The organism is Kitasatospora sp. GP30, from assembly GCF_029892145.1.
Classification (GTDB): Bacteria; Actinomycetota; Actinomycetes; order Streptomycetales; family Streptomycetaceae; genus Kitasatospora; species Kitasatospora acidiphila.
This window is the reverse complement of record NZ_JARZAH010000012.1, coordinates 111,810-169,480: the sequence shown is the minus strand read 5'-3', so window position 1 is coordinate 169,480 and position 57,671 is coordinate 111,810. Positions and strand designations below refer to the sequence as shown.

The window sequence follows — 57,671 nt, the reverse complement described above, 5'->3', positions numbered from 1 at the left end:
CGATGTGCATCGCCGGGGCGCCCGGGACCATCGCCACCGCGATGCCGGCCAGCACCAGGAGCGAGGGCGCGGGGATGCGCCAGCGCCGGGCGCCTGTCGCGACGCTCGTCGCCAGCACCACCAGGAAAAGGACCATCCCCACCGAGTGCATCGACCGAGTCCTCGAGCTTCCGCTCACGGGGCCGCTGCCGCCGACTGCCGCAGTCCGTTCCCCGGCCGACCAGACTTCCCGGCGCACCAGGGGCGTATTTTAGCAAGTTCATACGGCTTCTTAGCGGAATTATCGCGGCGAGGGTTCGGGCCTGCCTGAATGAGTGCTTGCTCAGGGGGTGGTGCCGCGCGGGAGTTCAGCGATAGTGCCGCGCCTAGGTAGCCGCTGAGTGCGCTTTCCGCTCGCCTGAGTACGCGTACTCAGGCGAGCGGCCACCCCGGGGCCGGACCATCGGTGCCATGGAACAAGCCCTCACGCGGATCGGCATCACCGCCGTCGGCGCCCACCTGCCCGCTCGCCGGATCGGCTCACAGGAGCTTCAGGACGAGGTGGCCCGGGCCGGCGAACTTCGGCTGCCCAAGCGGCTGTTCGAGCTCGCCACCGGAATCCGGACCCGGCACCTCGCCGCCGACGACGAATACGCCTCCACCCTGGCGATCGCTGCCGCCCGCCAAGCCCTCGACGCACGCGGGCTGGATCCGCTCCAACTCGACCTGCTGGTCTTCGCGTCCGCGACACGCGACCTCTGCGAACCCGCGACCGCGCACCTCGTGCAGGCCGAACTCGGCTCCCGCGCCCACGCGTTCGACGTCAGCAACGCCTGCAACAGCTTCCTGAACGGCATCGACCTCGCCCGCGCGATGATCCTGGCCGGACGGGCGCGGCGCGCGCTCGTGGTGACGGGGGAGACACCCAGCCGTGCGATGCGTCGCGACCCGGCCGGCCTCGCCGAACTCCGCGACGGCTTCGCCGGCTACACGTTCGGTGACGCGGGCGCGGCCGTGGTCGTGGAGCCCGTCGCGACCGGGGGCATTCTCGACGTGGAGACCGAGACGGCGTCCGAGCACTGGGCGGTCGGCGGCATCCCCGGTGGCGGCTCCCGGCATCCGCGCGGCGACGAGTTCAGCTACTTCCGGGGCAGCGGCGCCGAGTTGCGCGAGGTCTTCGAGAAGATCGGCGGCGACATCCTGACCCGAGTGGCGGCCCGCACCGGCCTCGGCTGGGACGACTACGCCCGGGTGCTGGTCCACCAGGTGACCGTCCCCTACCTGGACCGCTTCGTGGAGCTGACCGGCGTGCCCACCGGGAAGCTGGTGCTCACCGTGCCGGAACTCGGCAACGTCGCCAGCGCGACGATCGGCGTGCAGCTCGCCCGGATCCGGCACGAACTGACGCCGGGCGACCGGGTGTTGCTCGTCGGCCTGGGCGGCGGCGCCAGCCTGATGACGATGGTCTGGGAGGCCTCGTGACCCGCCTGTGGGTGGTCGTGCCGGCCTACCAGGAGGAGGCGCTGATCGAGGACACCCTGCGGGCGCTGGCCGCGCAGCGGGACCGCGACTTCACCCTGCTGGTCGTGGACAACGGCTGCACCGACGCCACGGTCGCGAAGGTGCGGACCTTCGCCGCCGGCGCGCCCTTCCCGGTGGAGGTGGTGTCCGAACCGGAGAAGGGGGTCGGCGCCGCGATCGACACCGGATTCCGCCACGCCATCGCCGCGGGCGCGACGCTGCTGGCCCGCACCGACGCCGACTGCCTGCCGCTGCCCGGCTGGACCGCCGCCGCCCGGGCCGGTCTGCGCGACAGCCGTGGACTGGTCTGCGGGCAGCTCACCGCCCGCCCCGACGAGCACGGCCCGCTCGGTCGCGCGTCGTTCCGGGCCATGGTCGTCCTCGGCGCGTGCTTCGGCCGGATCCGGCCCGCCCACCGGCGGCGCCACGGCTACCTCGCCCCCTACCGGATGCACGCCGGCAACAACATGGCCATCACCGCGGAGCTCTACCAGGCCGTCGGCGGCATGCCGCGCCGCCCCTCGCCCACCGACCGCACCTTCATGAACCGGGTACGCCGGCACACCACTGCCATCGTGCACCGCCGGGACATGGTCGTGCAGAACTCCACCCGCCGTATCCGCGCCTACGGCGTCGTCGGCACCGCCCGCTGGTACCTCGATCGCGGGGCCGGCCGGTGCCGCGTGGACATCCGTTGAGAAGCCGCGTGCACATCCGCTGAGGAAGGAGCCGCAACGATGCTGGACGCACTCGCGCACGCGCTGCGCACCATCGACCCCGACCGCCCCGCCCTGCTCGGCGCCACCCGCTCCGGCGCGGCCCGGGTGATCGTCCGCCGCGGTGAGCTCGCCGAACTCGCCGACGGCTATGCCGCCGCCCTGCACCGGCGCGGGCTCACCACGGGGGACACCCTCGGTGTCGCCGTCCGCCCGGGTCCGCGCGGGCTCGCGGTGCTGCTGGCCGCGTACCGCCTCGGGCTGCGAGTCGCCGTACTCGACCCGACGGCAGGGCCGGACGTCCTGGCGGCCAGGCTCGCGCTGGCCCGGCCCGACCTGGTCGTCGCCGATGCCACCGCGCAGGCGGCGGCAGGCTGGGCCCGCCCGCTCGCCCGGCGCGCCGGTCTCGCACTGCCGCCGCTGGCCGCGCTCGGCCCACTCGCAACCGTCGGTCCGCGCCTGCCTGGGTGCGCGCCCGCCCTCGGGCGCCGGTCCGGACCGCTGCCCGAGCCGGTCAGCGGTGACGGCGACGCCGTCATCGTCTTCACCGCCGGCACCACCGCCCGACCCCGCGCCGTCGTGCACAGCCGCGCGAGCCTGGCGGCGAGCCTGCGGGCGGTGACGGACCTGGTCGCCCCGGAGCGCGGCACCACCGTCCTCGGCGGCACGTTCTTCGTCCTGGCCCCGGCCCTCACCGCAGGCGCGAGGGTCGCCCTCCCGGCCCGCCGGGGAGTCCGGCTGGCGCGTCAACTCGCCGCCCTCGCACCGGCGAACACCTACCTCACACCGCCGCAGCTGCGGGCCGCCCTGGCCGCCGGGGCGCGCTTCGGCGGCCGCGTCTGGACCGGCTCGGCGCCCGCCGACGCGGCGCTGCTCGGCCGGGTCAGGGCGGCCGGCGCGGCACAGGCGTGGGGCGTCTACGCGCTGACCGAGCTGTTCCCGGCGGCCGCCGTGGAGGCGGCGGAGAAGGGCGCGTTCGCGGCGGACGGACAGGCGGGCGACCTGGTCGGGCACCCGCTGCCCGGCGTCCGGACGGCCCTCGGCACCGACCACGAACTCCTGCTCGCCGGCCCCGCCGCCCGTGACCGCTACCTCGGTGAGGCACCGGACCCCTGGGTCCGCACCGGCGACCGGGCCACGCCGACCCAGGACGGCCGGATCGTGCTCGCCGGCCGGTTGAAGGACATGGTGCTGCGCCGCGCCGAGAACATCTACCCGGGCCTCTATGAGCCGGCCCTGCACGTGCGGGGCGTCGAACTCGCCGTCCTGGTAGGCGTTTCGGACGGGCAGGGCGACGAGCGGCTGGTCGCCCTGGTCCAGCCGCGCGGCAGCAGCGATCCGCGCACGCTCCGCGCCGCCCTTGCCGCCCCGCTCGCCCGGATGGGCACGGCGCGCCCCGACGCCGTCCTGTTCGGCGAGGTCCCGCTCGCCGGCCGCTCCCGCAAACCGGACCGGAAGGCCGCGGCGGCCCACTGCGCGGCACAGTTGGCGACACACCACGGCGGACGCCGATGACCGCGGGCGAGACCGCTGCGGTGGCCATGGTGGACGGCGAGACCGCTGACGCGGCCATGGTGGACTGCGAGACCGCTGCTATGGCCGCAGTCGACTGGACGCGCGCCCGGCGGCTGGACCGGCGGGTGTACCTGCGCAGCCACCCCGTGCTCTTCACGCTGCTCTGCGCCACCCGGCGGCGGCCGGTGGTCCGGCTCGGCCGCACCGTGCTCGTGCACGGCACCACCCCCTACCTGGAGGTGCTGACCCGAGTACCGCTGGACCGGGCGGCACCGGGCACGACCGGTGGCGTGGTGGCCCAACTGACCGGCGGCGGACAGCTCTTCGACCAGGACGGCCCCGACCACCGGGCGGCCCGCCGATCGACGGCGACCGAGCTCAGTGCGGCGGCGCTGCACACGCGCCTGCGGCCGCTGTGGCAGGCCGCGCTGGCCGAGCTGCTCGACGCGGCGCGGGCGGACGGGCTCGTCGACCTGGTGGACCTGGCCGAGCAGGTCGCCGGCGTCACGGCAGCCACCCTGACCGGGAGCCGCGCGGACCCGCGCGCGCTCGCCCGGGCGGCCACGGCGGCCGCCGCAGCCGCGGCGCGTGACCATCTGCCCGGCCTGCGTCCGCACCGCGAGGGCGTGACGACCGCCGCCGTGGCGGCGCTGGGCGCGCTGCTCCCCGACCCGGCGGACGCCATGCTCGTCGTCGCCGCCGTCAACACCACCCGCACCGCACTGCCCCGGGCCGCGGCCTGGTGCGCCGACGCCAACCACTGGCCCAACACCGAGGGCGCCCGCGGCGCCCAAGGCGCTCAAAGCGCCCACGGGCTGGCCGTCGAGCTGCTGCGGCGCACCGCGCCCGCGCCGCTGCTGCCGCGCGTCGCCGCCGCCGACGCGATCGTGGCCGGGGTCCCGATCCGGGCGGGCGACCGCCTGCTGCTGGTCACCCGGCACGCGGCCCAGGCGCACCGCCCCGCCGCGCCCGCCACCGCCGCCACCACCCAGGCGGTCTTCGGCGCCGGCCCCCACGCCTGCCCGGGCGCCGGGCTGGCGCGGGCCCAACTGGCGGACTTCCTGCTTGCCCTGGCGCCGTACCGGCCCACCGTCGTGCGCCGCGAGGTCGACCGCCGCGCCGCGCTGCCGGGGTACCGGGCGCTCGTCGTCCGCTTGAGAGGGGCGGAGGTCGCTCATGGGCAGGCCGGTACCGCCGGTCGTGATGAGCCCGGAAGCAGGACTGATCGGGGACGGGAGACGCCATGCGAATAGACGCCACGCGGATAGCCCTCACCGGTGCGAGCGGATTCTGCGGCTCCCACATCGCGCGGGCCGTCGCCGGGCTCGGCGCCGACCTGGTCTGCCTGGGGCGGCGGCCCGGACCGGTCGGGCGTCATGTGCGGTGGGACGCGGCCGCCGGGCAGCCGGACCTCGAAGACGACATCGACCTCGTCATCCACTGCGCTGCCGCTGTCGACGACCTGCCGCCCGGCGCCCCAGGTGAGGCGATCCAACGGGCCGTCAACGTCGACGGCACGGCCGGACTGCTCCGCGCCGCCGCCGGGCGGCCGGTGGTCCAGGTGAGCAGCGCCAGCGTCTACCCGCCGAGCCCCGCGACCGGCCCCGTGCGCGAGGACCGGCCGACCGGATTCGGCCACCTCAACGCGTACGGCCGCACCAAAGCCGCCGCCGACGCACTCGCGCTGGCCGCCGGAGCCGTCGTGCTGCGCCCACGCGCCGTCTACGGGCCCGGCGACCCGCACCTCGTGCCCCGGCTGCTCGACCGCGTGCGCCACGGACTGCTCCCGCTGCCCGGCAGGGACGTGACGCTCAGCCTGACGGCCGTACAGAACCTCGCCGACGCCTGCCTGGCCGCCGCCGGACTCGCCACCGGACCCGCGTGGCCGCCCGGCGCCTACAACATCGCCGACGCCCACCCCTACCGCCGCGACGCCGCCGTGCGCCGCGTGCTGGCGGCGCACGGCGTGCGCGTGCGGATCGTGCACCTGCCCGTCCGCGCGGCAACCTGGGCGGCCCGCACCGGCCGCGTGCCGGGCCTGACGCCGTACGCCGTGGACCAGGTGGCCCGAGGCGTCGTGCTCGACACCACCCGCGCCCGGGCCGGTGGTTGGGAGCCGTACTGGGATCTGGATGTGGTGTTCGGCGGGTGAGCGGGTTCGGGCGTGTGGCGGGTTCCGAGGCTTCGCGCTGCCAAGGCGCAGGGGCTGGTGGTTGGGAGCCGTACTGGGGTCTCGATTTGGTGTTCGGCGGGTGAGCGGGTTCGGCCGTGTGGCGGGTCCCGAGGCCTCTGCCCTGCCGGCGCGCAGGAGGCGGCGGCGGTTCGGCGGGCGGGCGCTCCGGGCGGTCCGGCGGTCTCGGGTGCAGAGTCTCATGCCGACCGGACTTCCCGGCGCACCGGTGCAGCAGCCTGCTGCCATCGAGGGCCGTGCACATCGGGCAAGATCTGACAGTGCATCGGGCGTTCAGTGGGGCTGGGTGGGTTGGGAGGTGTCGGATGAGCGGCTTGCGGCTCGGTCTGGACGTGGGGGGCACCAGCACCCGCGCGGTGCTGGTCGACGCCGCGGGCGAGGTGCGCGGCCGTGGTACGGCGGCGGGTGCGAACCCTGCCGGTACGGACCCGGACGCCGCCCTGGCGGCACTCGCGACGGCTGTCAGAGCGGCGTTGGCCACTCGGGATCCGGCGACGGTGACGGCCTGCCTGATCGGCCTCGCCGGCTACCGGTCGCTGCCCGACCCCGCCGAGTTCGCCGCCCGCTGCCGGTCTGCTCTCCAACTCCGGTGCCCCGTGCGGGTGGTGCCGGACGCCGTGCCCGCGCTCGCCGCCGGGGGCGTGCCGGACGGCACCGGCACCGTGCTGATCGCCGGGACGGGTTCGATCTGCATCCGGCTCGTCGGGCACCGGCCGCGCACGCTACGCGGTGGGCTGGGCTGGCTGCTCGGCGACGAGGGCAGCGGCTTCTGGCTCGGGCGCATGGCGCTGCGCGAGGCCGTCGACCACCCCGACGGGGCGCTGGGTGCCGCCGTGCGCCGCGAGTGCGCGGCCGACTCGCCGCAGGAGCTGGTGCGTTGGGCCTACGCCGGCCCGCCGCGCCGCCTGGCCGGCCTCGCCCCGCTGGTCTCGGCGGCGGCCCTGGACGGCGACCCCGCCGCCGTCGCGCTGGCCGAGGCCGCCGCCGGGGAGCTGGGTGCCCTGGTCCGCGCCACTGCCGTGCGTGGTGAACCGCTGGTCCTGGCGGGCTCGGTGGCCGCCGGCCCCGGGCCGATCCGCGATCGGCTGCTCGACCGGCTGGCCGATCTGGCGCCGCGGCTCCCGGTGGTCGACGCGGCGACGGCTGCGGCGCGGTTGGCGGAGCTGAGTTGACGCTGGGTGCTGTCAGCGCCGGGCTGGCGACTGTCAGTTGACGCTAGCCTCCGTCAGTGCCCGGTCCAGGCGCCGGGCGCCTTCCGCCAACTGCTCCACGCTCTCCGCGTAGCCATAGCTCAACCGCAGGTGCGGGGCCGGCGGTTCGGCGGTGAAGTACGGCCCGCCCGGGGTGACCGCCACTCCCGCGCGCAGGGCAGTGGCAGTCACCGCCTCCGGGGTGAGCCCCTGCGGCAGCCTTACCCACAACTGATAAGCACCATAGGCAATCTGATGGGACATCAGTTCAGGTCGAAGCTGCGTCAGCGCCGTGGCCAGCGCGGTGCGCCGATCCCGCAGCGCGGCCGCCAGGGTGCGCAGGTGCTGCGCCCACGCCGGGGCGGCGACCAGCTCCAGTGCGGTTTCCTGCAGGGGGCGCGGGACGAAGAAGCTGTCCACCGTCTGCACCGCGCGCAGCCGGGCCAGTGCCGGACCACGGGCGGCCAGCGCCGCGACCCGCAGATTGGGTGAGGTCGGCTTGGTCAGCGAGCGGATGTGGACCACCACGCCGTCCGGGTCGGCGGCGGCCAGCGGCGCGGGCAGCGGCGGTGCGTCCGCGTGGACCAGGCGCCGTGCGTAGTCGTCCTCCACCACGAACGCCCCGGCCGCCCGGGCGATCCGCAGCACCTCATCGCGGCGCTCGCCGCTGAGCACGGCGCCGGTCGGGTTGTGGAACAGCGGCTGGCAGACGAACAGCCGGGCGCCGGTGGCCGCGAAGGCGTCGGCGAGCAGGTCGGTGCGCACCCCGTCCGCGTCCACCGGCACCGGCACCGGACGCAGCCCGGCGGCCCGGGCGATGGCGAGTATGCCGGGGTAGGTGGGCGACTCGACCAGCACCGGCGCCCCGGGGGCGGCCAGCGAGCGCAGCGCGGTGTTGAGCGCGCTCTGGCCGCCGGCGGCGATCAGCACGTCGGACGCGGCGAGGCCGTCGGCGATGTCCCGGGCGAACCAGGCCCGCAGCTCGGGCAGCCCCTCCACCGGCGGCCTGCTCCAGGCGCCCGGCCGTCGACCGGCCCGGGCCAGCGCGGCCGCCAGGGCGCGCTCCGGCTGGAGCGAGGGGTGCAGATAGCCGCTGTTGAGGTCGACCACCTCGGGCGGCGCCAGCAGCAGGGTGGCGAGCACACCGGTCGCGTCGGCGACCCGGGCCGGCGGCACGCCCGCCTCCGCGCTGAGCGCCACCTCCTGCCAGGAGGTGTCCCCGGGCGCGGGCGCGGAACGTGCCGCCTCGGCGCGGAACACCCCGGCGCCCGGCCGGGAGACCACCAGCCCCTCGGCGACCAGGGCGGCGATCGCCCGCGAGACCGTCACCGGACTCACCTGGTACTGCTGCATCAGCTCCCGGCTGGACGCCAGCTTCTCACCGGGAGAGTAGCGGGCGAGCTCGCGACGCAGGGTTTCGGCAAGCTCTGTCACCGTGGTTCGGGTCATGCGCACCGCCATCGTCGACTGCTACGCTTATTCATGACAGCACATGATAGCGCTATCCTCACCCGCTCGATAGCGGCCGGCGGCACCGCCTTCGCCGCCCTGGGCGTGCTCTGCTTCTCGTTCACCTTCCCCGCCACCTCCTGGGCCCTCGACGGCTTCGGCCCCTGGACGATCACCGGACTGAGGGGAGTGCTCGCCGCGGCCCTGGCCGGCGTCTGCCTGGCCGTCAGGCGCGTCCCGCTGCCGGCCCGCTCCGACTGGCCCGGGCTGTTGGCGGTGGCCGGCGGCTGCGTGGTGGGGTTCCCGCTGCTCAGCACCCTGGCGCTGCGGACCTCCTCCACCGCCCACTCCGCCGTGGTGATCGGCATGCTGCCACTGGCCACCGCGGCGCTGTCCGCGCTGCGCACCGGCGCCCGCGCGCCCCGGATGTTCTGGTGGGCCGCACTGGCCGGCGCCGTGGTGGTGCTGGCCTTCACCCTCCAGCAGAGCGCCGGCCGACCGAGCCTCGCCGACGGCTATCTGTTCGCCGCCCTGCTGGTCTGCGCAGCCGGCTACGCCGAGGGCGGCCGGCTGGCGCAGCGGATGCCCGGCTGGCAGGTGGTCGCCTGGGGCGTGCTCGCGGCACTGCCCGCCACCGCGCTCACCTGCGTTCTCGCCCTGCCCGCCGAGCCGGTCCACCTGACCCCGCACAGCATGGTCGGGCTCGGCTACCTCGCCGCCGTCTCCCAGTTCGGCGGCTTCGTGGCCTGGTACGGGGGCATGGCCGCGATCGGCGTCCTGCGCGCCAGCCAACTCCAGCTCGCCCAACCGCTGCTCACCCTCTGCTGGGCGGTGCTCGTGCTCGGCGAGCGGCTGCCGGCGGCCGTGCCGGTGACGGCGCTGGCGGTGGTCGCCTGCATCGCGGCCACCCAACGGGTGCGGGGCTGACCGCGAAGCAGGCCTGCATCAGACACCGCCGATGCTCACTGCCGTGCCGACGGCTCGGTCAGCCGGTGCGTGGCCAGCCAGGCGGCGTGCCGGCGCATCCCAGAGGGCTGGCCGCCGCAGCAGATGGATCCTCGCTCGGCCCCCCGCTTGGCAAGCATCCACCCCCGTGCCCGCCGGGGCCGACGCCGGCGGGCACGGGCTCACTTCTTCGGACTTGCGGACTTTTGGACTGCGGTGGTCAGCGGCTCCCGCTCGCGTCGCCGGGGCCGCAGGCCACGCCGTCGTGGTTGGTGTCCAGGCCGAGGTCGTCCCGGCCGTGCACGGCCAGGTCCCGGTAGCCGTGCTGCAGCAGCCAGGTGCAGCGGGCGCCGGGCGTGGTGCCGACGCCGGGCGGGAAGGCGGCCGGTACGCAGACGTTGAGCGCGCCGTAGTGGTGGTCGCAACCGTCGGCGTTGGGGGCGACCGGGGTCTCGTCGGTCCGCTTGGACTGAGGGGCCATCGGATGCGCGGCCGGGCTCTGGGCGAAGTCCAGGATGTGCGGGTCGGGCCGGAGCTGCTGGGCGGCGGCGGTCCCGGCCGTCGGCGGAACAGGGCGGGAGGAGGCGCTCGGCGTGGCGAGGGTGAGGGCCAGCGCCAGCCCGGCCACACCGGTGCCGAGCACGGCGGCCGCCCTGCCCGGATGCCGACGGCGGCGCGAGGGTCGAACGGTCATCGGACCGTCCTTTCGTCGTAGCCCGAAGTAGCTCCAGCTACCTGTTCGACCCGGCGACCAGCAGGTACACCCAGGCCGAGTACTACGAGCGGCTCCGGGACATGGCCGTGCTGATCGTCGAACTCCCGGCTCAGTAGGCGGCTCAGCGGTGCGGCACGTCCCGGTGGCCCGGGCCGAGCCGACGGCCGGGAGGTCGCCCGCCCGGCCCCCGCTGTGGGTCAGCCGATCGTCCAGTGCTGGAGTGTCGAGCCGGTGTCGGGCTGTTGGGTGATCAGGGCGTCGTTGGCCGTCGATGCCGTGGTCAGGAGGAGTCCGCTGGGGACCGAGGTGACGGTCCAGCTGCCGTCCGGGAGTTGGGCGAGCCGCCAGTGCTGGTGGCCGTCGCCGGTGCACGGTTCCTGGACGACGGCGGCTCCGGCGGTGGTCGAGGCGCCGCTGACGTCCAGGCACAGGCCGGACGCATCATTGACCAACTGGTAGGAACCGTCGGCCTGTTGGGTGATGGTCCAGACCTGGTTAGGGCCGCCGTGCAGGCCCCAGCTGATCAGCTGAGTGCCGGCGGTGGTCGAGCCGGCCGGGTCGTCGAGCGCCTGGCCGCCGGTGCTGAGCGTGTGTGCGCCGTTCGGCCCGGTGTCACGGAAGACTTCGAACTCGTAGAGCGAGTAGCCCCATTGAGTGCCACGGGTGGTGCCGTAGAGGCGGATGTAGCGGCCGCTGCCGGTGAAGCCGGTCAGGGTCTCGGTGCCGCCGGTTCCGTTGGTGCGGGTGTAGACCGTGGTCCAGGTGGTGCCGTCGTTCGAGAGCTGGATCTGGTAGTCCTTGCCGTAGGCGGTCTCCCAGGCGAGTACCACTCGATTGACAGTCTGCACGCTGCCCAGGTCCACCTGGAGCCAGGTCGGGTCGGTGTACTGGCTGGACCAGCGGGAGTTCAGGTCCCCGTCGGTCGCGTTGGCGGCCGGGAAGTTGGGGGTCTCGATGCTGGACGCGGTGGTCGGCCGACCTTGGGCGAGGTCACCTTGGATGACCGGCACGGGGTAGAGCGGGTTGCGGCCGATCGCGTCCATGATCGGGATGAACGCGGCGTAGGTCGATACCGGCTTGGGGGAGTTCCACGTCAGCTGGGCCAGGTCGCGCAGCGGGTACTTGAGGTTGGCGGCGGTCTGGTCCACGGTCTCGGCGGTCGGGTTGTCGCACCAGACGTGCAGCAGCGAGCCGGGGTTGCGGCTGGGGTCGCTGATGGTGTTGGAACCCTGGAACAGGTCGGGGTTCCAGGACTGGTACATCCAGGTGGTGTCGGGCTTGGCGCCGCCGTAGACGTAGTAGGTCGGAGTCCAGGACTCGTTGGCGACGGTGTGCCCGGCGTCGATCAGCTGCTGCGGCGTCAGGCCGTAGTCGTACCAGTACTCGACCACGATGTCCGGGTTGGGAGCGATGGTGCCGTCGCCGGCCTTGATGCCGTCGTTCCACATCCGGGCGGTCTTGCCGCCGGCCCGGACGATCGAGTCGGCCCAGTTGACGAAGCCGTAGAAGGCGTCCTTCGCGGTGGCGTTGGGGCCGTAAGTGGCCTGGGCGTAACTGAGCAGTTGCGGGTAGGAGGCGTAGTCGGTCACGTACTCGTCGGCGCCGATGTGCCAGTACTTCGAGGAGGTGAAGAGCGGCTCGTACTCGTGGATCAGGTCGCTCATCAGGGTGCGGGCGCCCGGGATGGTGACGTCGATGTAGCTGCTGCTGGGACTCCCCGAACTGTCCTTCAGCCGGTAGTCGTTGCCGATCGAGAGCTCACCGGAGAGGATCGCGTCCATGTGGCCGGGCATGTCGATCTCCGGCACCACGGCGACGTGGTACTTGTCGCCCAGCGCGATGATCGCCGCGAGGTCCGCCTTGGAGTAGTGCTGCGCTGAGGTGATCTCCGGGTGGGTGCTGCTCTCCAGGCGGAACCCGTAGGTGTCCGACAGGTGCAGGTGCAGGTAGTTGAGTTTCAGGTAGGACATCTCGCGGATCTGGTTCTCGACCCAGTCGACCGGGAAGAAGTTCCGTCCGGTGTCGATCATCAGCCCGCGCTCGCTCTTGCCGGGCGAGTCGGTCCCAGCGCCGGCCGACACCGTCGCACCCTGGTGCAGCCACTGGAGGACGGTCCGGGTGCCCCAGAACTCCCCGTCGGTGGTGGACCCTTGAACGGTGATGGCGGGGCCGACGGTGACCCGGTAGCCCTCCGCGGGCTGGTTGCCTCCGAGGGTGAGGGCGATGTCGCCGGGTGCGGCGCTGGTACCGGCCGGTGCCACGGTGACCGTGTGCCCTTCGAGGGCGGTCAGGTCGGTGGCGAAGGTGGTGGCGTCCCCCGCGAGTTGGGCTGCGTAGGCGGGGTCCACGACGACTCGGCTGGACGGGCCGAAGGTGAAGGAACCGGTCGCCGACGTCCAGCTCTGCAGGGCCGGGACGGTCGTCGGCGGGGTGGCGGCGGCCGGGGGAGCGGCGGGGGAAGCAGCAGCGGCCGAGGTAGCCGGGAGCAGGAAGGAGAAGGGGAGCGCAGTGGTGAGGAGTGCCGCGGCGAGTGTGGATTTGACTGATCGCATGGCCTACCCAGGGTCGGGGGAGGGAGCGCGTGCGTGCAGAATTTGCTCGATGGTTGCAGGGTCTATACCACTAGCAGCATGCAACGGGCAGTATTGAGCAGAATGGCCCCGGCGGCAAGAGTGCTGAGAGCAGCACGAGTTGACTGGTTCAGAACCTGGTGCGCACGTCGCTGCGCGCCTCACCCGACACCACATGCCCGTCATACAGGCCCGCGCGTGCCGACCGGCGCCATGGACGGGCAAGGCGGCGGGTCATCGAGATGTCCGGGTCCTGCGTGTCCAGGTCGAGATCGGCGAACGCGAGACCGGGTCGGCGGTCGGCGGCGCAACTCGCGAGTCGGCGGCCGCCCGGCGCGATGATCCTCGCGGGCGCGGTGGCACCGAACTGGGCCGGGATGGAGTATGCGACCCAGTAGTTGTAGAGGATCGCGTACGCCTGAGCCAGCACGGCGAGTCGGGCGTCGTCAGCCATCGCGGACAGCAGGACGCAGTCCACATCCAACTGCTCGTACTCCGCGAACAGTTCGGGGAAGTTGGCCTCGATGCACAGGGCGGCACCGAACCGGATGCCGTCAACCTCGAAGACGAGTGGAGTCGTGCCGGGTGTGTACAGGTACGAGAGTTCGCTGTGCGACAGGTACCGCTTGTCGTAGCGGCCCACGAGCTCGCCCTGGTCCGAGACGATGTACAGGCTGTTGTGCGGGCGGTGCGGCGGTGTCAGCGGATGGATCGATCCGAACGCCACCCACAGCCCCAACTCCCCGGCCAGTTGGGCCACGGCCTCGGCCTCGGCGCGCATGACGTCCCAGTCGACCCGGCCCCAATCCGCGGCGGCGAGCGTTCCCCTGGGACCGGACGACATCACGTGCTTGTCGGGGTAGGTGATGGCACCTTCGGGAAACTGCACCAGCCGCGCCCCGCCCGCATGCGCCTCGCGCATCAGCCGGCGGACCTGGGCGCCGCTCGCCCGCAGGGTCTCCGGGTCGGTGGGATCTTCCGCCACGGTGCTCTGCGCGACCGCCAAACGCAATGTCCTCGGCATCAGCCCACGGTATGTCCGGTGTTGCGGGGGAGCACAGGCCGATCCTGGCCATTCCATGATCAAAATTACCGGCGGTGCCGGGAACGATGTGGGATGGTTGATCATGCCCGCAACCAACCCTTGGCTGGCCGGACCGGCCCCGCAGCAGCGGCTTGACCGCGAGCGCCTCGAAGAGCGCATCCTCAACCTGCTGTCGTCCCAGAACATGTGCGTGCTGGCAACGGCGGGCCAGGATGGACCGTTGGCGACGCCGGTGCGCTACTTCCACCTCGACTTCGCGTTGATGTTCACCACGGCGGCAGGGTCGCCGAAGATGCGCAATCTGGCGACGGATCCCCGCGTGTCCGTGGGGGTGTTCGCCCCGCTGGTCGGGCAGGCCAGCAGCCGTGGTGCCCAGATCTTCGGGCGAGCCCGGGTGCTGAACGAGGACGACCCGGACTTCGCGCACTATTGGCCGGCCGTCCGCTGGCAGTCCGATCACGTCGAGCGCTCCCGTTCGCTGGACGAGCCGCCATCAGGACCGCTTGTGGTGGTCGAGGCCGACCGGATCGTCTACACCGAGCACTGGCTGCGCCGCGAGGGCTTCGCGCCGCGTCAGTTCTGGCGCCGGCCCAAGCCGACGGACGCATGACGCCTGACGCGGTCTGCTAGCACCGGTCCGGTGACGCTGGTCCGATAGCGCCGATCTGCTGAGCGCGGCCCGCACATCCCTTCACTGCGCGGGGCAGTAGGCGTCCTGCTCTGGGCGGCGGCCGGTGACCAGGTACTCCGTCACCAGGTCGTCGCCGCAGGCGTTGCCATTGGCGAGGTACGCGTCGTGGCCACCGGAGTCCACGGTGACCAGCCTGGCCCGGTCGCCCAGGTCGCTTCGCAGGCGCAGGGCGCCACTGTACGGCGTGGCCGGGTCGCGGAGGTTCTGTATCAGCAGGACGTTCGACGGGCCGTGGTCACCGACGACCACCGGGGGTTCGGTGGGCTTGGCGGGCCAGAATGCGCAGGGCATCACATTGACCGGCATACCAGCGGTCAGCGGGTGGACGACGCGGTCGACCGCGGCCGCCTGCGCGTAGTCGGCAACGGAGGCGGGCCAGCTGACGTCCCCGCACAGGGTGCCGACCGAGACGGCGAAGGTGTTCTGCAGCGCCGCGTCGGGGGCAACCGTCGGCGCGGGAAGCGGGCGTCGGCCCTGTGCGGCGAGCATCAGCTCGGCCAGCTGCGGGAAGTCGGCGTCGCTGTAGAGGCTCTGCAGCATGACGCTGCGCAGCACATTGCCGTTCAGCTCGGCGGGGTTGGCGCCCGGCCAGGGAATGGGCGAGCGGTCCAGGCGGGCGGCGAGGTCGAGGTAGTCGGCGCGCACCTGCTCGGGGGTGTCGGCCACCCGGTCCGGGTTGCCGGCCTGGCCGGCCCAGGCGGCGAAGTCGGGGAACCGGTCTTCCGCGCCGCTGGCGAAGGCGTCCAGCCAGCCGCGCCCGACCCTGGTCGCGTCGGGGTCGTCGTTGCTGTCCAGCACCACCCGGTCGGTGTGCTGGGGGAACATCGTGGCGTACACCGCGCCGACGTAGGTGCCGTAGGAGACGCCCCAGGCCGACATCCGGCGCGCGCCGAGGGCACTGCGGATGCTGTCCAGATCGCGCGCCTCGTTGGCGGTGCTCAGGGTGCGCAGCACCGGACCGCCATTGCTCCAGCACTTGTCGGCGAGGTGCTGGGCGAAGGCGACATTGGCCGTGATGCCGCCATCGGGAGCCGGCCAGGGGTACATGTTGACCGGCGACAGGTCCTCATGGGAGAGCCCGCAGCTGACCGGGGTGGACTGGCCGACGCCCCGCGGGTCGAACCCGATGAGGTCATAGCGGTCGAGCACCGACTGCGGGAGCCGCTTGGCCGCGTCGCTCGGACGGTTGAGGCCGGAGCCGCCCGGCCCGCCGGGAATGGTCACCAGGACACCGCGGCGCAGCCGGGGTTGGGTGGCCGGGATCCGCGAGACGGCCAGCGTGATGCTCGGGCCGTCGGGCTGTCGGTAGTCGAGCGGCACGGCGAGCGTGGCGCACTGCTGTCGCGGGTCGACACCGGTGCCCGCGCCGGTGCACGGCCCCCAGTGCAGCTCCGGGCCGCGCGGCGCGGCGTGCGCCAGCGGGGCGGTGAGGGCCAGGACAGTCGAGGTGGCGGCCAGCAGGAGCGCCACACGGTGGGTGCCCTGCAGACGCTGGCTCTGCGGGTTCGTGCCGGTCGGACGCGAGCCGTTCAGGTGAGTGATCTTCATGGAGAAAATTCTTCTCCCTTGCGGACGGCACAACGAGGGGGCTAACAGGCGTATCTGATCTAGTCTCAGCCACCCGTCCAGTAGGGGGGGTAGCCCCACGGCTGACGGTGGCCCTGGCACTACCGCCAGCTGGGTGAGACGGGGCGGGGCGGAGTCTCCATGGTTCCTCGCATGTTCATCGATCCGAGGCGACCACCGAAATACTCTGGGTCGAAGTCAGAGTGCCTTGCAACAACCGGAGTCCGAGTTCATCAGCCGATCCCGGCACGGCGCTGTAGAGCAGCAGCCAGTGGCCCGTGCCGTCGGCCGGTTGGAGGGTCTCGAAGTCCAACTCCAGTGGGCCGACCACCGGATGGTGGAAGGACTTGCGGCCGGTGGTGCAGTTGGCGACCGACTGCTTGGCCCAGAGCGCGGCGAACTCCTGGCTGTTCAGGAGCAGTTCACCGGTCAGCTCGGCCAGTCGCCGGTCGTCCGTGTGACCCCCGGCCGCCAGGCGCAGCGAGGCCACCGCACGCCGGGCCTCCGTCGCCCAGTCCGGATACAGCTCCCTGGTGTGCGGATCGAGGAAGAGCATCCGCTGCAGGTTGGGCCGGTCGGCGGGGCGCTCCGGCGCGGTGCGGTCCAGGTGCCCGGCCACCAGGGCGTGGCCGAGCGCGTTCCAGGCGAGCACATCGCGACGGCGGTTCAGCACCACGGCCGGGACGCCGTCCATCGCCTCGATCAGCTGGCGGGTCGCGGGGCGCACCTGCTCGGGGCGCTCCGCCGGGCGGCGCTTGGCCCGGCGCGGGCGAGCAAGATTCCGCAGATGGGCGTGCTCGTCCTCGGTCAGCCGGAGTGCTCGGGCCAGGGCGTCGAGCACCGCCTCGGAGGCGTTGCCGCTCTGCCCCTGCTCCAGTCGCGTGTAGTAGGCCGCGCTGACGCCCGCGAGCTGGGCCAACTCCTCCCGGCGCAGGCCCGGCACCCGTCGCCGACCGCCGAACGAGGTCAGCCCGACGTCCTCGGGCCGCAGCCGAGCCCGCCGCGCCCGCAGGAACTCTCCGAGATCCGTATCCATACGGATGAGTATCGCGCGAACCGGCCCCCGCAGCCTGCCCCTGCCAGGGACAGGAAAGCGGCCGGCCTGACGCTGCCGGTGATTCGGCGCGGTCGGCCGACCGTAAGCAAGGACTCCGCCTGGCGCTGCCACCGGTACGCAACGACTCAGCCTGACCCTGCCATTGGTACCAACCGCTCGGGGATGGCTGCCCCCCGACGCGCCACCACAGACTCCCGGTGACCACAAAAACCCGGAGGGAGTCCACGACATGGCGGTACTCGACAGAACATCAGCAGCACCTACCGACCGGCTCACCGGCCGTGCCCGGCTGGTGCTGGCCGTCCTACTGGTAGCCCAGTTCACCCTGGCGGTGGATTTCTCGATCCTGAACGTCGCACTGCCCGCGATCGGCCGGGGCCTGGGCTTCCGGATCGGCCAACTCCAGTGGGTGGCCAGCGCGTTCGCGCTCGCGGCGGCCGGCTTCACGCTGCTCTTCGGCCGACTGGCCGACCTGATCGGACGCCGCCGGCTGTTCCTGATCGGCCTTGCCCTGCTGGGCGCGGCCTCACTGCTGGGCGGGTTCGCGGTGAACCCGGCAATGCTGCTGACCGCCCGGGTCGCCCAGGGCCTGGCGACCGCCGCCGTCACCCCGGCCGGCCTGGCGCTGCTCACCTCGGCCTTCCCCGAAGGCCCGCTGCGTGAGCGGGCGTTGGGCCTCAACGGTGCGTTGATGTCGGCGGGGTTCACCACCGGCGCGGTGCTCGGCGGCGTGCTCACCGACCTGCTCAGCTGGCGCTGGGCGTTCCTGCTCAACGTGCCGGTGGTGCTGGCCGTGCTGCTGATCGCACCCCGGGTGCTGACCGAGAGCCGTGGCGCACGCGAACGGCTGGACCTGCCCGGCGCGGTCACCGTGACGGCCGGGCTGCTGGCCCTGGTCGCCGGGCTGACCACGCCCGCGCTGCGCCTGCCGGGGCTGCTCGCCGGGGCGGTGCTGCTGGTGGCCTGCTACCTGATCGAGCGTCGCGCCGCCAGCCCCCTGGTACCGGTGCGGATCCTGCACCGGCCAACGGTCGTGTGGGGCAACCTGATCGGGCTGCTGGCCTTCGCCACCGAGACCTCGCTGGTCTTCCTGCTCACCCTCTACCTGCAGCGGGTGCTCGGCTTCGCGCCGCTCGCCGCCGGCCTCTGCTTCGCGGTGCTGGGGCTCGGCACGGTGGTCGGCGGGGTGACGGCGGCGCGGGTGATCGGGCGGCTCGGCACCACCCGGGCGCTGGTGCTCGGTGGTGCGGTGCAGGCGCTGGCCACGACGGCGCTGATCGCGCTGGGGGAGGGGCGCGGCTGGCTGGGTCTGCTCCTGGCGGCCACCTTCGTGGGCGGCGTCGGCAACATGGTGGTGATCGTGGGGTTCATGGTGACCGCCACCTCGGGGCTGCCGACCGCCGACCAGGGCACCGCGACCGGCCTGGCCACCATGACCCAGCAGATCGGGATCACCATGGGCACACCCGTGATGAGCGCGATCGCCACCGCTGGTCTCGGCGCATCCGCCGGCTCCGCCACGGTGCTCCACGGCGTCGCCACCGCGATCACGGCCAATGCGGCGCTGGTGGTCGTCGGCATCCTGGTGGCCGGGGTCGCGCTGCGCAGGCGCTAGCCAACTGTGCTGGTGGGCCAGGCGGTTCACCAGCACCTCACCCGACGGTCGGCCGCGCGCCCACCACCGCCACCGCCTGCGCGCCGGCCGCGCACCCCACCGCCAACGCCCGCTGCTGGTCGGCCCCGGCCAGCAGCGCCGCCAGATACCCGCCCGCGAAGGCGTCACCCGCGCCGGTGCTGTCCACCGCGGCGGTCGGCACCCCGGGCGCGCGGGCGATCACCGCGCCGGCCCGGGCGGCGATCGCGCCCGCCGCCCCGAGCTTGACCACCGCGGTGCCGACCCAGCGGCTGAGCGCGATCGCCGCCGCCTCCGGTTCGGCTTCGCCGCTGAGCAGTTGGGCCTCCTCCAGGTTGGGCAGCAGCACGTCGACCCCGGTCACGGCCGCCCGGAACGCCGGCACTCCCAACGCCCCCAGGAAGCCGGTGGAAGCCGGGTCCACGCTCACCGGCACCCCGGCGGCCCGCGCGTCCGCGATAGCCGCCCGCGCCAACTCCCGCCCGGCAGGTGGAAAGAGCAGGTAGCCCGACAGGTGGAGGCGGCCAACTCCAGCCAGCAGCACCGGATCCCAGTCCGCGAGCCGCAACCCGGCGGCGGCGCCGACGTCGGTGACCATGCTGCGCTCGGCCGTCTCGTCCACCAGCGCTATCACCACCCCGGTCGGCTGCTCCGCAGCGACCACCAACTGCGCCGTCACACCGGCGGCCGCCAGCGCCGCCCGGTGCCAGTCGGCGGAGTCGGCCCCCACCCGGGCCAGCACCCGCACCTCCCGGGCACCCGAACGTGCCGCCCAGGCAGCGGTGTTGCCCGCCGCGCCGCCGGGCAGCAGGACGATCCGGGCGGGCGTGTCGGTGTTCGGCGCCAGCGGCCCGCGGTGCCGGGCGACCACATCGGTGACCACGTTGCCGATCACCAGAAGGCCACTCATGCGCCCACCTCGCAGCGCTCGGCGAGCGCTTCGCGGCACACGCACCTCCTGAGTACGACCTCTCCCCCAGCCTCCGGCCGGGGGGACCCCCACCGCTCGCTCATGCGCTGGCCCAGGCAGCGGCGATCCGGGCCGCCAGTCGGACGTTGCCGCGCACCGCCGCGAGATTGGCCTCCAGCGAGGCGCCCTTGGTGTGCTCGGTGAGATAAGCGAGCAGGAACGGGGTGACGGCCTGCCCGGTGACGCCCTCCCGGTCGGCGGCGGCGAGCCCGTCGGCCAGCACCCGGTCGTGCAGCAGCGGGTCCAACTGCTCCTCGCGCGGCACCGGATTCGCCACCACCAGCGCCGACTCGGGCCCGCCGAGGGCGTCCTGGGCCCGCATCGCGGCGGCCACCTGGGCGGGCTCGTGCAGTGTCCAGTCCACCGGATTGCCCGAACTGCTCAGGTAGAAGCCCGGGAACTCCTCGGCGCCGAAGCCGATGACGCCAACTCCTAGAGTTTCCAGGCGCTGTAGAGTCGCGGGCACGTCCAGGATCGACTTGACGCCCGCGCAGACCACGGTGATCCGGGTGCGGGCCAGCAGCCCCAGGTCGGCCGACTCGTCCTGGGTGCTGATCCAGTCCCGGTGCACGCCGCCGAGCCCGCCGGTGGCGAAGACCCGGATCTCGGCCCGCGCTGCCAGGAAGGCGGTGCCGGAGACGGTGGTCGCGCCGCTGGCGCCGGTGGCCAGTGCGGGCGCGAGGTCGCGGAACCCGAACTTGCGCAGGCCCTCCTGGTTGGCGACCCGGTCCAGCCCGCCGGCGTCCAGGCCGATCCGGACCGTGCCATCCAGCACCGCGATGGTGGCCGGCACCGCACCGTGCGCCCGGACCAGTTCCTCCAACTCACCGGCGACGGCCAGGTTGCGGGGGCGGGGGAGGCCATGGGCGATGATCGTCGACTCCAGCGCGACCACCGGCGCACCCCGGTCGAGTGCGTCGCGGACCTCGGCTGAGTACTGGAACGTGGTTGGCGTCATTTCGGATACCTGGCGTGCGGCGATGCCACTCAAACCTGTGCATCAACCTGCGCATCACGCTGGCCATCGACACGCGCGTCACGCTGGCCATCGACACGCGCGTCACGCTGGCCATCGACACGCGCGTCACGCTGGCCATCGACACGCGCGTCACCATGCGCATCGACACGCGCATGACCGTGGCCATCGATCTGCGCAGTCATGCACTGACATCCCACCTATGCACAGAAACAATCACAAACAAACAGATCAATCGCGTGAAGACGAGTGCTTGTGTGGACTCTTGTCGGCCTCCGGTCAGTGCAATATCGTATGGCACTGCTGCCGGGTCCGGCGGCACGGCTGTCCTCCTGCAGTTCCCCCCACGCAGTGCCTCGTCGACGGCACCTCTCCGAGTGCCGCCCTCGTGTCCCCCACCGCATTTCCTTGACCCCGCCCGACGCCGTCTCCGGTCGAGCCGGGTGCTATCGCGACCCCAGAAGGAATGTGACACGTGCTCAGACATCGAGCCGGTCTGCTGCTGCACAGTAGACGAACCCTCATGGTCGGCCTCGCCGCCGGCCTGGCCGCAGCCGGGCTGGTGGCCCCGCTGACCGCGGCGGCCGACCCCCACCCCGCCACCCACGGGACCGTTCAGGCCCAGGCCATGCCCGCCACCCCCAAGTCCGGCGGCCCGCACAAGGCCGCGGCCTCCAAGCCGCACGCCGCCAAGGCCGGACCGCTCGCGACCGCCGGCAAGACCGGCGGCAAGGTCACCCCGCAGACCGCCGACGGCGCCGACCCGGGCCCGCAGGGTGACGGCTCGGTGGCCAACGAGTACGACCTGCAGATGACGTACAAGGGCGCGCAGGACTCGGCCGGCATCGTCACCGGCCCGCCCAAGGTCTACCTGGTGCTCTGGGGTTCTCAGTGGGGCACGCCGTCCACCAACTCCACCGGCGACGTGGTGCCTTCCGGTGACCCGGACGGCGCGGCCGCCTACCAGCAGGACTTCTTCAAGGGCCTGGGCAGCGCCGGCGACGGCTGGAGCGCCGTGCTCACCCAGTACTGCGAGGGCATCCAGGCAGGCAGCCTGCAGTGCCCTGCCAATGCCGCGCACATCCAGTACCCGCAGCCCGGCAGTGTGCTGGCCGGCGTCTGGGTGGACAACGCCGCGGCGGCCCCGCAAGCCGCCACCGAGCCCCAGTTGGCCGCCGAAGCGACTGCCGCGGCCCAGCACTTCGGCAATGTGACCGAGGCGCAGAACCGCAACGTGCAGTACATCATCGACTCGCCGCAGGGGACCAACCCGGACAAGTGGAAGGACCTCGGCTACTGCGCCTGGCACGACTTCGAGCACACCAATTTCGGCTCGATCGCCTACACCAACATGCCCTACCAGCCCGACGTGGCCGGCTGCGGCGCCAACTGGTTCGGTGAGAACACCGCGCGCGGCAAGCTGGACGGCTACGGCATCATCGGCGGCCACGAGTACGCCGAGACGCTGACCGACCCCAACACCCCGGGCGGCTGGACCGACGCCACCGGCCAGGAGATCGGCGACAAGTGCGCCTGGATCCCCCAAGGTGCCAACGGGGGGCTGTTCTTCGAGAACCTCTCCACCGGCTCGTTCCCGCTGCAGACGCTCTGGTCCAACACCGACCACCTGTGCCAGTCCTCGGGCCCGATCGTCACCGGGCCGACCCTCACCCTCAGCGTGATGTGCGACCGGACCGACGCCCCCAACTCCCCGGTGAACATCGGCGCGGTGGCCGCCGACAGCTCCGGTGCGACCGTCAGCTACAGCGCCACCGGCCTGCCGAGCGGTCTGAGCATCAACTCCGGCACCGGGGTCATCTCCGGCAGCAGCTCCGGTAGCAACGGCTGGCAGCGGATCACCGTCAACGCCGCGGACGCGGGCGGTCGCACGGCCAGCACCGGCTTCTGGGAGAACATCGGCTCCGGCCAGACCGGTTGCACTGCCGGCCCGGAGCAACTGATCGACCCGGGCTTCGAGAACGGCTCCGCCGACGTCAACCACACCGTGATGACCGACGCGTGGAGCCCGTCCGGCTACAACATCATCACACCGTCCAGCCTGCACTCGGCGCACAGCGGCACGTGGTACGCCTGGCTGGGCCAGAACGGCAGCGGCGCCGACGACTCGATCAACACCTCGCTGAACACCTACGCGGGCTACCAGAACGCCAACTTCTCGTTCTGGCTGGACACCGAGTCCACCAACACCTCCGGCAGCAACCCGGACACCCTCCAGCTGATCGCCTACTCGCAGTACGACGGCCATCAGATCGGCGTGGTGAAGACCTGGAACAGCACGGGCAGCCAGCCCGGCTACCAGCAGCAGTCCGTCAACCTGACCCCGTTCATCGGCCAGGTCGGCTGGGGCACCACCATCAACCTCAAGCTGGTGTCCCACGAAAGCGGTTCGACCCCCACGACCGCCTTCCTGATCGACGACGCCTCGGTTCACGAGAACTGACGGATCGTCAACCAACCCTGGTCGGGCCGGTCCGGCGGCCGGCCTGACCAGGCCCCCCACCTCACTCCACTTCTGGAGCCCCCACATGCGTGTTCCGCTGAAACAACTCACCGGCGCACTGGCCACCATGGCGCTCGCCGCCGCTTCGCTCACCACCCTGACCCTCGGCAGCGCCACCCCCGCCGCCGCACTCGGCAACGGCGTCGCCCTCACCCCGCCGATGGGCTGGAACTCCTGGAACTCGCTCGGCACCGGTGTGACCGAGCAGCAGGTCCAGCAGACCATCGACTTCATGTCCGCCAACGGCCTGGTGCAGGCCGGCTACAACAGCGTCACCATCGACGACGGCTGGTCGGTGGGCCACCGCGACGGCCAGACCACGGACTTCGCCAAGAACTCCTACGGCGCCATGCAGCTCTACGACGCCAACGGCAACCCGGTCTCTGGCACCGACGGCACCGGCAACGACCCCACCTCCGGCCACCTGACCCCGAACGGCGCCTTCCCCTCGCAGACCGTCAACGGCCAGACGATGAACGGGATCCAGTACCTGGCCTGGTACGCCCACAGCAAGGGCATGAAGTTCGGCGTCTACGCCACCGACACCTACACCACCTGCCAGGGCCACCCCGGTAGCCTCGGCCACGAGAGCACCGACGCCACCGACTTCGTCTCCTGGGGCGTCGACTTCGTGAAGTACGACGACTGCCCGTACGGCCCGCCGATCACCGGTCCCGACGGCCACAACTACGGCACCCAGGGCGAGGGCAAGGAGCTCACCCAGTCCATCTACGCCAGGGTCCAGACCTTCCAGCACGCCCTGGACGCCGCCTCCGCCGCCCAGGGCAAGCCCCGCGTGGTGCTCTCCGTCTCCGCCCAGCCGGTCCACACCGGCGTGCCCTACCTGCTGAACGCCAACGACCCGGCCCGCACCGACCCGGTGATCGTCGCCGCCGGCACCCCGCAGTACCAGTCGCCCGGCTACTCGCCCACCGGCATCTGGTGCGGCCAGGTCGCCAACCTGTGCCGGATCGGCGGCGACCGCGACAGCGAGCTCAACGGGGTGCTCTACAACGGCCAGTTGCAGACCGCGCTGCAGTACGCGGGCAACGTCCGCCCGGGCGGCTGGAACGACCTGGACATGAGCTTCGCGGGCTGGCAGGACGTCTTCGGCGACTACGGGGTCACCGACACCTGTACCTGCCACAAGCCGTTCACCGACGACGAGTCGCGGACCGAACTCTCCATCCTCTCCATGATGGCGGCCCCGCTGATCTCCGGCGCCGACCTGCGCACCGCCGCCGACTCGCAGCACACCGACAGCGGTTACACCTGGTCCACCGGGATCACCGCCTCCTCGCTGGCGATCCTGAAGAACGCCGACGTGATCGCCATCGACCAGGACGCCCTGGGCAAGGCGGCCACCCTGGTCGGCAGCGCACCCTCGTCGCCGACCGCGCCGGTGATCCTGAAGCGCCAACTGGCCAACGGCGACACGGCCGTGGCACTGGTCAACCAGGACCCGAGCAACTGGGCCATGCCCAGCACCACCCTCAGCGCCCTGGGCCTGACCGGGTCCAGCTACAGCTACAAGGAGATCTGGAGCGGCGCCACCGGCACCACCACCGGGACCATCGGCGGCAGTTGGATCCCGGCGCACGGCGTCGCGCTCTACCGGCTCACCGCCGGTAGTGGCAGCGGCACCGGCGGCACCGGTGGGTCGAACGTCGTCGGCGACGGCAAGTACCACAGCATCGCGGCCGGCGGCACCGGTGGCCGGGTGCTGGAGGTGCAGGGCGGCTGCGGTGCGGCGGTGGGCGGCAACTCCGACATCAACGCCTACCAGAGCGGAAACGCCGCCCAGCAGTGGCTGTTCACGCCCAACACCAACGGCACCGTGCAGATCACCGACAACTGCGCCACCACGGCTCAGACGCACGGCGTGCTCTCGGCGGGTGCCCAGGCCGGCAACAGCGCCTACCTGTTGAACAGTTACCCGGGCAACCCCTGGCAGGAGTGGAAGGTGCAGCAGAACGCCGCGGGTGCGCTCACCATCACCAACGTGGGCAACGGCATGGTGCTGGACACCAGTGGCAGTGCCGCCGGCTCGGTCGCGGTGACCAACCCCGGCAACTCCTCGGCGCCGGGCCAGAGCTGGACGGTGACCAGCTGAGCGGACATCAGTAGCGGTGGCGGCCGGACCCCTGGTGACGGTCCGGCCGCACTGCTGATTGGATCTCGGCATGACCACTGAACTGACTGAACTGCCTGACCTGCCGGAACTTCCCGACCTGCCCGACGGCTACGAGATCTCCACCGACCCGGCCCGCCTGGACGCCGCGCAGATCCACCGCTGGCTCTCCGAGGACGCCTACTGGGCGATCGGCCGGCCTCGGGAGAAGCAGGACCGGGCGATGGCCGGCTCGCTCAACTTCGGCGTCTACGACAGCTCGTCCGGCGCCCAGGTGGCATACGCCCGGGTGGTCACCGACCACGCCACCTTCGCCTACCTCTGCGACGTCTTCGTGGACCGGTCGGTGCGCGGCAAGGGCCTCGGCACGGCGCTGGCCGCCGCGGTGCGCGACCACTTGGCGCCGCTGGGGCTGCGCCGGATCGTGCTCGCCACCGACGACGCGCACGGCGTCTACGCCAAGGCGGGCTTCGAGCCGCTGGCCGACCCCGGGAAGTGGATGACCCTTCGGCAGTAGTAGCACGCTGCTGCGGGGGATTCGGGTGGCCAAGCGCTTGCTCAGCCGGATTAGCCGGATTGCCGCGGAGTGTCACCCCCACCGGCCAGCTCCAGCAGCCGCCGCACCTCCTGGTCGCTGGTCTGGTCGAAGTCGTCGTAGAACTGCCCCACCGCCATGAAGGCCGCCGGTGCGCTCAGGCAGACCAGGTCGTCCGCCAGCGGCCCGAGCACCCGCAGCGCCTCCGGTGAGGTCACCGGCACCGCCAGCAGCAACTGGTCGACGTCGCGCCGCCGCAGCACCGCCATCGCCGCCCGTACCGTGGCGCCGGTGGCGATCCCGTCGTCGACCAGCACCACGGCCCGGCCGGCGGGATCCAACGGCGGACGGTCACCGCGCAGCCGCCCGGTCCGCTCCGCCACCTCGGCGGCGGTCTCGTCGGCCAGCCGCTCCAGCCGCTCGGCGGAGATGCCGAGCGCGGCGATGATGTCGTGGTTGAACAGCCGGATGCCGCCCTCGCCGACCGCGCCCAGGGCCAGCTCCGGCTGCCCGGGCGCGCCGATTTTGCGGACCACCAGGATGTCCAGCGGCGCCTCCATCATCCGGGCCACCTCATAGGCGACCGGGACCCCGCCGCGTGGCAGTCCCACCACGATCGGCCGGTCGGCGGCCCAGCCGGCCACCCGCTTGCCGAGCAGCCGCCCGGCGTCCGCGCGGTCGCGGAACCTCATCTGGTGCTGACCATGCGCATGGAAGACGGTCATCGCTCTCACCCACCCTCCAGCCTGCCACGGCCTCGTCGCCCCGGCCCCGCCGGAACGGCCCTGACACCCAGGCCCTGACACCCAGGCCCTGCCACCCCCCGCCCTGTGTCGCCCCCGTCGGCCGCCCCGGCACGCCCCGGCCCCGCCGCCCCGCCCCGCCCCGCCCCGGAAACGCCGAAGTCCCGCCCACCCGCACGGGTGGACAGGACTTCGACGAGCTCTCGGTGCCTCAGCCCGCCTGGGCCGGCCGGCTGCCGCGCTTCTCCAGCGAGGCGAGGTACGCGTTGTATGCGGCGAGCTCGGCATCCCCGTCGCGGTCCGCCGCGCGGTCGATGCGGGTCGCCTGCCGCTGCTCCGACTTGGCCCACTGGAAGACCAGCGCGACCAGCACCACGGCGGTCGGAATCTCACCGAAGGCCCAGGTGAACCCGCCGGCCATCTTCTGATCCGCCATCAGGTCGGTGCCGGGCGGCGCGGAGGCCATGTTGAAGGTGGTCACCAGCTGACTGGTCGCCATCATCACCGCCACCCCGAAGAAGGCGTGGAACGGCATCCCCATGAACAGTTCGAGGATCCGCATCACGTGGCCGGGGCGGTGCGGTCCCGGGTCGACGCCCATGATCGGCCAGAAGAAGAGCAGCCCGACGGCCAGGAAGTGCACCATCATCGCGAGGTGCCCGATCCGCGACTGCATCAGGGTGTCGAACAGCGGCGTGAAGTAGAGGCCGTAGAGGCTCGCGATGAAGAGCGGGATGGTGAAGGCCGGATGCGAGATCACCCGGACGTAACGGCTGTGCAGCAGCGCCACCAGCAGCTCGCGCGGCCCGCGCGGCCGCCCCCGGCCGGCCGGCCGCAGCGCACGCAGCGCCAGCGTGATCGGTGCGCCGAGCAGCAGCAGGATCGGCGACAGCATGCTCAGCACCATGTGCTGCATCATGTGGGCGCTGAACAGCACCATGCCGTAGTCGTTCAGCCCGGAGCAGGTGACCGCGACCACCGTGAGCACCCCGAGCAGCCAGGCCACCGTGCGCCCCACCGGCCAGCGGTCACCGCGCCGGACCAGTCGGACCACCCCGGCCCCGTACAGGCCGAGCGCGACCAGGCAGCCCACCAGGAACGGCCAGTCGGGGGACCAGGTGAGCGCCGAGTCCAGTGAGAACGGCCCGAGCATCCCGCCACCGTGGTGGTGCATCCCCGTCATACCGTCCATCGGCGGCCCTGCTTTCCTTCGTGGCGGCGGACCCCCGTTACCGCGTCAGGTCCGGTTCGTCCGTTTTTCATCGGCTCCACAGTACGGGCGCCCACGCGCGGCAGGGCCACCGGGGTGGCCGCGTCACGGCACGCGGGGCTCGACGGGCCGCCCGGCCACCAGAACCGCGATGTCGTCGCTGGCCGTGGTGCCGTAGTCGGCCAGGTCGCCCTGCAGCCGGTCGAGCAGGCGGCGGGACGGCAGCCCGGTCCAGCCTTCGATCCGCTCCAGCAGCGGGTAGAACGTGCCGGTGCGGTCCCGGGTCTCGCTGACGCCGTCGGTGTAGACCAGCAGCCGGTCGCCGGGGCCGAACGGGACGGTGTCCACCGGGTGCTCGTCGTTCAGCAGCGGCGACAGGTTCAGCGGCAGCGCGGGGGTGCTGGGCTCCAGCGGCCGCACCGCCCCGCCGCGCAGCAGCAGCGGCGGCGGATGGCCGCAGTTGAGCAGGCGGGCCACCGGCTGGTCGGGCGGCACCTCCAGCAGCACGGCGGTGGCGAACCGCTCGGCGGCGTCCGATCCCGGCACCCGCTCGGAGTAGCGGCGCATGCTGGTCTCCAGCCTGTCGACCAGCCGGGTGAGGTCAGGCTCGTCGTAGGCGGCCTCGCGGAACGAGCCGAGCAGCACCGAGGCGGTCTCCACCGCGGCCAGCCCCTTGCCCTGCACATCGCCGACGATCATGCGCACCCCGTGCGGCGTGCGCAGCGCCTCGTAGAAGTCGCCGCCGATCCGGGCCCGGGCGGCCGCGGCCGCGTACAGCAGATCGAGGTCCACCCCGGCCAGGCGGGGTGGCATCGGGCGCAGCAGGACCTGTTGCGCGGTGTCGGCGACCGCGCTGATCTCGGCCAGTTCGCGTTCCCTGGTCTGGCGCACATGGCTGGCGAAGCAGGCTGCCAGGGTGACGGCGAGGATCACCAGTAGGCCGGTGAGCAGTGAGGACGGCCGCACCGGCCCGCCCCGGGTGAAGCTGAGCAGCACCTCGAAGGCGGCCGCCAGCACGCCGAACGCGGCGGTCGCGGGCACGTTCCAGGTGGCGGCGGCGAGCGCGGGAGCGGCCGACAGCACTCGGTCGAACCGCTGCGCGCCCGGCGTCGACACATCGATGACCACCGCCAGGGCGATCAGCAGGAACGGGGACCAGCGGGTGATCTCTCGGGAGGAGCCCTCCCGGCGGTGGCCGGCCGGCCCGCCCCGGGGAGAGTTGTGCACCGGCCCAGGCTACCGGCCGGTTCGCCGCGCGTGGCGCACCGTGCGGGCGCGCCACGCATGGTGACGGAACGTCAGGAACAGCTGCGGAGTCTCAGCCCTCGAGCCAGTTGTGCTGCCGACTCAGGTCGACCAGTGCCTTGCGGATCGCCAGGATCTGGGTGCCGGTCAGCGTCGGCGCGGCGGTGAGCAGCGTCTCGGTCAGCTCGTGCTGGAACTCGGCGGGCGAGAGGACGTCGCACAGGTTGTCACCCGGGGTCTCCTCCCGGGTGGCCCACGGCGGGATGACGGCGACCGGCGGGCGCTGCACTCCGATGCCCTCCCGGGGCGGTGCGTCGACCAGCCGCACCCGCGAGGCCTTCATGCCCCGCTCGCCCTGCTCCGCGTCGAACGACACCGCCAGGCCCGCGCGGAAGAGGTGCTTCTCCCCGAGCAGGTCGTTGGCGTGCATGAAGAGGTCCTCACCCCCTTCATCGGGGGCGATGAAGCCGTACCCGCGAACCTCGTCGAACCGCAGAATGTGCCCTGTAGACGCCACAATGACCTCAATCGCCTCTGGAGAACCCACACCTCAAAAGCCGCCGGCGCCAAGCCGACGCGCCGCCCACTGTAGCGCGGCCGGGGGCCTCCGGTCAGGAGATCGGGGCATGCGGCGCACGGGCCGCGCACGCCCCGCCGGGTGGTGGCGGGGCGCTGCTCGCGGCGGTGACCGCTTCCCGGTGACGGCGCGTCAGATGACCGTCTCGGCCTCGATGTAGCGGTCGGCGGGGACGGTCTTCAGGTCGGCCACCGCCTCACCCAGCGGCACCAGGTTGATCTGGGTGCCGTGCAGCGCGGTGATGTGCCCGAAGGCGCCCTTGTGCGCGGCCTCCACGGCGTGCCAGCCGAACCGGGTGGCGAGCACCCGGTCGTAGGCGGTGGGGGTGCCACCGCGCTGGGTGTGGCCGAGGATCACCGGGCGGGCCTCCTTGCCGAGGCGGTGCTCCAGCTCGCGGGAGAGCTGGTTGGCGATGCCGGTGAAGCGCTCGTGGCCGTAGATGTCCTTGGTGCCCTCTTCCCAGTGCATGGTGCCGGGCTCCGGCTTGGCGCCCTCGGCGCAGACCACGATGGCGAACTTCTTGCCGCGCTCGAACCGCTCGCGGACCACCTCGGTGAGCTTGTCGATGTGGAACGGGCGCTCCGGCACCACGATGGCGTGCGCACCGGCCGCCATGCCCGCGTTGAGCGCGATCCAGCCGGTGTGGCGGCCCATCACCTCGACCACCATCACCCGCTGGTGCGACTCGGCGGTGGTCTTCAGCCGGTCCAGCGCGTCGGTGGCCACCGAGACGGCGGTGTCGAAGCCGAAGGTGACGTCGGTGCAGGCGATGTCGTTGTCGATGGTCTTGGGTACGCCGACCACGGGGAGTCCGGCGTCGCTCATCAGCTTGGCGGCCTTGAGGGTGCCCTCGCCGCCGATCGGGATGACCGCGTCGATGCCGAGGTCCTCGCAGTACTGCTTGGCCCGCTCCACACCGTCCCGCAGATGGCTGGGCTGGACCCGGGAGGAGCCCAGGATGGTGCCGCCCTGGGCCAGGATGCCGCTCACCGAGTCGAGGGTCAGCGGGCGGTGGACGCCTTCGAGCAGTCCGCGCCAGCCGTCCTGGAAGCCGATGATCTCGTCGCCGTGGTCGACCACGCCGCGGTGGACCACGGAGCGGATCACCGCGTTCAGGCCGGGGCAGTCGCCGCCGCTGGTCAGCACTCCAATACGCATTGTTCTGCAACTCCCCTTGGGGGCTCCGCCAGCCGGCGAGGCTGGGGGAGATACCGGACGGCCGGATTACCACCTTTGGAAGGTCGAGGTCAGAATCGGACAAATCACGCCGAAACTGATCGTAGCGGCCCCCACCTCCGGCCGGGCGGGAGCAGGCACGGGGGCGGCGTCGTCGGCGCGCCCGCGCGATGGTGCCGGTTGCCGAGGAGGGTTGCATCCGACGGTGCATATTGTCTTACGTTTTTGAGTCGACCGTTCGCGCCGCCGGATGCTGGACATCCGGCGGCCGGCGAACGTTCATCTCACGGGAGCTGATGCCCGTCAGCGCCCGATCAACTCAACGCCCGATCAGGCGTTCTGGCTGACGGAGGCGATCCGCTCGGCGCGCAGCGCGTCGTACCAGGTGGTGTCGGCCGGCGGCAGCGCGTTCACGTCCAGCGCCAGCTTGATCAGCAGGTCGGCGACCGCGGGGTTGCGGGCCAGCACCGGGCCGTGCAGGTAGGTGCCGAAGACGGTGTCCCGCCAGGCGCCCTCGGTGCCGTTCCCGTCGCCGTTGCCGCCACCGACGGTGACGTGCGCCAGCGGCGACACGCCCTGCCCCAGGTGGGTCACGCCCTGGTGGTTCTCGAACCCGGTCAGGGTCGGCAGGCCCAGGGTCGGGTCGCCCTCGGCCAGCACGTCGCCGACGCTGCGGGCCCCCTCGCCACGGGTGGACCAGACGTCCAGCAGGCCCAGCCCCGGCTCGCGCTGGCCCAGGTCGTTGATGAACTCGTGGCCCAGGATCTGGTAGCCGGCGCAGACCGAGAAGACGATCGCCCCGTTGTCCACCGCGCGCGGCAGGCCGGAGTCGGCCCGCAGGCGCTCGGCGGCGAGCCGCTGCGGGCGGTCCTCACCGCCGCCGATCAGGTAGATGTCACCGCTGGTCGGGATCGGCTGGTCGGAGCGGACGTCGATGCGCTGCACGTTCAGCCCGCGCTGCCGTGCCCGGCGCTCGACGACCAGCGCGTTGCCCCGGTCGCCGTAGGTGCTGAGCAGGTCGGGGTAGACCCAGACCAGCCGCAGGCTGCTGTCGCTCATCCGAGAGGGCCTTCCATAGTGCTGCTGCTGTTGCGCCTGCGCAGGCTGCTGGTGCTGCGCGGGCTGCTGCTGCGGCGCCTGGTAGCCGGGCTGCGGCTGCTGCTGCTGGTAGCCGCCCGGCCCGCCCTGCGGCTGGCCGTAGCCGGGCTGCATCGGAGGCTGCTGGTGCATCGGCTGCTGCGGCTGCTGGTGCTGGGGCGGCTGCGGCTGGCCGTAGCCGGGCGGCATCGGCGGCTGCTGGCCGTGGCCGGGCGGCATGGGGGGCTGCTGGCCGTAGCCGGGCTGCATCGGGGGCTGCTGACCATAGCCCGGCTGCCCGCCGTGGCCGCCGTATCCGGGAGGCGTGCTCATCCGGCCGCCACCACCTTTCGCAGCTGCTGGAACGCCGTGTAGTTGGCGATTGCTTCGATCCGTCCGGGCGGCGCCATCTGGACCGCCTCCTCCAGCGACTCCACCACCTGGAACTGCAGGCCGGCCACCTCCAGGCGGACCGCCAGGTCGAGCTTGCGCTGGCCCATCACGAAGACCGGGTGGCCGGCGAGGCGCTCGTAGTCCACGTCCCAGAGCCAGGAGGTGTCGGTGCCGTCGGCGTCCATCGCGTTGACCGAGAGGATCACCGGTGCCGGCGGGCCGTCGATCAGCGAGAAGGTCTCCAGCCAGCCGGCCGGGTTCTTGGCCAGCAGCAGGCGGACGTCACGACCCCGGAAGTTGACCACGTCGTAGCGGCCCGCGACGGCCGTCACCGACTGCATCCGCTCCAGCGCCGCCTGCGGCGACACGCCGAAGACCGCGGCGACCGCGGCGGAGCTGGTGGCGTTGGCCAGGTTGGCGCGGCCCGGCAGCTGCAGCTGGATCGGCCAGGCGGAGCCGTTCGGGTCGATCACATGGTGGCCCTGCAGCGCCCAGTGCGGCTGCGGACGGCGGAAACCGCACTCCTGGCAGTACCAGTCGTCCCCGGGGCGCTGCATCACGCCACCGCAGGACGGGCAGGACCAGGCGTCCTCCTTCCAGGCCTGCCCGGCGGCCACCCAGACCACCCGCTGGCAGGAGGAGGCGGCCCAGGTCACCAGCGGGTCGTCCGCGTTGGCGATGATCACGGCCTCGGTGTGCTGCAGGCCCTCGCGCCACTTCTCGGCCAGCATCCGGGTCTCGGCGGCCCGGTCCAGCTGGTCGCGGGAGAGGTTGAGCAGGGCTATCGCCTTGGGACTGGTGTCCCGGGCGACGCCCGCCAGGTACTTCTCGTCCACCTCGATCACGCCGTACCGGGCGTCCGAGCCGCCGGCCAGGGCGGAGGTGATCCCGGCCGGCATGTTGGCGCCCAGGGCGTTGGAGACCACCGGGCCGGCGGCGCGCAGGGCCTCGGCGATCAGCCGGGTGGTGGTGGTCTTGCCGTTGGTGGCGGAGACCAGGACCACGTCCAGGTGGTCGGCGAGCCGGGCGAGCAGGTCGGGATCGAGCTTGAGCGCGACCTTGCCCCCGATCACCGATCCGCTGCCGCGGCCGACCGAGCGGGAGGCGGCGGCAGCCATCCGGCCCGCGGTGACGGCGAGCTTGGAGCGGGCGGGCAGTGAGGAGTCGCGCGCGCCGGTCGCCGCGGCCTCCGATTCGGTGCCTGGCATGCTCAGGGGTTCCTCCTCTGACTGACGACCTCCCGGGGACCGCTGGGCCGGGGTCGGACCGGCGGGCCGTCGGAAGGCTGGGACGGGGCCAGCCTAACGGCTCATCGGGATCGCGGTGAGCCGCGGCCCCCGGTCATGACTGCTCAGCGCCCTGACGGTGGCTCGAACGGCCGTCATCCGCCCCCGGTACGCGCGGTGGCCGCCCCGCGCGGGCGGGGCGGCCACGGTGGTGTCGTCGGGCGCTCCGACGGCCGGTGCGCTCAGGGGCGGCCCGGCAGGCTCGGCCAGGGGCTCGGCAGCCGGCCGGCCGCGCCCGCCAGGTGCGCGGTGATCACCAGGGTGCCGTCCTCCACCTGGTAGTCCAGCGGGATCGTCAGTCGCTGCATGGCGCCGATCAACGCGGTGTTGCCGGCCTGGGTGACCGCGTAGACGGTGGCCACGCCCGCCTCGGCCGCCAGTGCGGCCATCCGGCGCAGCAGGTCCACGCCCAGGCCGCGGCGCTGCCAGGCGTCCTCGACCAGCACGGCGAGCTCGGCGCTGTCGTCGTCCCAGAGCAGGTGGGCCAGGGCGACCAGCTCGCCGTCGGCGGTCTCCACGGCCAGGGTCTGGCCGTGCCGCGGGTCCAGTAGGTGGGCCAGGTAGCGGTCGGCGTCCGCGACCGGGCCGTGGTAGCGGCGGCGCAGCGTCTCGGTGGAGCAGCGGTGGTGCATGGCCAGCGCGGCGGCCCGGTCCTGGGGCACGGCCCGGCGCACGGTCAGCTCGGCGCCGGCCGGACTGCGCAGCCGGTCGGCCACCTTGGGCACCCGGGGGCCGAGCACTCCGTCCAGGTCGACCAGGGCCTTGGCCCGGGCGAACTCGGTGGGGGTGAACGGCAGGTGCGGCCGGGAGAGCTCGATCAGGCCGCCGCCGGGCACCGGCAGCCGCATCAGGTGGCCCGCCAGGCTGGGCGCCGGCTCCTCGCCCGGGCGGCGCGGGAAGTGCCGCACGGTGAGCCGGCCGAACAGCTGCCGCAGCGCCACCGGCAGCTCGGCGGTGTCCAGCGCGGTCCGGGTGGCCAGGCCCAGCACATGGGTCGGCACGTCCACCAGGTCGTGCGCGTCGGCCGGGTCGGTCCAGATCTCCCGGCCGCCGGCCAGCGCCACCGCCTCGGTCAGCCCCGCGCGCGGCAGGTCCCGCGGGGCGCGCAGCAGGAACTCGTCCACGGTGCCCTCGGGCAGTGGGTGGGTCTGCAGCGAGATGATGCTGACCCGCAGCACGGCCAGCGCCGCGCAGACCGTGGCCAGGCTGCCGGGCGCGTCCGACACGGTGGTGCGCAGCCGCCACAGCCGGGTCTCGGCCGGCGGGCCCGCCTCGGCAGCGGCTTCGGCCTCGGGCGTGGGCGGCGGCGCGCCATGGGGATGGCGATGCGCCCACCAGGCGTGGAACACCGCCGTGGCGAGCAGCGCCAGCGCCGAGGCGAAGAGCAGTACGGGGCCGTCGTGCCCGTGCACGACCACGTTGGCGATCAGGTCGGCGGTGGCCACGGCGAGGAAGACGGCGGCCAGCTCGACGGTCGAGTGGCGCCAACGCGCGCTTCTGGCCTGCCGCCGCTGGGCTCGGGACGGGGTGGTGGAGGGGTGCTGGGCGGTCGAAGACGATTCACTCATGACACCACCATGACGGATTGGTGTTTCGCGATCACGAATCCGTTATGACCACGCGGTTAATGTCTGCGAGTGCGCCCCGGGACTCGGCCAGGTCTACTGCCGGATCGTCAGTTCGTCTACCGCGCACCGGACTTCGTCCAGCAGAACGGTCAGATCAGCCTCGCTGGTGGCCGAGTTGAGCAGGCACGCCCGCACCGCCTCCCGGCCGCCGAGCAATGTGCCCGTCACAAATGCCCGGCCGCGCCGCTGCACGGCGAGCGGCAGCGCCCGGTTGAGTGCGTTCAGCTCGGCCTCGGACAGGCCGGCGGGCCGGGACCGGAAGGCGACGATCGAGGTGTCCACCGGCGCCAGCAGCTCCAGCGCCGGGTCGGCGGCCACCGACTCGCCGAGCCGCCGGGCCAGCCGGGTGCAGTGCGCGACGTCGGCGGCGATCCCGTCCCGGCCGCGGTGCGCGATGGTGGCCCACACCTTCAGCGAGCGGAACGGGCGGGTCTGCTCGATGCCGTACTCGGAGAACCAGCCGAGCCCGCCGTCCTCCTCGTCCCGCAGGTAGGACGGCACCAGGCTGAAGGTCTCCCGCAGCTGCTCCGGGTCGCGGACCAGCGCGCAGCCGCAGTCCACCGGCACGCCCAGCCACTTGTGCGGGTCCAGGGCGAGCGAGTCGGCCCGGTCCAGCCCCGCGTAGCGGTGCGCGATCGCCGGATCGAGCACCCCGAAGGCGCCGTAGGCCCCGTCGACGTGCAGCCACAGCTCCTCCTCGGCGCAGAGGTCGGCGAGCGGCTCGAAGGCGTCCACCGCGCCGGTGTTAACGGTGCCGGCCGAGGCGACCACCAGGAACGGCAGCCGGCCGGCCGCCCGGTCGGCGGCGATCTCGGCCCGCAGCGCGTCCGGGTCGATCCGGCCTTCGGCGCCGGCGGGCACCACCCGCAGCTGCCGGCTGCCCAGGCCCAGGAGTTCGGCGGCCTTGCGGACGCAGGAGTGGGTCTCGCCGGTGACGAAGCCGACCAGCGGTGGCAGTCCGGCCAGCCCGTCGGCCCGCACGTCGTGGCCGGCCCGTGCGGCGGCCCGGCCGCGGGCGGCGGACAGGCAGACGATGGTGGCCATCGAGGTGCCGGAGGTGAGCAGGCCGCCGCCGGGCCGGTGGGGGAACCCGACCAGCTCGGCGATCCAGCGCACCACCGCCCGCTCCAGGTGCACGTCGGCGTGGTCGCCGCCCGCCGAGCTGGGGTTCATCGCGGCGGCCGCCAGGGTGGCGAGCACGCCGGCTGGGGCGGGAGCCGAGTTGACCCAGCCGAAGAACCGCGGGTGCCCGTTGCCCATAGGGGCCGGGAGCACCTGCTCGGCGATCACGGCCAGCAGCTCGTCCAGCTCGCGGCCGGTGTGCGGCAGCGGCGCGTCCAGCAGCGCCTGCCGGGCGGCCGGGTCCATCGGCCGCCAGACCGGGCCGGCCGGCACCCCGGCCAGGTAGTCGGAGACCAGCTCGGCAGCGGCATGGGCAGCGGTGCGGAAGTCGGACATGCGGCCGATCGTATGACCTTGACGCGCAGGTCAGCCGGGCCGTTCCAGTAGGTGGTCAGTCCAGCGATCCCGACAGGTGGGCGGCCGAGCGGCAGTACCGGGCGATCTCTTCATCGGTCAGCTTGGCGCAGAGCCGGCCCGCCGCCCCCGCATCGGTGTAGTTGACCGTGTAGTAGCTGACCAGCCCCTCGGTGCAGGCCTTGCGCTGCCAGCCGTCGGCCGCGGTGGCGCACTGCTGGCCCGCCCAGTCCTCCCGGTCCAGGTTGTACTTCATCAGCCGCGAGCCGAGCCCGCGGCTGCAGTCGTTGGCGCCGCCGCCGGCCTGCGCGTTCAGGCACCACTTGAGCGCCTGGCCGTAGATCTCCGGGTGGTTGGGGTAGTCGTGCGAGGAGAGGTAGAGGGTCGGCGCGTAGAAGAAGCAGGCGGACTGGAACAGCACGGGCTGCTGCGGGCACGGGTAGAGGTCGGCGGACAGCTTGTCGAGCGGGACCAGCGACTTGGCCTTCTCGTCCTCCTCGTCGGGGGAGAAGAGCTGCATGAACAGGCCCTCGGAGCAGGTGATGATCCGGCTGTCGCTGCCGAACTCACTGCACAGGTCACGGGCCTTGGGCACGTCCTGGTTGGTGACGTAGATGGTGCCGTGGCCCACGCCGTGCACGCACGGGCCGCTCATCTGCGGCTCGCAGAGCTTCAGCAGGTCGCGGGTCGGATCGCTGGAGCCGGCCAGCATCTCCTCGACCGCGCCGTGCAGGTAGCCCGCCGCGCAGGTGTCGTGCGGAAACGACAGCACCTTCTGGAAGTCGTGGTTGTAGCGCTTCACGGCCGCGTGGCCCAGCTCGTGCGCGATCGGGTGGCAGAACCGCACGGTGTACGGCTTCTCCTTGGTGATCTTGTCCAGGTCGGCCAGGGCCACGCCGGGGTCGGTCGCCTGCATCTCGGCCATCAGCTTGTTGCGCAGCGTGCTGCGGGTCCACACCGCCGGGTCGCCGGTGGGGGAGGCGGACGCGGCGCCGGCCGGCCGGACCGCGCCGGCCGCGCGGCCGGCGGTGGGGGTGGCGACCGGCACCCATTGGGTGACGGCGGCCGCGCCGATCCCCAGCAGGCCGATCAGGACGGCGGTCACGATCGCGAAGAAGCGCGGCTTCATGGCTGGCGGATCCCTACCGTTCGATTGCGTACGGTTACCGTCCCATCCTTAACCGTGACCGCGTGGCGACTCATCGGGAATTGCTCCGTCCGGGTGGTCGGCGGGCTGTGGCACGATGCCCGGACACCCTGGAGATTCGAACAGCCGAGGAGCCCCGCCATGGCCACCGCCGCCCCCGACCTGGCCTTCCGCCCCGCCACCGCTGCGGACGTCCCCGCCCTGGTGGAGCTGGTCGAGTCCGCCTACCGCGGCGAGAGCAGCCGGGCGGGCTGGACCACCGAGGCCGACCTGCTGGACGGCCAGCGCACCGACCCGCAGTCGCTGGCGGCCACCCTGGCCCAGCCCGACACCGTGGTGCTGCTCGCCGAGCGGGACGGGGCGCTGCTGGCCTGCTGCTCGCTGGAGCGCCGCACGTCCGGTGCCTACTTCGGGATGTTCTCGGTCCGCCCGGCCCAGCAGGGCGGCGGGGTCGGCCGCGCCGTGCTCGCCGAGGCCGAGCGCTTCGCCGGCGCCGAGTGGGGCGCCGCCGCGCTGGAGATGACGGTGATCGTGCAGCGCGAGGACCTGATCGCCTGGTACGAGCGGCGCGGCTTCCGGCGCACCGGCGAGCTGTCGCCGTTCCCGTACGGCGACGAGCGGTTCGGGCTGCCCAAGCGCGACGACCTGGCCTTCGAGAAGCTGGTCAAGGCTCTCTGACGGCGGTCAGGCCTGCGGGACCAGCTCGGCCGCCGGGGTGAACGGGCGGCCGTCCAGCGTCCAGTGCGGATCCGGGACGATCTCCAGCGCCGCGAACACCTGGGCCGCCACGTCCACGTGGCGCACCGGGAGCACCGCGCCGCCCGGCACCAGGCCGGGCCCGCAGGCCGCCACCCAGGCGGTGCGCTCCTGGGCGCTGCGCCCGCCGTGGCCGCCGGCGTCGACGTGGCCGTGGTCGGTCACCACGATCACCGTCCACTCCTCGTCGGCGTACCCCGGCCGGGCCCGCAGCGCCGCCAGCAGCCGGCCGAGCCGGGCGTCCGCCGCCTCGATCGAGCGGCGGTACTCGGCACCGCAGCCGAGGAAGTGCGCGGTCTCGTCCACGGCGCCCAGGTAGACGAAGCTCGCCTGCGGGTCGTCGTCCCCGGCCAGCACCGTGACCGCCTCGGCGGTGACCCGCTCGTCGCAGACCTCCCAGTCCTCGGGGGTGTCCTCCAACGGGGCTATGTAGGACAGCCGGCCGGGTGCGGCGAACAGCGGGCCGCCCTGGCGGGCCAGGAAGAGCGGCTCCCAGCCGCCCGCGGCGAAGGTGCGGCGGCGGTGCACGGCGGCCAGCCGGGTGGTGAAGTCCGGGAACACGTCCAGCCGGTTGCCGCCCAGGTGGTTGCCCCACACCCCGTGCTTGGCCACCGTCACACCGGTCGCGATGGTCGCCCAGCACGGCCCGGACATGGTCGGGGTGGCGTCGTCCACCTCCACCGGGGCGAGGAACCCGGCCGCCGCCACCGCGTCGAGGTGCGGGGTGTTCAGCTCCGGCAGCAGGTCGAGGCGGACGCCGTCGATGCCGACCACCAGGACACGTCGCGGCCCGGCGGGCCAGCGGCTGGACGAGGACACGGGGGCTCCGATCGAGTTGTACGGACAACGGCCTGCCCGCACCCTAGCCGGATCGGGCCGGGCCACTCGCCGCGCAACTGGCCGGATCCAGGCTCCCCTTGACGACCGTCGTCGAGAATTCGCCCCGACGTCACCCGCGGTTCTCCGACGGCCGGTCGGTGGTGGTGCCCTCGGGGTCGATGTGCGGGAGCAGGCGGTTCAGCCATCGCGGCGTCCACCAGGCGTGGCCGCCCAGCAGCACCATCACCGCGGGCACCAGCAGCAGGCGCACCACGGTGGCGTCGATCAGCACGCTGACCGCCAGGCCCAGCCCGAGCATCTTGACCACGATGGCATGGCTGAGCAGGAACGCCGCGAAGACGCTGACCATGATCAGCGCGGCGCAGCTGATCACCCGGGCGGTGATCCGCAGGCCGTGCGCGACGCTGTCGTGCCCGCTGTGGGTGCGCAGCCAGAACTCGTGCACCCGGGAGATCAGGAAGACCTCGTAGTCCATGCTCAGCCCGAAGATGATGGCGAACATGATCATCGGCACATAGCTCTCGATCGGGACCTTCCCCGAGACGCCGAGGGCGGGGCCGCCCCAGCCCCACTGGAAGACCGCCACCACCACGCCGTACGACGCGGCGATCGACAGCAGGTTGAGCACCGCGGCCTTGACCGCGACCAGCACGCCCCGGAACACCGTCAGGATCACCAGGAAGGCCAGGCCGACCACCACCGCGATGATGACCGGCAGCCGACTGGTCATCAGCTCCATGAAATCCAGCTGGGCGGCGGTGGTGCCGGTGATGTAGCCCTTGGCCGGGGTCCCGGCGAGGGCCTGCGGCAGCACGTCCTTGCGGAGGTGGTCGAACAGGCTGGTGGTGGTGGCGTTCTGCGGCCGGCCGATGGGGATGGCGGTGGCCAGCAGCAGATCCCCGTCGGAGGTCGGCTGCGGCGGGCTGATGCTCGCGGCGTCGGGCACACCGGTGAGCGCCTGCTGCACCTTGCCGGCCAGCGCCTGGCGGTCGGCCGCGGCCACCGCGCTCTGGTCGACGACGATGGTCAGCGGGCCGTTGGCGCCCGGTCCGAAGCCGGTGGAGATCAGGTCGTAGGCCCGGCGGTCGGTGAAACTGGTCGGGTCGGCGCCGTCGTCGATGTGGCCGAGCCGGATCGAGAACACCGGGATCGCCAGCACCCCGATCACGATCAGGCCGGCGGCCAGGAACCACCAGGGTCGGTCGGCGACGCGTCGGGCGTAGCGGGCCAGGCCGTCGGCCGGGACGGCCGGCTCCGCGCCGTCCGGCTGTTCGGGCTCCTCGGCGACCGCTCGGCGCAGGGTGAACCGGTCGATGTGCGGCCCGATCCAGCCGAGCAGCGCGGGCACCAGGGTGAGCGCGCCGAGGACCGCCGTGACCACGGTGACCGCGGCGGCCACACCGAGCTTGCCGATGAAGGCGACCCGGGACACGTACAGCCCCGCCAGCGCGATGATCACGGTGCAGCCGGAGACCAGCACGGCCCGGCCGCTGGTGCCGGTGGCGCGCCCGGCCGCGGTGACCGGATCCCGGCCGTCCATCAGCTGCTGGCGGTGACGGGTGATCAGGAACAGCGCGTAGTCGATCCCGACCCCGAGACCGATCATGGTGGCCAGCGTGGGGGAGACGGTGGCGAAGGTGAAGGCGGCGGCCAGCAGACTCAGGCAGCTCAAGCCGACGATCACGCTCACCAGCGCGCTGACCAGCGGCAGACCGGCCGCGATCACGCTGCCGAAGCCGATCAGCAGCACCACCACCGCGACCCCGAAGCCGATCGCCTCGCTGGTCAGGTCGGTGGCCTTGGGACGGGCCAACTCGCCCAGCGGGCCGCCGTACTCGACCTCCACGGAGGCGTTCCGCAGCGGGGCCACCGCGGTGTCCACCTGGTTCAGGTAGGACTTGCCCAGCGAGGTGGGGTTGGTGTCGAAGTGCACCGTGAGGTAGCCGATGTGTCCGTTCTGGGAGACGGTGGGTCCGGCCGCGGAGAGCACGTGCGGCAGCTGCTGGAGGTTGGCGACCACCTGGCCGGTCTGCCCGGACACCGCGGAGAGCGGGGCCTGCGCGTCGTTCAGCACCACCTGGGCGCTGGTGCCGCCGGAAGCGGGTGCGTGCGTCTTGAGCAGGTTCAGGCCGGTGTCCGACTGGGTGCCGGGGAGGTTGAAGTCGTCGGAGTAGGTGCCGCCGACGGTGTTCTGCAGGATGTGCAGGCCGGCCAGTGCGAGCAGCCAGCAGACCACCACCAGGACGAAGTGACGGGCGCACCAGGCGCCGAGTCTGCCCAATCGGCCGGGCGGGGGTTGCTGCGCGCTGGTCATCGGCCCCTCCCGGGGTGCGGTCGTCGGATGCCGGCCGGCGCCCTGCCGTGCCGGGCCGGGTCAGTCGCCGAGCACCACGGTGTCGGCCAGCTTGTCGGCGAAGGTCTGCCGGCGGTCGTCCCAGAGCGGCCAGAGGAAGCCCAGGAAGCAGGGGATCGCGTCCAGCAGGTGCGCCAGGTCGCGGAGGAAGGCGCGCAGCATCCCGGTCGGCCGGCCGTCCTGCGCACCGACCAGCTCGCTGCCCAACAGCTGCCGCCCCCAGCTCTGCCCGGTGCGCCCGGCCTGGTACCAGCGGTTGTAGGCGAGCAGCGGGAGCGAGAGCCCTAGCAGGCCGGCCTGCAGCGTCTCGTTGCCGGGGTCGGCCGCGCCGGCGATGATGTTCGGCGCGAAGCAGGCCAGCATGTCGATGAGGAAGGACAGCACGCGTTCCGTCCAGTGGGCGTAGCTCACCGAGACCGCACTCCGTTCCGCCGGGCCTGCCCCCGGTCCAGCCTGCCAGCCGGGCCCGGCCGCGCAACCGCCGTTGCGCCGACCGGCTGACGTGCCGTCAGTGCGTCCGGCCGGCTGACCGCCCGGCCGACCCGCCGTCAGCAGCCGGCGGCGGCTCGGCTGGGCAGGCCGGCCAGCAGCTCGCCCAGCTCGGCGGCCTCCGGGACGCCGAGGTGCCGGGCCAGCTCCAGCGCGTCCTGGAGCTGCCCGGTGCCCTCCGCTTGGCGGCCGGTGCGCAGCGCGTGGCGGCCCAGGCCGGTCAGCGCGCGCACCTGCTCCAGCGGGGAGCCGGCCGCCCGGGCGCCGTCCAGCGCCGCCGTGAACTCCCGGTGCGCCGCGTCCGGGCGGCCGCCGGCGTTCAGCAGCCGGCCCAGGATGTTGCGCACCTCGGCCTCGCCGCCGCGGTCGCCCCGCTCCCGGCAGAGCGCCAGCGCGGCCCGCAGGTGCTCCTCCGCCCCCGGGTACTGGCCCAGGGCGAGCAGCGCGTCCCCCAGGTAGGCCAGCACCCGGGACTCGCCGAGCCGGTCGCCCTGCTCGCGGTAGAGCGCGAGCGCGGCCCGCAGGTTCTCCACCGCCGCGGCCGGCCGCCCGGTGGCCAGCCGCAGCACGCCCAGGTAGGCCATGGTGTTCATCCGCCCGCGCGCCTCGTCCAGCTCGTGGTACATCGCGCTAGCCTGCAGCAGGTCCTGTTCGGCGCTCTGGTACTGGCCGATGACCAGGCGGACCGCGCCGAGCGCCATCAGCCCGTTGGCCTCGCCGATCCGGTTGCCCAGGCCCCGGTAGAGGGACATCGCCTGGCGGTGCGTCGCTTCGGCCGCCTGGTAGCGGCCGGTCAGCTGCTGCAGCGACCCCAGGCTGGCCAGCGCATAGGCCTCGCCCGGCCGGTCGTCGCGGGCCCGGCACAGCTCCAGCGCCTGGTGCAGGCTCTCCTCGGCGGCCGGCACGTCGCCGGTGAGCTGCTGGATCAGGCTGAGCTCGCTGAGCGCGGCGGTCTGCCCGGTCCGGTTGCCCAGCTCCCGGAAGAGGAGCAGCGCCCGGGTGGTGTGCGTGGTCGCCTCCGGGTACTCGCCGGTGATCCGGCCCAGGATGCCCAGCTGGCTGAGCGCCTCCGCCTCGCCGGGAGCGTCGGCCGCGCCGCGGGCCAGGCTCAGTGCCTCGGCGAAGTGGTCACGGGCCCGGGTGTTGCAGCCGAAGGTCCGTTCCATGGCGCCCAGTTGCACCCGCGCGGCCGCCTGCCCGGACGGGTCGTCCAAGTGCCGGAAGAGCTCCAGTGCGAGCCGTAGATGCTCCGCCCCGGCCTCGTGCTCGCCGGTCAGCCGTTGGAAGGTGCCCAGGTGGGTGAGCGCCTCGGCCTGGCCGAACCGGTCGCCGTTGCTGCGGGCGGTCTCCAGGGCGATCCGGTGCAGCGCCCGCGCCTGGTTCCAGTGCCCCTGGGTGCGCAGGAAGTCGTGCAGCGCGGCGGGCAGCCGGATCGCGTGGTCGGGATGCCCGTTGGCCGCCGCGTACTCGATCGCCGCCCGCAGATTGCCCCGCTCGGCGCGCAGCCACGCGGTGGCCGCCTCCTCGGTGGGCAGCTCGGCCCCGGGGGTGCGCTGGGCGGGCACCCAACGGTGCCGGCGCACCGCCAGCCGGCGGCCCGCCTCGATCACGGTGGCCAGGTAGGAGTCCAGCAGCCGGCCCACGGCGGCGTGCCGCACCGACGGGTCGTCCATGGTGCCCAGCGCCCGGGAGTGCTCACGGATGAGGTCGTGCATCCGGTAGCGGCTGCGGACCGGCTCGTCCACCAGGTGGTGGTCCTCCAGCTCCTCCAGCAGGCGGCGGGCGGTGGCCACGTCGGTGCCGTCCAGCGCGGCGGCCGCCCGGGCGTCGAAGTGGTCGCCGGGGTTGAGCCCGAGCCGGCGGAACAGCCGGCGCTGGGCGGGGGTCAGATCCCGGTACGAGAGGTCGAAGGCGGCGGCCACCGAGACGTCCTCGGCCCGCAGCGCCGCCAGCCGGCCGGCGGCGGCCTCCAGGTCCGGCACCAGGTCGGCCACCGACCAGGCCCGCCGGTGCCGCAGCCGGGCGGCGGTCAGGTGGATCGCCAGCGGCAGGTAGCCGCAGAGCCGGACCACCTCGACCACGGCCGGCTGGTCCGGTGCCAGGTCGGGTCGCTGCGCGGTGGCGGTGAACAGCTCGGCGGCCTCGTCGGGCGGCAGCACGCCCAGCGTCATCGGCACCGCGTCGCCCAGCGCCGGCAGCCGGCGGCGGCTGGTGACCAGCACCAGGCAGCCGGGGGAGCCGGGCAGCAGCGGGCGGACCTGCTCGCTGCCGCTGGCGTCGTCGAGCAGCAGCAGCACCCGGCGCCCGGCCAGCCGGCTGCGCCACAGGTTGGCCCGGGCGTCCAGGTCCGGCGGGATCTGCTGGGGTGCCACCCCGACGGTGAGCAGCAGCGCGGCAAGCGCGTCGGCCGGCTCGACGGCCGGGGTGCAGGGGGTGTGGGCGTGCAGCGGCAGGAAGATCTGCCCGTCCGGGAAGTCGGCGGCCAGCCGGTGCGCGGCGTGCACGGCGAGGGCGCTCTTGCCGACCCCGGGCATGCCGTCCAGGGCCAGGATCCGCACCGAGCCGTCGGGGCGGTCGGTGCGGCAGGCCGCCAGCAGCCGTTCCAGCTCCTCGTAGCGCCCGGTGAAGCCGGCCACGTCCCGCGGCAGGCCGGCGCCCGCGGCCACCGCCGGCAGCTCGGCGTCCTCCTGCGCCTCGGCGGCCTGCTGCTCGGCGCGCAGGATCTCCTGGTGCGCCGCCCGGACCCGGGGGCCGGGCTCGATGCCCAGCTCCTCGACCAGGGTGCGGCGCAGCCGCTGGTAGCTCGCCAGCGCCTCGGCCCGCTGGTCGGTGCGGTGCAGGGCGATCATCAGCTGGCGGTGGAAGGCCTCGCGCAGCGGATGCTCCGCGGTCAGCCGGTTCAGCTCCGGGATCACGCCGTGCGGCCGGCCCAGCTCCAGTTCGGCGTCGAACTGCCACTCCAGGGCCTGCAGCCGCAGCTCCTGGAGCTGCTGCACATGGGGCAGCGCCTCCTCGGCCAGCGACGGCAGATCGGTCAGCGGGGTGCCGCGCCACAGCCGCAGCGCCTCGGCGCAGCGACTGCTGACGGCCTGCCAGTCGCCGGCCCGGCGGGCGCCGCGGGCGAGGTCCAGCAGTTCGGTGAAGACCGCGCTGTCCAGCTCGGCTGGGCCGACCTGGAGCAGGTAGCCGGGGGCGGCGGTGCGCAGCCGGGCCGGGCCTCCGGGGCCGAGCAGTCGGCGCAGCTGGACCACGTGGTTGTTGAGCGAGGTGGGCGCGGTGGCCGGCGGGTGCTCGCCCCAGAGCGCTCCGGTCAGCCGGTCGCGGGATACCACTCGACCGGGTTCCAGGAGCAGCATGGCGAGTAGCGCACGCACCTTCGGCGAGCTGACCGGAAGCGCCGTACCGGTGCCGTCGTGGACCGTCAAGGGCCCGAGCAACCCGAATCGCAGCCCGGCGACAGGCTCGTCAGGGGTGGTCGGGCGGCCCTGCCGGGGCCCTTGTTGATGGTCCATTATCGGGATGTTACCCGCCCGTGAGCGGCCTACGGCAGGCTCATGACGACCGAGCCGGACTGGGTCGGTGCCGAACAGGGGAGGGCACCGATCCAGTCGGCCTGTCGCCGCACGACCCGCCGCACGAGGGAGGACAGGCCGCATGACCGCCAAGCGTGACACCTCCTGGACCTGAGCGTCCGCCGAACCCCGCTCGGACAACACGCCGACGTCTCACCCGGGTGCTGCGTGGGACGGCGCAGGTCGGGTAAGTGTTGGAGACAGCAGGGGCCGCCCGAGCCCCGTAGCTGTAAGGGGTGAGGTCATGACCGACAACGCCACTGAGTACGCCGTCGACGCCCGGGACGCCATGGACGACCCGGAGGACCTGGAGTCCGGCAGCGACGAGCAGCCCACCCCGCGTGCCGAGCTCTCCCTGGACGCCGCCGCCGATGTGGCCGACGCGGTCGAGCAGACCCGTCAGGTCCCGGTGGACGACGACGAGTACCCGCGCTGACCGGCGCCCCACCGCCGGTCGGCGCGTAGCATTTCGCCGGCGCTACCGCAGCAGCGAGACCGGGTAGAGGCGCTGCCAGCGGTTCAGCGCCAGCAGCAGCTCGGTGGCCGGCCGGTCGTGGCGCGGATCCCGGTCGGGCGCCAGGGCGCGGGTCACCGCCACCGGATCGGCCAGGGCGTGCAGCGGGGCCTTGGGGTCCCGGTAGGCCTGGGCGAGCTCTGCCTTCAGGGCCTGCGGATAGTCCGGGTCCTGGGTGGCCGGGTAGGGGCTCTTCACCCGGGCCAGCACGTCGTCCGGCAGCAGGTCGGCGGCCGCCGCCCGCAGCAGGCTCTTCTCCCGCCCGTCGAAGGTCTTCATCGCCCAGGGCGTGTTGTAGACGTACTCGACCAGTCGGTGGTCGCAGAACGGCACCCGGACCTCCAGGCCGACCGCCATGCTCATCCGGTCCTTGCGGTCCAGCAGCATCCGGACGAACCGGGTCAGGTGCAGGTGGCAGATCTCCCGCATCCGCCGCTCCTTGGGGTCGGCGCCCGGCAGGTGCTCGACCTCGGCGATGGCGTCGGAGTAGCTGTCGGCGATGTAACTGGCGAGGTCCAGCTCGGCCAGCAGCCCCGGGTCGAGCAGGGACAGCCGGGGTTCGGCGCCCCGGCCGGTGATCTGGTGCATGTCGGCGTGCCAGGGAAACGTTTCCGCAGCCACCGCGGCCGGATCGTGGAACCAGCGGTAGCCACCGAACAGCTCATCCGCGGACTCCCCGGAGAGCGCCACCGTGGAGTGCCGCCGGATCTCCCGGAACAGCAGGTAGAGCGAGGTGTCCATGTCGCCGAAGCCGGTCGGTAAGTCGGCCGCGCGCAGCACCGCGTCCCGGTCCGCGGGATCGGTCAGCTGGGCCGCGTCCAGCACGATGTCCTGGTGGTCGGCCGCGATGTGGCGAGCCACCGAGTGGGCGAACGGGGTGTCCAGGCTGCCGCGCAGCTCGTCCGGCTGGAAGTTCTGCGCCTGGCCGACGAAGTCCACCGAGAACGACCGCACCGGACCGGCGCCGGCGGCGGCCAGCCCGTGGGCGGCGAGCGCCGTGACCGCGCTGGAGTCCAGCCCGCCGGAGAGCAGCGAGCAGAGTGGCACGTCCGCGATCAGCTGCCGCCGCACGGTGTCGGTCAGCAGCTCCCGCACGGTGGCGATGGTGGTGGGGAGGTCGTCGGTGTGCTCACGAGCGCCGAGCCGCCAGTACTGGTGGACCGTCAGGCCCTCGCGGCGGACCCGCAGCCAGTGGCCGGGCTTCAGTTCCGCCATGCCCCGGTAGATCGCGTACCCCGGGGTCTTCACGAAGGCCAGCAGCTCGCGCAGCCCGTCCCGGTCGACCACGGCGGGCACCTGCGGGTGGGCCAGGATCGCCTTCGGCTCGGAGCCGAACAGCACGCCGTCGGCGGTCGGGTAGTAGTACAGCGGCTTGATGCCCATGCGGTCGCGGACCAGCAGCAGTTCCTCGCGGCGAGCGTCCCAGATGGCGAAGGCGAACATGCCGTTAAGCCGGGTGACGAAGTCCGCGCCCCAGCGCAGGTAGGCGCGCAGCACCACCTCGGTGTCGCTGCGGGTGCGGAACCGCACGCCGTGGCCCTCCAGTTCGGCGCGCAGCTCATGGAAGTTGTAGACCTCGCCGCTGTAGGTCATCGCGGCCAGCAGGCGCCCGTCCTCCTCCACCGTCATCGGCTGCGCACCGCCGACCAGGTCGATCACCGCCAGCCGCCGGTGGCCCAGCGCCGCATGCGGCTCAAGGTGCACACCGCCGGCGTCCGGGCCCCGGCAGAGCATCGTCGCGGTCATCGCGTCGACCACCTGCCGCTGCTGCCTCACGTCGCTGTCGAACGCTACCCAGCCGGTTATCCCGCACATGCCATGACTATGACAGGCCACCCAGCGTATGGCTAGGGTGCACGCTCCGGAGCCAGTAAGGAGTAATTAGTCGCCAGGATCGGCACTGGTCGACCGGCGTGTCGTTGGTGATGGTGGCGGCCCCCTCGCCGTGGGTTGGCGAGGAGGTGTCGCCGCTCAGCTGTGCAGCGGTTCGGCCGACCGTCCGAGCAGGCCCGCGACCAGTGCGGTCTGGGTGGGTACGGTGTCGGGGTAGATGAACTCGCCCTGGGCGTGGGCGCCGTCGCCGACCGCGCCCATGCCGCACAGGACCGGCAGGCCGAGGGCGGCGACGAAGTTGGCGTCGCTGGCGCCGCCGACGGCGGCGGCGGGCAGTCCGTCGCGGCCCTGTTCGCGGGCGACTTCGCGGGCGAGGCCGAGGAGTGGTGCGGAGGCCGCGTTGAGGGTCATCGGTGGCCGGTTCCAGGCGTGGTCGATGTCGATCCGGACCCGCGGGTCGCTGACCTTGATGGCCTCCAACTCCGCGTCCACGCGTTCCCGTTCGGCCTCGCTGCTGACCCGGATGTCGACGCTCGCGGTGGCCGGCCCGGCGACGACGTTGGCGGCGGAGCCGCCGGTGATCAGCCCGGGGTTGATCGTGGTGCCCAGTGCGGGGGCGGCGACGGCCGCGGCGGCGACCACGAATTCGGACAGTGCGGTGATGGCGCTGGCCCCGTCCTCGGGTGCGAGTCCGGCGTGCGCCTCGACGCCGCTGGCGGTGACGCGGAAGGTCCCGTTGCCCTTGCGGGCGGTCTTGACCGCGCCGTGCGCGCTCGGTTCCAGTACCAGTGTCACGTCGGCGTGGTGCGCGATGTCCTCGATCACCGGACGCGAGGAGCGGGAGCCGACCTCCTCGTCGCCGTTGAAGAGGAAGGTGACCGTGGGCACCGGGAGGCCGTACTCCCGGGCCGGCTCCGAACGACGCTCGCCTGCCGGTGCCGCTGGGAGGCGGCACCGGCAGGCAGGTGGCGGTTCGGCCGACCCTCAGCGGCCCACCGCCCGTTCCGCCCAGTGGACGAGTCGGCCAACCACATCGTCGAGGCGGCCTGGTGTGACTCGTCCAGGCGGGGGTCTGGGCGCGCGCCATGCGCGCACGCACGGCTAGGCGGGCAGGCCGACCGCCCGCTCGCCGCTGCGGCGCTGCTGGATGACGACGGCGGCGACCAGCAGGCCGCCCTGGGCGACGTTCTGCCAGAAGGCGTTGATGCCCTGGACGGTCAGGCCGTTGGAGAGGGCACCGAGCAGGGCGACGGCGAGCAGGGTGCCGCCGATGCCGCCCTTGCCGCCCTTGAGGGCGCAGCCGCCGAGCGCGGCGGCGGTGATGGACTGCAGCTCCAGGCCCTCGCTGCCGGAGACCGGCTGGCCGGAGCCGGTGCGGGCGGTGAGCAGGATACCGGCGAGCGCGGCGACCATGCCGGACAGGGCGTAGGCGGAGATCAGGTACTTGTTGAGGTTGATGCCGGCCAGCCGGGCGGCGGTGTCGTTGCCGCCGATGGCGTAGATGTTGCGGCCGATGTCGGTGTACTTCAGCAGCACGTGGATGGCGGCGGCGACCACGATCAGCAGCCACACCATGACCGGCAGGCCCGCGATGCTGCCGCGGCTGAGGAAGATGAAGACCGGGTCGTTGAGGACGTAGCCCTGGGCCGAGCCGTTGGAGACCAACTGCGCCACACCCTTGTAGGCGGCCAGGCCGGCCAGGGTGGCGATGGTCGGGTTGACCCGGCCGTAGACGATCACCACGCCGTTGAACAGGCCGATCAGGGCGCCGAGGGCGATGGCCGCCCCCATACCGGCGAACGGGTTGGCGCCGGTGGAGGTGAACACCATGGCACTGACCACGGAGGCGAGTCCGGCCTGGGAGCCGACCGAGATGTCGAGTGCGCCGCAGATGATGACGACGGTCTGGACGACGGCGAGCAGGCCGGAGATGGTCGCGGCCTCGGCGATGACCTGGATGTTGGCCCAGCTCAGGAAGTTGCTGTTGAGCGAGCCGAACAGGGCCACGACGAGGGCGAGGGCACCGATGAGGCTGAGGTTCTGGCCGCCGACGGTGGCGAGGAGCGCGCGCAGGCCGCTGCGCCGCTGCTCATCGCCATGCTCGCTCGCTGCGGACTGCGGCGGTGTGGTGGGGGCGGTGCTGGTGCTCATCGGGCAACTCCGGTCGAGGGGTGGGCAGTGGTGCCGGTGTCGGCGAGGTCGTCCGCCATGGCCAAGGCGAGGATGGCCTCCTCGGAGGCCTCCGCACGGGCGAGTTCGCCGGTGGTGTGGCCGTTCTGCATGACGACGACGCGGTCGGCGAGGCCGAGGACCTCTGGGAGCTCGGAGGAGATGAGCAGGACCGCGGTGCCTTCGCGGGCGAGGTCGGCGACGATGTGGTAGATCTCGGCCTTGGCGCCGATGTCGACGCCGCGGGTGGGCTCGTCGAGGATCAGCAGTGCGGGCTTGCGGGCGAGCCAGCGGGCCAGGACCACCTTCTGCTGGTTGCCGCCGGACAGGGTTCGGACCTCGGCCTCGATGGACGGGGTGCGCACCCGCAGCCGGTCGGTGAACTCCTGGGCGAGATGCCGTTCCTGGCGCTTCTTCACGAACCGCCACCGGCGCAGTCGGCCGAGGTTGACCAGCGAGGTGTTGTCGCGGATGGACCGCTGCAGGAAGAGCGCCTGGGCCTTGCGCTCCTCGGGGGCGAGTCCGATGCCGGCGTTGATGGCGTCGCGCGGGGTCTTCAGGCGGAGCACCTCGCCGTTCAGTTCCACCGTTCCGGAGCGGATGGGCGCGTCCCCGCTGAGGGCGAGGGCGAGTTCGGAGCGCCCGGCGCCGATCAGGCCGGCCAGCGCGACGACTTCGCCGGCCCTGACCTGGAGGCTGATGTCGGTCACATCGTCGGTGGTGACGTTCTTGACGTCGAGGACGACCCGGTCGGTGGCGACCTGCTGGCGGACGAAGAGGGCGGACAGGTCGCGGCCGACCATGAGGCGCACCAGCGCGCCTTCGTCGGTGGTCGCGGCATCGACGACCCCGGCGACCTGACCGTCGCGCAGCACGGCGATGCGGTCGGCGAGTTGGAAGATCTCCTTCATCCGGTGGGAGACGTAGATGACGGCGATTCCGTCGTCGCGCAGTCGGCCGATCAGCGAGAACAGCGCGTCGACCTCGTGCTCGGACAGCGAGGAGGTGGGCTCGTCGAAGGCGATTGCGCGGGGCGGGGTCGACCCGGTGAGCGCCCGCATGATCTCCACCAGCTGGCGCTGGGCGGCGGTGAGTTCGGAGCCCAGCAGGTCGGGGTCGAGCACCTTGTCGAAGCCCAGGCGCTCCAGGTCGGCGGTGATTCGGCGGCGCAGCTCGGCCAGGTCCAGGCGCCGCCCGGCGGCGCGCGGGAGGGAGCCGGCGTAGACGTTCTCGGCCACCGAGACGTGCGGGATGATCTCCGGCTCCTGCGGGATGATCCGGATCCCGGCCTTGCGGGCATCGACCGGTGAGGACAGCGTCAGGGGCTGTCCGTCGAGCAGGACGCGGCCCTCGGTGGGCCGGTGGTCGCCGGTGAGGATCCGCAGCAGGGTGGACTTGCCCGCGCCGTTCTCCCCCATCAGGGCGGTCACTTGCCCCGGGTGGAAGGTGACGGTGACGTCGCGCAGGGCCTGTACGGTACCGAAGCGCTTGGAGACGCCCTCGGCGGTCAGGCCGGCTGATCCGCCGGGTGGCGCGGCGGACAAGGGTCGGGGTGCGGTCATCGGGGCCTCACAGGCAGAGCGTTTCCGGTGGTTGTGCGAGGGCGGGCCGGTGCGGCGACGCATGGCAACACGTGACAGCGCTGCCGCACCGGCGGTTTGGTGCGGTGTCAGCTGCAGGAGACACCGGCGGACTGCCAGCTGGTGCCATCGACCATCTGGGTGGGGGCGAAGGCCTCCTGGGGGAAGTCCTTGCTGTTCTTGAGCTTGTCGTACATGGTCTGGACGGCCAGGGCACCGACATCCTTGCCGTTGATGAAGAGTGCTGCCTTCATACCGGTGGGCTTGCCACTGCCCCAGTCCTTGCAGGCGAGGTAGGCGCCCAGGCCGACGCCGTCGATGTTGTCCGGGGTGACGCCGGCGTTCTGCAGGGCGGTGACGGCGCCTTGGACGTTCTCGTCGTTGCAGCCCCACGCGACCCAGTGCTTGACGCCGGGGTTGGCGGTGATGGTGGCGGCGACCTTGTCCTGGGCGCCGGTGGGGGTGTTGTCGGTGGCGACGTCGATGTTCTGCACGCCGGGGACGGCCTGGTTGAAGGCGTCCTTGGCGGCCTTGACCCGGTCGCCGCAGACGGTCACGTCCTGCTGCCAGGCGGAGATGATCCGGGTGTCGGCGGGGTTCCAGCCGGCCTTCTTGAACTCCTCGGCGGCGCGCTGGCCGACCTGCTGGCCCATCTGCTGGCCGGAGAAGCCGATCCGGGGGACGAGGTCGGTCTTGGCGCACTTGGCGGGGCTGGGGCCGGTGGCGCAGACCTGGTCGTCGGAGGTGAGCAACGCGGTCTTGGCGTCCTTGGCCATCTGCACGACCTGGGGACCGACGGCCGGGTCGGGGACGACGACTATCAGCCCGTTGGTCTTCTGCGCGATGGCGGACTGCACCTCACTGACCGTCTTGTTGGCGTCGCTGCCCAGGTCGACGACCTTCAGATCGATCCCGAGCGCGGCCGCCTTGGCCTTGGCGCCCGCCGCCTCGTCGACGAAGTACTGCTGGTCGCCCTGCTTCTGGAGGTAGGTGAGCGAGATCTTGCCGGTCACCGGTGCCACCGCGGCCGCGGCACCGGAGGAGGTCTGGCCGGTCGAACACGCCGTCAGGGCGAGCACGGTGGCGATGCCGAGTGCGGCGGCGGGGGCGATGCGGTGGCGGAGGGTGGGACCCATGGCGCGGCTCCTGAAGGGAAGGTCATCAGCGACCGGTCCGAATTAACACAACCGATCGGAAAGCAACGTAATCAAACGCGTTGACTCACAGGAAACGCGTGGTTCACAGCAGGCGTCAAGTGTCTGGATCAACCTGTGCGATTTCGAAACCCGCTCGTTATGCGCCATGAGAGTGCGGTCTAGCAGGCAACCTGACGATCTGGGGAACATCGGACAGCCCTGTGCCGATGATGCGGTACGGAGCTGTTCGTATCTGTTTAAACTGTGAAGAGAGTGCTCTGTCGACCGCGTTTGCCCCCCGGCGTCGCCGACCGGGACGCAGGCCCCAGAAACCCGGGTGCCCGTCGTCGAAGTGAAGAGGCACACCAGTTGGTGAAGGCCTTCACCAGCTCCCGGCCGCGGTCGCGCAGGCCGGCGGTGCCCCATGGGTCTTGCTGATCTCCTTCGACGAAGCCGACCCGTGTTGGGCGTTGGAAGTGCGGAACGGCGGTGATAGGTATACGTATCCGGTACTCCGCATACTACGGGTCACCACGGCGGCCGGTCCGGGCTGGTCCACGCCCCGGAACCGGGGGCGCGGGCCGTTCGCGCAGGTCCGACGGAACTCGCGCACGACTCGGGTGGGACAGGGGACGCCCGGACGGGCCACCATAGGAACAGGACCGCGCGGGCACGCCCCGTCGGGCGCGGATGAGGTGGTTTGCGGTGGGCATATCACGGCCCGAATCCGCGCGGCTCGGATCGACAGGCGCCGAGCCGCCCGCCGACGATGCCCTTGACACCGTCGAAGCGCTCGCCCAGCTGCTTAGGGCGGCCCCCGAACGCATCGGCGCGTACAGCGGCGGGCTCTACCTGCTCTCCGAGGACGGGGAGCTGCTGGAGCTGCTGATGATCCTCGGGGCCGCCCGGCAGTTCACCCGGCCCTGGCAGCACGTGGCCATGGCCGCGCCGCTCCCGGTGACCGACGCGGTGCGCGCCGGCCGGGTGGTCTGGGTCGCCGGGCCCGAGGAGCTGGCCCGTCGGTATCCGCGCGTCGCGGTCGCGATGCCGTACGCGTTCTGCCTGGGCACCGTGCCGCTGGTCTCACGCGGGACGACGTACGGCGTGGCGTTCTTCATCTGGCCGGCCGCACACCCCGCCGAGCTGTCGCCCGACGAGCAGCACGGGCTGAGCGCGCTCGCCGCCCAGCTGGCCGAGCTGCTGACGGCGGCGGCCCGGTCCGGCCGTCCGGTCCGACCGGGACCGCGGCCGGTGCCAGTCAACCCGCCGGCGCCGGCCGACACCTTCGCCGCCGTGACTGGCCGGCTGCCGGAGGGGCTCTGCGGCATCGGCCACGACGGCCGGCTCAACCTCGTCACGCCGACCGCAGCCGAACTGCTCGGCAAGCCGGTCGAGCAACTGCTGGGCGTCAAGCCGTGGTCGGCGCTGCCGTGGCTGCGCGACCCGATCTACGACCACCACTACCGCGCGGCGGTGATCAGCGGACAGGCCACCTCGTTCGTCGCGCTGAGGCCGCCGGACCGATGGCTCTCGTTCCGGCTCTTCCCGGACGCGACCGGACTGACGGTACGGATCGACACGGCCGCTGTCGGCCAGCGCCAGCCGTCGGCCTCCGACGTCACCGCCGAGCCGCTCGCGCACACCCGCCCCGGCGCGCTGTACCACATCCTGCACCTGGCCAGCGCGCTGACCGAGGCAGCCACTGTGCAGGACGTGGTGGGCATGGTCTCCGACCAGATAGTGCCGGCCTTCGGCGGCCGGGCCGTCGCGATCCTGATGACCGAGGGCGGCAAGCTGCGGATCGTCGGTCACCGCGGCTATCCGGCCGGGCTGGTCGACCAGTTCGACGGCACCCCGCTGACCGCGTCCACCCCAGGCGTGCAGGCCTCGACGAACCCGGTGCCGGCCTTCTTCGAGAACCGCGCCGAGTTGGAGCGGCTCTACGCCGGTCGCCGCGAGACCCAGGACGGCATGGCCGCGTGGGCCTACCTGCCACTGATGACCTCCGGTCGGCTGATCGGCACCTGCGTGCTCGCCTTCGCCGAGCCACACCGCTTCAGCCTGGAGGAGCGCGCCGTGCTGACGTCCCTGGGCGGCCTGATCGCACAGGCGATGGACCGCGCCCAGCTCTACGACACCAAGTTCGAGTTCGCCCACGGCCTGCAGGACAGCCTGCTGCCGCACACGCTGCCAGTGGTGCCGGGCCTGGCCACCGCGGCCCGCTACCTGCCGGCCACCGAGGGCATGGAGGTCGGCGGCGACTTCTACGACATCATCCCGGTGGACGGCGACGCGGTGGCCGTGGTGATCGGCGACGTGCAGGGCCACAATGTGAACGCCGCCGCACTGATGGGCCAGATCCGCACGGCCGTGCGCGCCTTCGCGACCGCCGACGCGGACCCCAGCACGGTGCTTGCCCGGACCAACCGCCTGGTCATCAACCTCGGCACCACGCTGCTCGCGAGCTGCGCGTACCTGCGGGTCGAACTGGCCGGCCGGGAGGCCTGGCTGGCAAATGCCGGCCACCCCGCCCCCCTGCTGCGTGACCCCGACGGCAGTACCCGGCTGCTCGAGCCGCCGAGCGGAATGGTGCTGAACGTCGACCCGAGCGCCGACTACCCGCAGGCCCGGATCGCGCTGCCGATCGGCACCACGCTGCTGCTGTACACCGACGGCCTGATCGAGACGCCCGGCACCGACATCGAGCAGGCCCAGGCGGTGCTCGCCGCCGCCCTCGCCCGGCACGGGGCGGCGCCGCTGGACCAACTGGCCGACGCGCTGATCGGCCAGGCCGGCCACGCCGACCACCGCACCGACGACATCGCGTTGCTGCTGATCCGCTCGGTGCCGGACCGGGCTGCCCGGCTTCACTCGGCTCGTCCGTGACCGTTCCGGCCCCGGTGTCCGGCGGACGGCCCGAAGCTTCCGGTGCTAGCCGCGCGTGAGCTGCTCGGCCAGCACCGTCGGAAGGCCCGTCCAGTCGCAGGAGACGAACGAGGCGTGCGCGGCCGCGAGTCGGGCCACCCGGGCGAGCGCGTCGGCCTGGCTCGGGGCGGTGTCCGAGAGCGCCGGGTTCACGTTCTGGGCGTCGGTCATCACCAGCAGGTAGTGGTTGGTGTCGTACCAGGAGGTGTCGATGCCGCCGTCGACGAAGGCGTGGGCGTCGCCGTCGAAGACGACGAACCACGGACGCAGCGAGGCGTCGGGGTAGCGGGTGCGCGGGTCACCGGAGGCCGCGCCGAGCACCGACGGGAAGATCTGCGCCTGGCCGAGGGTGCCCGCCGCCTGGAGCGCGGCCAGATGCTGGGCGTACTCGGTGTCGGTCCACAGATGGTCGAAGGGGTTGTTCATCTCGAAGGTCCCCGGGATCGCCTCCAGGATCACCTTGCCGGCCAGCGCCGAGCGGGTCGGCCAGTTCCCGGCCCGCGCCGCGGCGTCGAGCGTCGGGTAGCCGCCCAACAGGTCGGCCGGGCGGTAGACGTCCGCGCCCAGGTGCGTCTGGACGAGCGCGTCCAGCTCGGTCGGGCCGAGGCCGATCGTGGCGTCGAATCCCGCCTTCATCTCCAGCTTGACCATGATCGGCGGGTGTCCGGGGTGGGCCGCGAGCCAGATCCGGATGTCGTCCAGGCAACTGCCCAGGTCCTTGTTGGCGCCGCCGCGGTAGAGGTCGGCGGGGCTGGACGCGTCGACGCAGTTGTTGTTGTTGCCAAGCGGGTTGGCGTGGCTGACCTTCCACTCGTGGGTGAAGGGATCCACCCACGTGTCCAGTTCGATCAGCGAGGCCCCGGTGTCCAGCGCGTCGGCGAGGTAGGGGAACTGGGTGGTGTCGTCATAGGTGTTGTGGATGCCGACCGAGGTGCCGGCTGCGAGCGACAGGCCACCGGTGTCGGCGGCGGACGGCGCGGTGGCGAGCGGTAGCGCGCAGGCCACGGCGGCGAGCAGGACGGCCGCCCGGCGAACCGGGCGGGCGAGAGCGGGCAGGACGGACATGGGACCTCCGAGAGCGGGGGCGAGCCTTTCTGGCATGTACGCGCGCGAGGTTAGCGAGCGACGGTGGCGTTCACATGTCGTTGCGTCAAATATGTTCGGACGCTGGGGCGGTGGTGGACCCCGTAGGAGGTGACCGGGTCGGTCCGTGGCCAGGTCCGACACGAGGTCGCGGCGCCGGCGGCCGATCGCGCCAGGGCCGCCGCGTCCAGCACCAGGACGGCCGGCTCGACCGCCAAGGCCCGTGCGATCGGCGCCCGTTGACGCTGGCCGCCGGAGAGCCGGCGGGGCAGCGCGGCGGCTTCGGGCTCGCCCAGGAGCTGGATCCGCCCTTGGTCGGGCTGTTCGCGCGGCCCGCAGCAGACCCTCTACGTGCCTGCGGCGGTCCTCAAGCCCGGCCGCAACGAGATCACCGTCCTCGAGCTCCACGCCACCACCGCCCCGACGGTCCGGCTGCTCGGTGCCCCCGCCTGCGGCGGCACCGGGGAATGACCCGCCCAGCCCTGAACGAGCGCCGCCGCTCGCGTCGTTGCGTGTGCGTTCGGTGACACTACGCCTCCGTTTTCGG

General features: G+C 72.8%; 45 protein-coding genes and 2 pseudogenes (1 of these 47 only partly in view). 16 read left to right on the top strand and 31 right to left on the bottom strand.

Going from position 1 to position 57,671, the window contains the following annotated elements; translation table 11 throughout:
- Positions 1-151 carry the start of a Na+/H+ antiporter gene (locus P3T35_RS19770; protein WP_101378929.1) on the bottom strand. The gene continues 1,403 nt to the left of window position 1, outside the view, so only the first 151 of its 1,554 coding nucleotides appear in the window; it begins with the start codon at positions 149-151; the stop codon falls past the left edge of the window.
- Between the two features lie 299 nt (positions 152-450).
- Here P3T35_RS19770 and P3T35_RS19765 point away from each other — a divergent pair, with 299 nt between their 5' ends.
- From P3T35_RS19765 to P3T35_RS19740, 6 genes are all read left to right on the top strand, one after another.
- On the top strand, positions 451-1,461 hold the full coding sequence (locus P3T35_RS19765) for a ketoacyl-ACP synthase III (protein WP_101378928.1): 1,011 nt from the start codon (positions 451-453) through the stop codon (positions 1,459-1,461).
- Entirely contained in the window at positions 1,458-2,198 is a 741-nt protein-coding gene (locus P3T35_RS19760; RefSeq protein WP_280707041.1) for a glycosyltransferase family A protein, read from the top strand. Before P3T35_RS19765 ends, P3T35_RS19760 begins: the two co-directional genes overlap by 4 nt.
- A gap of 39 nt (positions 2,199-2,237) precedes the next feature.
- Entirely contained in the window at positions 2,238-3,731 is a 1,494-nt protein-coding gene (locus P3T35_RS19755; RefSeq protein WP_101378927.1) for a class I adenylate-forming enzyme family protein, read from the top strand.
- Positions 3,728-4,984 (top strand): cytochrome P450, encoded by a 1,257-nt coding sequence (locus P3T35_RS19750; RefSeq protein WP_180356321.1) that lies wholly within the window; start codon positions 3,728-3,730, stop codon positions 4,982-4,984. Before P3T35_RS19755 ends, P3T35_RS19750 begins: the two co-directional genes overlap by 4 nt.
- Complete coding sequence (locus tag P3T35_RS19745; protein WP_101378926.1) at positions 4,975-5,883, top strand: NAD(P)-dependent oxidoreductase; 909 nt, start codon at positions 4,975-4,977, stop codon at positions 5,881-5,883. The genes P3T35_RS19750 and P3T35_RS19745 overlap by 10 nt, the downstream gene beginning before the upstream one ends.
- 344 nt (positions 5,884-6,227) lie before the next feature.
- Positions 6,228-7,094 carry a BadF/BadG/BcrA/BcrD ATPase family protein gene (locus P3T35_RS19740; protein ID WP_101378925.1) on the top strand — a complete coding sequence of 289 codons (867 nt, stop codon included), beginning with the start codon at positions 6,228-6,230 and terminating at the stop codon, positions 7,092-7,094.
- A 33-nt stretch (positions 7,095-7,127) separates the two neighbouring features.
- Here P3T35_RS19740 and P3T35_RS19735 read toward each other — a convergent pair whose 3' ends face one another.
- Complete coding sequence (locus P3T35_RS19735) at positions 7,128-8,561, bottom strand: PLP-dependent aminotransferase family protein (RefSeq protein ID WP_180356320.1); 1,434 nt, start codon at positions 8,559-8,561, stop codon at positions 7,128-7,130.
- 33 nt (positions 8,562-8,594) lie between these two features.
- Between P3T35_RS19735 and P3T35_RS19730 the strand changes: the two genes are divergently transcribed.
- Positions 8,595-9,488, top strand: coding sequence for a DMT family transporter (locus tag P3T35_RS19730; RefSeq protein ID WP_101378924.1), 894 nt, complete (start codon positions 8,595-8,597; stop codon positions 9,486-9,488).
- A 238-nt stretch (positions 9,489-9,726) separates the two neighbouring features.
- On the opposite strand, the gene P3T35_RS19725 is transcribed toward P3T35_RS19730, so the two are convergent.
- The 3 genes from P3T35_RS19725 to P3T35_RS19715 form a co-directional block, all read right to left on the bottom strand.
- Positions 9,727-10,200: a hypothetical protein gene (locus P3T35_RS19725; protein WP_101378923.1), complete on the bottom strand. Its 474-nt coding sequence runs from the start codon at positions 10,198-10,200 to the stop codon at positions 9,727-9,729.
- Between the two features lie 218 nt (positions 10,201-10,418).
- Complete coding sequence (locus P3T35_RS19720; RefSeq protein WP_101378922.1) at positions 10,419-12,773, bottom strand: family 20 glycosylhydrolase; 2,355 nt, start codon at positions 12,771-12,773, stop codon at positions 10,419-10,421.
- 148 nt (positions 12,774-12,921) lie between these two features.
- Entirely contained in the window at positions 12,922-13,815 is an 894-nt protein-coding gene (locus tag P3T35_RS19715) for a carbon-nitrogen hydrolase family protein (RefSeq protein WP_101378921.1), read from the bottom strand.
- 103 nt (positions 13,816-13,918) lie between these two features.
- On the opposite strand from P3T35_RS19715, the gene P3T35_RS19710 reads away from it, so the two are divergent.
- Positions 13,919-14,446: a pyridoxamine 5'-phosphate oxidase family protein gene (locus P3T35_RS19710; protein WP_101378920.1), complete on the top strand. Its 528-nt coding sequence runs from the start codon at positions 13,919-13,921 to the stop codon at positions 14,444-14,446.
- Between the two features lie 81 nt (positions 14,447-14,527).
- Here the strand turns inward: P3T35_RS19710 and P3T35_RS19705 are convergent, their stop codons facing one another.
- Complete coding sequence (locus P3T35_RS19705) at positions 14,528-16,075, bottom strand: alpha/beta hydrolase (RefSeq protein WP_101378919.1); 1,548 nt, start codon at positions 16,073-16,075, stop codon at positions 14,528-14,530.
- 175 nt (positions 16,076-16,250) lie between these two features.
- The gene (locus tag P3T35_RS19700) at positions 16,251-17,129 is read right to left on the bottom strand and encodes a helix-turn-helix transcriptional regulator (protein ID WP_101378918.1); all 879 of its coding nucleotides are present in this window, start codon (positions 17,127-17,129) and stop codon (positions 16,251-16,253) included.
- 250 nt (positions 17,130-17,379) lie between these two features.
- Here P3T35_RS19700 and P3T35_RS19695 point away from each other — a divergent pair, with 250 nt between their 5' ends.
- Positions 17,380-18,765, top strand: a complete 1,386-nt coding sequence (locus P3T35_RS19695) for an MFS transporter (protein ID WP_101378917.1) — start codon at positions 17,380-17,382, stop codon at positions 18,763-18,765.
- 37 nt (positions 18,766-18,802) lie between these two features.
- Here P3T35_RS19695 and P3T35_RS19690 read toward each other — a convergent pair whose 3' ends face one another.
- The 3 genes from P3T35_RS19690 to P3T35_RS19680 form a co-directional block, all read right to left on the bottom strand.
- A complete protein-coding gene (locus P3T35_RS19690; RefSeq protein WP_101378916.1) occupies positions 18,803-19,693 on the bottom strand; it encodes a PfkB family carbohydrate kinase in 891 nt (296 codons plus the stop codon).
- 100 nt (positions 19,694-19,793) lie between these two features.
- On the bottom strand, positions 19,794-20,711 hold the full coding sequence (locus tag P3T35_RS19685; protein WP_101378915.1) for a pseudouridine-5'-phosphate glycosidase: 918 nt from the start codon (positions 20,709-20,711) through the stop codon (positions 19,794-19,796).
- Between the two features lie 29 nt (positions 20,712-20,740).
- Positions 20,741-20,914 (bottom strand): hypothetical protein, encoded by a 174-nt coding sequence (locus tag P3T35_RS19680; RefSeq protein ID WP_180356319.1) that lies wholly within the window; start codon positions 20,912-20,914, stop codon positions 20,741-20,743.
- Positions 20,915-21,204: 290 nt separating this feature from the next.
- On the opposite strand from P3T35_RS19680, the gene P3T35_RS19675 reads away from it, so the two are divergent.
- The 3 genes from P3T35_RS19675 (at position 21,205) to P3T35_RS19665 (ending at position 25,898) form a co-directional block, all read left to right on the top strand.
- A complete protein-coding gene (locus tag P3T35_RS19675) occupies positions 21,205-23,190 on the top strand; it encodes a putative Ig domain-containing protein (RefSeq protein ID WP_143676730.1) in 1,986 nt (661 codons plus the stop codon).
- A gap of 85 nt (positions 23,191-23,275) precedes the next feature.
- On the top strand, positions 23,276-25,363 hold the full coding sequence (locus tag P3T35_RS19670; protein WP_101378913.1) for an alpha-galactosidase: 2,088 nt from the start codon (positions 23,276-23,278) through the stop codon (positions 25,361-25,363).
- A 70-nt stretch (positions 25,364-25,433) separates the two neighbouring features.
- Positions 25,434-25,898: a GNAT family N-acetyltransferase gene (locus tag P3T35_RS19665; RefSeq protein WP_180356318.1), complete on the top strand. Its 465-nt coding sequence runs from the start codon at positions 25,434-25,436 to the stop codon at positions 25,896-25,898.
- A gap of 50 nt (positions 25,899-25,948) precedes the next feature.
- Here the strand turns inward: P3T35_RS19665 and P3T35_RS19660 are convergent, their stop codons facing one another.
- From P3T35_RS19660 to P3T35_RS19635, 6 genes are all read right to left on the bottom strand, one after another.
- Complete coding sequence (locus tag P3T35_RS19660; protein ID WP_280707054.1) at positions 25,949-26,641, bottom strand: phosphoribosyltransferase; 693 nt, start codon at positions 26,639-26,641, stop codon at positions 25,949-25,951.
- Positions 26,642-26,870: 229 nt separating this feature from the next.
- Positions 26,871-27,833: a cytochrome c oxidase assembly protein gene (locus tag P3T35_RS19655; protein ID WP_101378912.1), complete on the bottom strand. Its 963-nt coding sequence runs from the start codon at positions 27,831-27,833 to the stop codon at positions 26,871-26,873.
- Positions 27,834-27,974: 141 nt separating this feature from the next.
- Positions 27,975-29,096, bottom strand: coding sequence for a PP2C family protein-serine/threonine phosphatase (locus P3T35_RS19650; protein ID WP_280707034.1), 1,122 nt, complete (start codon positions 29,094-29,096; stop codon positions 27,975-27,977).
- 91 nt (positions 29,097-29,187) lie between these two features.
- The gene (locus P3T35_RS19645) at positions 29,188-29,631 is read right to left on the bottom strand and encodes a cold shock domain-containing protein (protein WP_101378911.1); all 444 of its coding nucleotides are present in this window, start codon (positions 29,629-29,631) and stop codon (positions 29,188-29,190) included.
- Between the two features lie 192 nt (positions 29,632-29,823).
- Positions 29,824-30,849, bottom strand: coding sequence for a 6-phosphofructokinase (locus P3T35_RS19640; RefSeq protein ID WP_101378910.1), 1,026 nt, complete (start codon positions 30,847-30,849; stop codon positions 29,824-29,826).
- Between the two features lie 348 nt (positions 30,850-31,197).
- Positions 31,198-31,926: a glutamine amidotransferase gene (locus P3T35_RS19635; protein WP_101378909.1), complete on the bottom strand. Its 729-nt coding sequence runs from the start codon at positions 31,924-31,926 to the stop codon at positions 31,198-31,200.
- 18 nt (positions 31,927-31,944) lie between these two features.
- Between P3T35_RS19635 and P3T35_RS19630 the strand changes: the two genes are divergently transcribed.
- Positions 31,945-32,319, top strand: a complete 375-nt coding sequence (locus tag P3T35_RS19630) for a hypothetical protein (protein ID WP_101378908.1) — start codon at positions 31,945-31,947, stop codon at positions 32,317-32,319.
- Here P3T35_RS19630 and P3T35_RS19625 read toward each other — a convergent pair.
- The 4 genes from P3T35_RS19625 to P3T35_RS19610 all read right to left on the bottom strand — a co-directional run bounded on the left by P3T35_RS19625 (position 32,274) and on the right by P3T35_RS19610 (position 37,856).
- Entirely contained in the window at positions 32,274-33,545 is a 1,272-nt protein-coding gene (locus P3T35_RS19625) for a MurT ligase domain-containing protein (RefSeq protein WP_101378907.1), read from the bottom strand. The two genes, P3T35_RS19630 and P3T35_RS19625, sit on opposite strands and share 46 nt — an antisense overlap.
- 260 nt (positions 33,546-33,805) lie before the next feature.
- Positions 33,806-35,191 (bottom strand): GNAT family N-acetyltransferase, encoded by a 1,386-nt coding sequence (locus P3T35_RS19620; protein WP_101378906.1) that lies wholly within the window; start codon positions 35,189-35,191, stop codon positions 33,806-33,808.
- Positions 35,192-35,284: 93 nt separating this feature from the next.
- Positions 35,285-36,709, bottom strand: coding sequence for a pyridoxal-dependent decarboxylase (locus P3T35_RS19615; protein ID WP_101378905.1), 1,425 nt, complete (start codon positions 36,707-36,709; stop codon positions 35,285-35,287).
- Positions 36,710-36,764: 55 nt separating this feature from the next.
- Complete coding sequence (locus tag P3T35_RS19610) at positions 36,765-37,856, bottom strand: hypothetical protein (RefSeq protein WP_101378904.1); 1,092 nt, start codon at positions 37,854-37,856, stop codon at positions 36,765-36,767.
- 159 nt (positions 37,857-38,015) lie between these two features.
- Between P3T35_RS19610 and P3T35_RS19605 the strand changes: the two genes are divergently transcribed.
- Entirely contained in the window at positions 38,016-38,552 is a 537-nt protein-coding gene (locus tag P3T35_RS19605) for an N-acetyltransferase (protein WP_101378903.1), read from the top strand.
- Positions 38,553-38,558: 6 nt separating this feature from the next.
- On the opposite strand, the gene P3T35_RS19600 is transcribed toward P3T35_RS19605, so the two are convergent.
- The 4 genes from P3T35_RS19600 to P3T35_RS19585 all read right to left on the bottom strand — a co-directional run bounded on the left by P3T35_RS19600 (position 38,559) and on the right by P3T35_RS19585 (position 45,824).
- Complete coding sequence (locus tag P3T35_RS19600; protein ID WP_101378902.1) at positions 38,559-39,449, bottom strand: alkaline phosphatase family protein; 891 nt, start codon at positions 39,447-39,449, stop codon at positions 38,559-38,561.
- A 130-nt stretch (positions 39,450-39,579) separates the two neighbouring features.
- Complete coding sequence (locus P3T35_RS19595; protein WP_101378901.1) at positions 39,580-41,784, bottom strand: MMPL family transporter; 2,205 nt, start codon at positions 41,782-41,784, stop codon at positions 39,580-39,582.
- Between the two features lie 60 nt (positions 41,785-41,844).
- A complete protein-coding gene (locus P3T35_RS19590; RefSeq protein WP_101378900.1) occupies positions 41,845-42,234 on the bottom strand; it encodes an RDD family protein in 390 nt (129 codons plus the stop codon).
- Positions 42,235-42,371: 137 nt separating this feature from the next.
- Complete coding sequence (locus P3T35_RS19585) at positions 42,372-45,824, bottom strand: BTAD domain-containing putative transcriptional regulator (RefSeq protein WP_180356317.1); 3,453 nt, start codon at positions 45,822-45,824, stop codon at positions 42,372-42,374.
- Between the two features lie 304 nt (positions 45,825-46,128).
- On the opposite strand from P3T35_RS19585, the gene P3T35_RS19580 reads away from it, so the two are divergent.
- Entirely contained in the window at positions 46,129-46,320 is a 192-nt protein-coding gene (locus tag P3T35_RS19580) for a hypothetical protein (protein WP_101378898.1), read from the top strand.
- A gap of 42 nt (positions 46,321-46,362) precedes the next feature.
- On the opposite strand, the gene asnB is transcribed toward P3T35_RS19580, so the two are convergent.
- The 5 genes and pseudogenes from asnB to P3T35_RS19555 form a co-directional block, all read right to left on the bottom strand.
- Entirely contained in the window at positions 46,363-48,213 is a 1,851-nt protein-coding gene (asnB, locus tag P3T35_RS19575) for an asparagine synthase (glutamine-hydrolyzing) (RefSeq protein ID WP_101378897.1), read from the bottom strand.
- A gap of 156 nt (positions 48,214-48,369) precedes the next feature.
- Positions 48,370-49,140: pseudogene (locus tag P3T35_RS19570) on the bottom strand (M20/M25/M40 family metallo-hydrolase); the annotation flags it as partial.
- Positions 49,141-49,332: 192 nt separating this feature from the next.
- Positions 49,333-50,382, bottom strand: coding sequence for an ABC transporter permease (locus P3T35_RS19565; RefSeq protein WP_101378896.1), 1,050 nt, complete (start codon positions 50,380-50,382; stop codon positions 49,333-49,335).
- Positions 50,379-51,962 (bottom strand): sugar ABC transporter ATP-binding protein, encoded by a 1,584-nt coding sequence (locus P3T35_RS19560; RefSeq protein WP_101378895.1) that lies wholly within the window; start codon positions 51,960-51,962, stop codon positions 50,379-50,381. Before P3T35_RS19560 ends, P3T35_RS19565 begins: the two co-directional genes overlap by 4 nt.
- Positions 51,963-52,069: 107 nt before the next feature.
- Positions 52,070-53,116 (bottom strand): substrate-binding domain-containing protein, encoded by a 1,047-nt coding sequence (locus P3T35_RS19555; RefSeq protein WP_101378894.1) that lies wholly within the window; start codon positions 53,114-53,116, stop codon positions 52,070-52,072.
- A gap of 705 nt (positions 53,117-53,821) precedes the next feature.
- Here P3T35_RS19555 and P3T35_RS19550 point away from each other — a divergent pair.
- Positions 53,822-56,002 carry a SpoIIE family protein phosphatase gene (locus P3T35_RS19550; RefSeq protein WP_280707014.1) on the top strand — a complete coding sequence of 727 codons (2,181 nt, stop codon included), beginning with the start codon at positions 53,822-53,824 and terminating at the stop codon, positions 56,000-56,002.
- Between the two features lie 45 nt (positions 56,003-56,047).
- On the opposite strand, the gene P3T35_RS19545 is transcribed toward P3T35_RS19550, so the two are convergent.
- Together P3T35_RS19545 and P3T35_RS19540 are read right to left on the bottom strand one after the other, a co-directional pair.
- Entirely contained in the window at positions 56,048-57,106 is a 1,059-nt protein-coding gene (locus P3T35_RS19545) for a phosphatidylinositol-specific phospholipase C domain-containing protein (protein WP_101378892.1), read from the bottom strand.
- Between the two features lie 197 nt (positions 57,107-57,303).
- Positions 57,304-57,420 (bottom strand): annotated as a pseudogene (locus P3T35_RS19540) (ATP-binding cassette domain-containing protein); the annotation flags it as partial.
- Positions 57,421-57,671 lie beyond the last annotated feature (251 nt).

Bases quoted from the DNA above. Each gene is read 5' to 3' on its own strand.
- P3T35_RS19700 (WP_101378918.1), bottom strand. From the start codon at position 17,129: ATGGATACGGATCTCGGAGAGTTCCTGCGGGCGCGGCGGGCTCGGCTG.
- P3T35_RS19725 (WP_101378923.1), bottom strand. From the start codon at position 10,200: ATGACCGTTCGACCCTCGCGCCGCCGTCGGCATCCGGGCAGGGCGGCC.
- P3T35_RS19615 (WP_101378905.1), bottom strand. From the start codon at position 36,709: ATGTCCGACTTCCGCACCGCTGCCCATGCCGCTGCCGAGCTGGTCTCC.
- P3T35_RS19705 (WP_101378919.1), bottom strand. From the start codon at position 16,075: ATGAAGATCACTCACCTGAACGGCTCGCGTCCGACCGGCACGAACCCG.
- P3T35_RS19670 (WP_101378913.1), top strand. From the start codon at position 23,276: ATGCGTGTTCCGCTGAAACAACTCACCGGCGCACTGGCCACCATGGCG.
- P3T35_RS19620 (WP_101378906.1), bottom strand. From the start codon at position 35,191: ATGAGTGAATCGTCTTCGACCGCCCAGCACCCCTCCACCACCCCGTCC.
- P3T35_RS19740 (WP_101378925.1), top strand. From the start codon at position 6,228: ATGAGCGGCTTGCGGCTCGGTCTGGACGTGGGGGGCACCAGCACCCGC.
- P3T35_RS19625 (WP_101378907.1), bottom strand. From the start codon at position 33,545: ATGCCAGGCACCGAATCGGAGGCCGCGGCGACCGGCGCGCGCGACTCC.
- P3T35_RS19595 (WP_101378901.1), bottom strand. From the start codon at position 41,784: ATGACCAGCGCGCAGCAACCCCCGCCCGGCCGATTGGGCAGACTCGGC.
- P3T35_RS19545 (WP_101378892.1), bottom strand. From the start codon at position 57,106: ATGTCCGTCCTGCCCGCTCTCGCCCGCCCGGTTCGCCGGGCGGCCGTC.
- P3T35_RS19745 (WP_101378926.1), top strand. From the start codon at position 4,975: ATGCGAATAGACGCCACGCGGATAGCCCTCACCGGTGCGAGCGGATTC.
- P3T35_RS19695 (WP_101378917.1), top strand. From the start codon at position 17,380: ATGGCGGTACTCGACAGAACATCAGCAGCACCTACCGACCGGCTCACC.
- P3T35_RS19665 (WP_180356318.1), top strand. From the start codon at position 25,434: ATGACCACTGAACTGACTGAACTGCCTGACCTGCCGGAACTTCCCGAC.
- P3T35_RS19710 (WP_101378920.1), top strand. From the start codon at position 13,919: ATGCCCGCAACCAACCCTTGGCTGGCCGGACCGGCCCCGCAGCAGCGG.
- P3T35_RS19585 (WP_180356317.1), bottom strand. From the start codon at position 45,824: ATGGACCATCAACAAGGGCCCCGGCAGGGCCGCCCGACCACCCCTGAC.
- P3T35_RS19685 (WP_101378915.1), bottom strand. From the start codon at position 20,711: ATGACGCCAACCACGTTCCAGTACTCAGCCGAGGTCCGCGACGCACTC.
- P3T35_RS19565 (WP_101378896.1), bottom strand. From the start codon at position 50,382: ATGAGCACCAGCACCGCCCCCACCACACCGCCGCAGTCCGCAGCGAGC.
- P3T35_RS19750 (WP_180356321.1), top strand. From the start codon at position 3,728: ATGACCGCGGGCGAGACCGCTGCGGTGGCCATGGTGGACGGCGAGACC.
- P3T35_RS19580 (WP_101378898.1), top strand. From the start codon at position 46,129: ATGACCGACAACGCCACTGAGTACGCCGTCGACGCCCGGGACGCCATG.
- P3T35_RS19735 (WP_180356320.1), bottom strand. From the start codon at position 8,561: ATGACCCGAACCACGGTGACAGAGCTTGCCGAAACCCTGCGTCGCGAG.
- P3T35_RS19690 (WP_101378916.1), bottom strand. From the start codon at position 19,693: ATGAGTGGCCTTCTGGTGATCGGCAACGTGGTCACCGATGTGGTCGCC.
- P3T35_RS19655 (WP_101378912.1), bottom strand. From the start codon at position 27,833: ATGCACCACCACGGTGGCGGGATGCTCGGGCCGTTCTCACTGGACTCG.
- P3T35_RS19720 (WP_101378922.1), bottom strand. From the start codon at position 12,773: ATGCGATCAGTCAAATCCACACTCGCCGCGGCACTCCTCACCACTGCG.
- P3T35_RS19640 (WP_101378910.1), bottom strand. From the start codon at position 30,849: ATGCGTATTGGAGTGCTGACCAGCGGCGGCGACTGCCCCGGCCTGAAC.
- asnB (WP_101378897.1), bottom strand. From the start codon at position 48,213: ATGTGCGGGATAACCGGCTGGGTAGCGTTCGACAGCGACGTGAGGCAG.
- P3T35_RS19635 (WP_101378909.1), bottom strand. From the start codon at position 31,926: ATGAGCGACAGCAGCCTGCGGCTGGTCTGGGTCTACCCCGACCTGCTC.
- P3T35_RS19605 (WP_101378903.1), top strand. From the start codon at position 38,016: ATGGCCACCGCCGCCCCCGACCTGGCCTTCCGCCCCGCCACCGCTGCG.
- P3T35_RS19560 (WP_101378895.1), bottom strand. From the start codon at position 51,962: ATGACCGCACCCCGACCCTTGTCCGCCGCGCCACCCGGCGGATCAGCC.
- P3T35_RS19730 (WP_101378924.1), top strand. From the start codon at position 8,595: ATGACAGCACATGATAGCGCTATCCTCACCCGCTCGATAGCGGCCGGC.
- P3T35_RS19765 (WP_101378928.1), top strand. From the start codon at position 451: ATGGAACAAGCCCTCACGCGGATCGGCATCACCGCCGTCGGCGCCCAC.
- P3T35_RS19555 (WP_101378894.1), bottom strand. From the start codon at position 53,116: ATGGGTCCCACCCTCCGCCACCGCATCGCCCCCGCCGCCGCACTCGGC.
- P3T35_RS19755 (WP_101378927.1), top strand. From the start codon at position 2,238: ATGCTGGACGCACTCGCGCACGCGCTGCGCACCATCGACCCCGACCGC.
- P3T35_RS19680 (WP_180356319.1), bottom strand. From the start codon at position 20,914: ATGACTGCGCAGATCGATGGCCACGGTCATGCGCGTGTCGATGCGCAT.
- P3T35_RS19715 (WP_101378921.1), bottom strand. From the start codon at position 13,815: ATGCCGAGGACATTGCGTTTGGCGGTCGCGCAGAGCACCGTGGCGGAA.
- P3T35_RS19660 (WP_280707054.1), bottom strand. From the start codon at position 26,641: ATGACCGTCTTCCATGCGCATGGTCAGCACCAGATGAGGTTCCGCGAC.
- P3T35_RS19610 (WP_101378904.1), bottom strand. From the start codon at position 37,856: ATGAAGCCGCGCTTCTTCGCGATCGTGACCGCCGTCCTGATCGGCCTG.